Origin of the sequence: Bartonella sp. AP58NXGY (assembly GCF_042195785.1) — a bacterium.
Classification (GTDB): domain Bacteria; phylum Pseudomonadota; class Alphaproteobacteria; order Rhizobiales; family Rhizobiaceae; genus Bartonella.
The window spans coordinates 57,672-99,875 of record NZ_JBHIOY010000008.1 but is presented as its reverse complement, the minus strand read 5'-3'; the positions used below and the strand labels follow the sequence as shown (position 1 = coordinate 99,875).

Here is a 42,204-nt window from a genome sequence, read left to right as displayed (position 1 = left end):
ACGTCCAAGATATCGAATATGCGCCAACTCAACAAGAAACGGCGGTGTGAAATGGAACAAAGGACAGCAGAATGGTTCCAAGCGCGCTTGGGTAAAGTCACCGCATCAAACATTTACAACATACTCAATAAAACTACAAAAGGATTGCCTACGAGCAAATATGAAGACTACAAAATCAAACTCATAACAGAGCGCTTAACAAGAGAAACAAGCCCCTATTATGAAACTGAAGATATGAGATGGGGTATCGAACATGAAGAAGATGCCTTGAGAGAATATGGCTTCATTCATGATGCCGATATAACAAAATGCGGCTTTATCCAACACCCCACAATAGAAATGGCGGGGGCTAGCCCCGATGGTCTCATTGGAGAAGACGGTTTAATCGAAGTCAAATGCCCGAGATCAGTAACACATATGCGCTTTTGTATAGGTGACGAAATCAAACCTGAATATCACGCGCAAATGCAATTCCAAATGGCTTGTACAGGACGAAAGTGGTGTGATTTTATCAGTTATGATCCACGTTTTGCGGGTGAATCATCTCATTTGCGTATGAAAGTCAAACGCGTCTACCGTGATGATCAACAAATTGAACAGATCAATCAAGCTGTCCAAGCCTTTTTAGCAGAAATAGAACGAGAGATACAACAACTCTCTACAAAAGCTGCTTAACCTTATGGGGGTGCTTTGTTCCCCGCATATCTACGAGCACCCCCGCCCTTTCATAATTATAATAAAAAGGATCACTTTAAATGAATGAAGAAAAATTAAAAGCCTCAATAGAAAAAGTAAGTTTATTTGAACAAGCTCTACTATCAATGCGCTTGCAAAGGCTCGTCAATATACAAGACCTCTCAATTTATCTTGGAATGTCTATGACCTATATTAGAGAACTTGTAAAAGCTGGAGCTTTTCCTAAACCAATACAAGAAGGGCGATACTTAAAATGGGATCTCGTTGAAATTGACCGCTATATTGAAAGCAAAAAAGCTGAAAGAGATTCTATAGAGCTACCACCACTATCGTAAACAATCAATGCCCAGTCACAAAAGATGACCACTGTTCTAAAAGAACACGACGCTGTTCTAAAAAATCAGTCCTCATATAAGCTTTTGTGACTGAATTTCCTACTGAATGAGACAATGTAAATTCCGCAATTTCAAATGGTGTTGATGTTGTCTCTGTTATCCAATCACGAAGACTAGATCTGAATCCGTGAGGTCGATAAGCAATTCCTCTATCTTTCATAAATTTAGAAAGCGTCATATCAGATATAGGCTTTCCAGAATTTCCAACAAACAAAAATCCATTTTTTTCGATTCTTTTTGCTTTTTCAATAATAGCAATCGCTTCATTTGTAAGCGGTACACGAAAATCAAAAACCTTTCCAACTATTCCTTTCATATTTTCTTTTGGAATCGTCCATATTGATTGATTAATCTCCTCCAACCGTATATGCCTAATTGGCATTGAACGAACCCCCGTTAAAATTAAAAGCTTTAAGGCTAAATTTGATACAATATTATCATCTAAGGATTGATAAAAAGCCGAAACTTCTTTCCATGGCATAGCCGGAATATTTTGAACATTTTGAATAAATTTTCCCAATAAAGCTTTTGCTTTTGGTACCAATTGCATATCCACATCTATGCCACGTGCTGCGGCATGTTTTATAGCAATATTCAAACGCGATAAAGCCTTGCTTGCTTGTTTCGTTTTTGGTTTTCCAAATAGGGGATAAGCACTCTTTTATATCAATCTGCGTCAATTCAGTAATTGCTATATCTCCAAGCTTAGGAAAAACATGCAATGTAAGAGGTGTTAACCACCTTGCTGCTGTTCCTTCATTCTTCAGTTCACTTTTCTTGGCTTCAAAAGCGCTTAAAACAATTTCTCTTAAAGAAATACTATCAACCGCCTGCCGTAATTTTTCATTTTTCCTTTTACGAATCGGGGCAATACCTTGGTTTAAAAAATCACGGCAAGCTGTAGCCTTAAGCCTTGCTTCTTTTAAAGATACAACGCTACAAGAACCTAATCCCATTTCACGACGTTTTTTATTGAAATCGAATCGAAAAACCCAACGCCCTTGATTTTGGGCTGTTTTGATAAGCCATAGCCCAGCTCCATCAGCGTATTTTCCTTTAGATAGATTTTTTACAGATAAGACAGATAATCTATCACGTGTTCTTGTGTTCCTAACCACCTTTTAAACCACCTTTTGAATTGCGCTTTTGACAGATTCATCAGATATCAAGGTCGTACATAAAAAAATAATTAATTAAATAAAAACAACAATTTATAAAAAGATAAGATAAACAACAACACCACATGATATTGTAGAAAATCTATAAGTGGTGCGGTCGAGAAGACTCGAACTTCCACGGGTTGCCCCACAGCGACCTCAACGCTGCGCGTCTACCAATTCCGCCACGACCGCACGTGGTGAAACAAAAAACTTTGGTTTCCAGCCTTTAACAAATCATCAAGAAAGGTACAAGCCAATTTTCTGTTTCTCATAATTTATTTTATCCAGACAATTTATAACTTGATAAAGATTACGAGAAATATGGGCTTTACTATGATCTTTGAACCATCGTCATAAAATATGCTTGTGCAGCTTGATCTTTTTCATAAGAACCATGAAAGTTTTTGGTAATTGTTGTAGACCCCTGTTTTTGAATTCCTCTCATAGTCATACACATGTGCTCAGCCTCAATCAATACTGCGACACCAAGGGGTTTTAGATACGTTTTTAAAGCGTGAGCTACCTGCGCTGTTATAGCTTCTTGTGTTTGTAAACGACGAGAAAAAATATCTACAACACGTGCAATTTTTGAAAGGCCAACGACTTTTGTATTAGGAAGATACGCTATGTGCGCTTTCCCGATAATTGGGATCATATGATGCTCACAGTGTGAATAAAAAGGTATATTTTTTACGATTACCGATTCATTGTATCCTGAAACCTCTTCAAAAACCGTGCCTAAAGTTTCTTCAACTGATTGACTATAACCATTAAAAAGCTCGCGATATGCCTTAGCCATACGTCTTGGTGTATCTAAAAGCCCTTCTCTACTTGGATTTTCCCCTACCCATAAGAGTAATGTACGAATCGCTTCTTCTACCTCTTCAATATTAGGACGCTTTTCTTCAGATAAAAAAGAATCCTTTGAACCTTCTTTAACAACATTACGCATTCAAAAACTCCAAGCCTACTCTCTACAAAGCATTTGCTAAATATCTATTTCATTTTGTATAATCTCTATATAAGCGAATTAAAAGTTTAAACAATCACAGCTCTCAAAATTTCAGGCAATAGCGCATGATTGATAATATCTATAATGATAAAATAATTGAATATGCAGCACATATAAGCAAAATTGGGCGCCTTAATAATCCTGATGCAACATCAAGGAAACATACACACCTTTGCGGTTCAACAATTATCGTAGATTTAAAAGTAAAAAATGATATTATTACGGATTTTGCCCATGAAATACACGCATGCCTACTAGGGCAGGCTTCGGCTTCACTTTTAGCATCTCATATCATCGGAAAAACAACACAAGATCTTAAAATGTTGCGTGAAATTATCTATCAAATGCTAACGCAAGATGGTCCTTCTCCTCAAGCTCCCTTTGAGGATTTTTCTTGCTTACAGCCCATTAAAGACTATAAAGTGCGCCATGCAGCAACACTACTGCCCTTTGAGGCAACGATAGATTGTATTCAAAAAATTGAAGAAAAATAAATGTTCAAATCGCAATCTCGACAAAAAAAATTGACTCGAAATTACACTGGCACTTGGCAAAAAACACCCGGACGATTATTGGGCATTTGCTTAATACGTCTCTATCAAATAACACTTTCGAGTCTTATAGGCAATCAGTGTCGCCATGCCCCAACTTGTTCAGAATATACATATGAAGCGATTGCACGCCATGGGCTTTGGGCTGGTGCATGGATGGGATTTTTTCGTATCATGCGTTGTGGACCCTTTGGAACAGCTGGCTTTGATCCAGTCTCTCCATCACTTGGAAATTCTTGCTGTTTTTATAAACCTTGGCGTTACTGGAAAATTTCTGACAAACACAATAAATAATCCTTTTCTTTTTTTATATGTACTGATAGAAAAATTAGTCTATAAGCTTTTTACTTAGTTTTCACGAAAAACCATCCGCAATCGTTGGCGGAATTGGATTTAAAGGGTGTTTTTATGTCTTGCTCTATTTCTCTTTCTTTTCCTGATGGTTCAAAACGTAATTACCCCGCCGAAATGACAGGTTTGGAATTAGCAGAATCTATTTCTAAATCATTAGCAAAAAAAGCAGTTGCCTATAGTCTTAATGGCATCATGCGAGATCTATCGGATTCATTGGGACAATCTGGTCAAGTAGAGATTATTACCCGAGAAGATTCACGTGCCCTTGAGCTTATAAGACATGATTGCGCCCATGTTCTTGCTGAAGCAGTGCAAGAACTCTTTCCTGAAACGCAAGTGACAATAGGTCCTGTGATTGAGAATGGATTCTATTATGATTTTGCACGCCAACAACCTTTTACATTAGATGATCTTACCGTCATTGAAAAAAAAATGCGTGAAATTATCCAACGCAATAAATCTTTTAGGAAAGAAATTTGGTCTCGTGAAAAAGCAAGAAAAATTTTTTCTGAGAAAAAGGAATTTTATAAAGTTGAACTTATTGATAGCATTCCTGAAGATCAAGATTTAAAAATCTATTATCAAGGAGAGTGGTTTGATCTTTGCCGCGGACCGCACATGCAATCTACAGGCCAAATTGGAAATGCTTTCAAATTAATGAAAGTTGCAGGCGCTTATTGGCGTGGCGATGCCAATAATCGGATGCTTACGAGAATTTATGGAACAGCATTTGCAAATGAAAATGACTTAAAATCCTACCTACATATGCTAGAAGAAGCTGAAAAGCGTGATCATCGCCGCTTGGGACGTGAAATGGGCTTATTTCATTTTCAAGAAGAAGGACCAGGAATGATTTTTTGGCACAAAAAAGGCTGGAAAATGTTCCAAAATTTGATCAACTATATGCGTAGACGCCTTGATGATCATCAATATGCTGAAGTTAATGCGCCACAAGTTCTCGATAGGTCACTTTGGGAAATATCTGGCCATTGGGGCTGGTATAAGGAGAACATGTTCAAAGCAATTCCAGCAGCAGAAGATTCAGATCATGGGAATGTTTATGCTCTTAAACCAATGAATTGCCCTGGTCATGTGCAAATTTTTAAACATGGTTTAAAATCTTATCGTGATTTGCCTATTAGACTTGCTGAGTTTGGTCTTGTTCACCGTTATGAGCCATCAGGCTCTTTACATGGTCTTATGCGTGTGCGTGGTTTTACACAAGATGATGCACATATTTTTTGCACTGATGAACAATTAGCTGATGAATGTCTCAATATTAATGATCTTATTTTATCAACTTATGCTGATTTTGGTTTTAAAGAAATCAGTCTTAAGCTTTCAACTCGTCCAGAAAAACGAGTTGGATCTGATGCATTATGGGATCATGCGGAAAGCATTATGGAATCTGTCCTGAAAACGATTGAAACAAAATTTGCAGGACAAATCAAAACAAGCATCCTTCCAGGTGAAGGAGCATTTTATGGTCCAAAATTTGAATATACATTAAAGGATGCTATCGGTCGTGAATGGCAATGTGGAACAACACAAATAGATTTTAATCTCCCTGAACGTTTTGGTGCATTCTATATTGATAAGGATTCAGAAAAACGTCAACCTGTTATGATCCACCGTGCTATTTTTGGATCAATGGAGCGTTTTCTTGGTATATTAATCGAAAATTTTGCTGGACATATGCCACTTTGGCTTGCTCCTGAACAAGTTGTTGTTGCAACAATTACATCTGAAGCAAATGAATATGCCAAAAAAATAACAGCAAAACTTAAAGCTATTGGGCTTTCAGCAACAACAGATCTCCGCAATGAAAAAATTAACTATAAAATACGAGAACATTCTTTACAAAAAGTTCCCGTAATTTTGGTATGCGGCAAACGTGAAGCTGAAACAGACAGCGTAAATATGCGCCGCTTAGGAAGTACGAATCAAACCTTTTTATCTATAGAAGATGTGATTAAACAACTCTCAAATGAGGCAACACCTCCAGATTTGCAACGTGTAATAAATATATAAATCACAGAAGATGGTAAGATATCAATTTTTATACAAAATAAAACGATTTGATACTGTCGTGTTTTTGGGTTTTATACATAATTACCTATCATCAGAAAAGATCATGTGATCACACTCTACAAAGCGGATGAGTAAAAGTTGAATGTAAGAGTTATAAGCCGTTTAAATGCAAAAATCTTAGACAATTGAATATTAATAAATACCAATTGCTAGCATTAATCTCTTAGCTTTATAATAGAAAGATGGTGCTATTATCATAGATAAATCATTACGAATTATAGCAACATCAAGAAATAAAACTGGAAACAAGATTATATTTATTAATAAATATGTAAACTAGTTGAATGATAATGTATCTTATTCATAAAGTATAGTCTTATCAAAAAAAGACAACATATTGATTTATAATAATATATACTATTATTCATATTAAATAAGAATCTCGACTATCATAGGATACTCTCATTTCAAATCTTTTGTGTTGCATCAATCAAAATTTTTCACTTGTACGTGACAAGCGGGATGAGTGTATGGCAATTATTTAAAAAAGGACTAAAAAATACCTATAATAAACCGTCTCAAGAGCCAAGTTTTTTTTGCAAACATTGAAAGCGAGCTAAATATAATGATGATACCAGCTTGCTCTTTTTACAAGCGTAAAAATGTTGGTGCTCAATGGATTTACCGTTATACTATTCACAAGAAAGCATCGCAAAATGGGCTTAGATGCTTTCAAAAATATCTCTTTAAAACAAGTGTGTGAATTGGAAACACAATAGCGTTATGAATTTCGCGATTTCCACTGACTAAATGTTATTTTAACTTCCCTAAGAGTTATAAAGCTAAATCAAAAGAAAATTGCAAAATTCAGCGTTAATTCTTTTCCCTCTTCATATTGTACCAAATCTAAAATTCTTATAAAAAAATTCGTCAAATAGATACATATGGTACATTATGCTTGTTTAACATATAAAGCTCGAGGCACACATTATAAAATGTTTAATATCTACGATATATGACTGCGCTAGACGCTATATTGATTTATAAAGAAACTTTCAAAACGCATATTTTACTAAAAAATAAGCGAACATAAATAAAAAACATTATCGTGCTCTATCAAGAACACGCTTACATTCAATGAGTTCAAACAGTATTTCTTGCAACAATGCTTTATCGGTTTTATCTTTGTAAAGATTCACAGAACCAACAGATGCTTCTCCCTCATTCCTCATGAAACTCAAAAGCCCAAAAGAAGATTTTTTAGGCTTATTGCTAGTATTTTCGAAAGTTTGTCTTACGTGTTTTTTTTCTATGACAATATTCATGGTGTCAAGATCGCCATTCCCAAAAGCAGTTACAAAAGCAACCCCATTTTCTTTCAAAAGACGCTGCACACCTTTTATTGTATAACCTTGATCATATAATAACTGCTTAATACCATTGAGTAAATCAACATCGACCGGACGATAATAGCGTCTTCCTCCTCCACGTTTCATTGGTTTAATCTGCCTAAAACGTGTTTCCCAGAATCTCAAGACATGCTGCGGAAGCTCCAACAACTCGGCTACTTCGCTAATTGTGCGAAAAGCATCAGAGCTTTTATCCATTTTTCAACACCTTATCTAAAACACGAAAAATGATTTGATAATGATTCATTACGTTTCAATTTCTCAACAAGATTAGTCAAAAATAGGACCATAATTGACTACTTACTAAACAGTTTTTTTCTCAAAATACAGGACTTTATCTTATGTTTATAAATTTTTAAATAAACACCAAACATTATCACACGTTTATTTATGATATACTATTTTTTTGTCTTGCACGATGCGAATCTAAAACTCTCTGTTTAAGTACATTTGCAGCCTTAAATGTTACAACACGTCGTGGCGGAATAGGCGCTTCAACACCTGTTTTTGGATTGCGCCCAACACGTTCATTTTTACTGCGCACCTGAAAAGTTGCAAAAGAAGAGAGTTTAACAGCCTCACCTCTTACAAGTGAGTTGCAAATCTCATCCAAAACCAATTCGACCAAAGCTGCTGATTCAGTATGTGACAAGCCCACTCTTTTGCAAACTACGCTCGCTAAATCTGCACGCGTTACTGTCTTACTTGTCATTATAACCACCTATTTAAATATTAAAAATTACAAAATGACTTATACGTTTTATTCGAACATGGTCAAGTAACTATAATTTACCAACGAATAAGAATTGCTCCCCATGTAAATCCACCTCCCATAGCTTCTAACATAATAAGATCTCCTTTTTTTATTCTTCCGTCGCAAATAGCTGTTGTTAATGCCAAAGGAACTGATGCTGCAGATGTATTACCATGTTGATCAACGGTAATTACAACTTTATCTGGTGAAATTCCTAGTTTTTTAGCAGATGCTTCAATAATGCGCTTATTAGCTTGGTGAGGTACAAACCAATCTAGTTGTGAAGAATTCATACCTGCATCTGCAAAACAATCATCAACCACATCCGTTATCATACCAACAGCATATTTAAAGACTTCTCGTCCTTCCATACGCAAATAGCCTGTTGTTTGTGTTGTTGAAGGTCCACCATCAACATACAGCTTATCTATATAAGCACCATCAGAACGTAGTTTTGCAGATAATATACCACGCTCAAAAGCAATCCCCCCTTCAACTTCTTGTGCTTCCAAAATAGCAGCTCCCGCACCATCACCAAACAAAACGCACGTCGTACGATCTTCCCAATCTAAAATCCGAGAAAATGTATCGGATCCAATAACTAAAATTCTTTTAGCTGCTCCACACTGTATATAAGCATCTCCTGTTGTTAAAGCAAAAATAAAACCAGAGCAAACAGCTTGAATATCAAAAGCAAATCCATGACTCATTCCCAAAGCATACTGAATTTCAACAGCAGAAGCAGGAAAAGTACGATTTGGTGTTGAGGTTGCTAAAATAATACAATCAATATCCTTTATTGTAAGACCAGCATTTATAAGAGCTGCTTGCGCAGCTTCGACTCCTAAAGAAACGGTTGTTTCATTTTCATTGGCAATATAACGTTGATGTATTCCTGTACGCTGAACAATCCATGAATCTGATGTTTCAACAAACTTTGCAATCTCATCATTTGACAAACTTCTTTTCGGCAAAGCGCTTCCTACACCACGTATAATTGATCGAATCATTCAGCTCTCACCTTTTTTCAGACTTTTCATTTCTATTATAAGAGCTTATCATAAGGACTCTCCATTCATCACTGCTTCTTCTTCTTGATCAAAAAGTGTTCCTTTATTTTCATGAAATCGCCGTAAATCAGCAGTTATTTTTTTTAAAAGTCCGTTATTAACCATCTCATAACCAACTCGGATAGCAGAAGCAAAACCATTAGCATTAGCACTGCCATGACTTTTGATGACAACACCATTCAAGCCTAAAAGTACTCCTCCATTCACCCTATCGGGATCCATTTTATGTTTCAGTGTACGAAAGGCTCCCCGCGATAAAAAATAACCAAGAGATGTTAAAAAAGAACTGCGCAATGCAGAATTTAAAATCTCTCCTATCTGTCGCGCGGTTCCCTCTGCGGTTTTTAAAGCAATATTACCAGAAAACCCTTCGGTTACAACAACATCTACTGTTCCTTTCCCAATGTCATTGCCCTCAACAAATCCTTTATATTCCAATCCTTCTAATTGTACTTCACGTAATATCATTCCTGCTTTTTTTATTTCGTAAAGTCCTTTAACCTCTTCCACCCCCACATTTAAAAGCCCAACGCTTGGTTTTTCAGTGTGATACAAAGCGCGAAACATACCCGCTCCCATAACCGCCAAATCCACCAACTGACGAGCAGACGCACCAATTGTTGCCCCAATATCTAAAACGATACTCTCACTGCGAAGTGTTGGCCAGATACCCGCAATCCCAGGACGTTCAGCTTCTGCTAGCATTTTTAAACAAAAATAAGACATGGCCATCAACGCCCCCGTATTACCAGCAGAAACGCAAGCATCAGCTTCACCATTTTTTATCGCTTCAATAGCATACCACATTGATGATTTACCACGTCCATTACGAAGTGCTTGGCTTGGCTTTTCATCCATGCGTGTATAACTTTCTGTGGGATAAAAGCGCGAGACAGAATCCAAAGAGGGATATTTTTTTAAAACTGGCTTAACGACCTCTTCTATCCCATAAAACAGAAAATAAATATTTGACAAATATTTTTGTACAATTGCTGCTCCTGCAATAGCTGCTTCTGGACCGTAATCACCACCCATAACATCCACAGAAATTCTAATCACGCTTGCATATCCCACATCTTTTATTTACATTTTTAATTTTATTTACATTTTTAAACGTATATTATGATTTTTGGCTTCTGAATACTCACAAAACATATCTTGCGAAAATAGCTCCGCGGAAAATACCGTTTTTATCATAGCATACAATAGATAATTTTTTTATGTTTTTACAATTACTTCCAATTTTTCAAAACAGAAAATGGCGAGAGTTTTTGCTCTGCTTCTTCTAAATTTTCAACCACATGCATCTTTATCCCCTCTTTACGTGGATAATGATTAATAGACAACTCAAAAAACTCTTCCATGATTGCACCAATATCAATTTTATCATTATAAAATACTTCCGGAGTATCAAGCCCTTCCACATCTAAAAATAATTCTCCAGTCCCTTCTGATATTTTGGGTTTTATCAAATTTGAATCTTCAGGAACAAAAACAACGTCAATATTTTCACGGAGAATATTTTCTAAAGGTTCTAATGTAACAACACATAACTGTAGTATACGTGCTTGCAACAGACCTTTTATACGAACGCCACGTTTTTTCCACGGAAAAATATGGAATTTTCCCTCACAGAATTTCACTTCAATCAAATCATGGTTCTGAGCTAAATGTATACATTCCCTTTTGTTTGCACAAAGATGAACTCTTATACCTTTAGCAGGGAGAGAACGTACAGATATTGGATAAGCCAAAGCACATGTCATTTGAGAAACATTTTGAGCATTCATTGACAACTCCCAACCACAAAAACATACCAAGTACTGTACTTTTATTTATCTCAAGTACATTTCATTCATTTTTTTCTTTTCTAAAGAAATTCTATATGGCATAATTTGTTTTATAACAGGGAAACTCAATGTAAGCTACGGTAGATTAAGCTAAAATTAGAAAAAACTTGAGATTGCCTTCTTGTCTTAACATCTAAGTATAAAAAGGAGATGTCATTGTTTCAAATGCCTCACTTCATGGTCTTAATCAAACGTCAGTTATTGGTTGGTCTCTCAATAATAAATATAATAATACTTGCCGGTTGTAGTCTTCTTGATTCTTCAGGTTCAAGTCAAATTTATAGAGAAGGCTATATTCTGGATAAAGATGCTCTGAGTTCTATTTCTATTGGCTCAAGTCAAGAGCAAGTTCTTTTAACTTTAGGAACTCCTTCATTAAAAACAAAATATGATAATGAAGTTTTTTATTATATCTCACAGACACGATACCGTGGGATGCAGTTTATGAAAACAAAGATCATTGATCGCAAAGTTTTAGCCATTTACTTCAATACAAATAATCAAGTTGTAAAAGTTTCTAACTACGGTCTAAAAGACGGTCAAGTTTTTGATTTCATTACGAAAACAACACCAACCGTAACAAAAGAACACCCTTTCTTAATTCAAATTATAAAAGGTCCTGCGAATCTACCAACCAATAACTAAAATATAGTTTACATATCGTTTTAATATTATGAGATTTGATTATTGTCAGGTCTCATAATATAAAAGATTGTAACTCTTAGAGTCGGATTTTTTTTGCCATACTATCGAGAACTGCGTTAACAAGTTTGGGCTCTTCACCCTCAAAAAACGCCTTTGCTATATCAACATATTCATTCATAACAACTGCAATAGGGACATCTTTACGGTTGATCAACTCCCATAAACCTGCTCGTAAAATTGCGCGTAAGATAGAATCAAGACGTGAAAGAGACCACTCTGCGGAAAGCTGTTGATGAAGTAGAGGATCAAGCTGCTTTTGATCTTTTACAACACCCGTTATAATCGCCAAAAACCATTGAAAATCAGCTTCAAGATACTGGTCTCCATCAATATCTTTTCCCAGACGATAAGCCTCATACTCAGCTGCCGTTTCCATCACCCCCGAACCCACGATATCCATTTGATAGAGTGCTTGAACTGCAGCAAGTCTTGCTGCTCCACGTTTATTGGCTGAACGCGGAAAATGTCTGCTTTTTATATCAGCCATATTTAACGATTATCTCCAAATCTCTTTTTTAGAGCGATCATACATAAAGCAGCTTCAGCTGCAAAACCACCTTTATTTTTGTTATCTTGTTTTGCGCGCACCCATGCTTGCTCTTCATTTTCAACAGTCAAAATACCATTTCCAATAGCCAAGTGCTTATGAACAGTTAAATCCATTAATGCACGACAAGAATCATTGGCAACAATTTCAAAGTGATATGTTTCCCCCCGAATAACACAACCAAGTGCAACATAACCATCATAAGATGTCTCATTGTGTTCAGCAAAAGCTATAGCACCTGGTATTTCTAATGCCCCAGGAACCGTTACAATATCATAACTTGCTTCAGCTTTTTGCAAAGCAGTCACAGCACCTTTCAAAAGCGCATCAGAAATTTTCTCATAAAAACGTGCTTCAACAATCAATACGTGAGGCTTTTGACGTATCTCTTTCATCATAATGGGATTCCACAAAAAACGAATCAAAAATTTAAGGTTATTAAAGTTATAAGGTATAAAATTCTGAAAATGATCAATAGAGTTTTGGCTTATTCATCTTTCATTTTTAAAGTAAGAAGCTTAGCAGCATAACGAGCAAGTTGATCAATTTCCAAATTGACCCAATTTCCAATTTTAGCTTGTCCCCACGTTGTCATTTCAAGTGTATGACGAATAATAAGAACATCAAAAATACAATCCTCAACACCATTAACAGTCAAAGATGTCCCATTCAATGCAAGAGATCCCTTATTGACAATGAAAGGTATAAATTGTCTTGAAACTCTTAGATAAAAACGAATTGCATCTCCTTCATTTTTTTGATCAATGATTTCAGCCAAACCATCAATATGACCAGAAACCAAATGCCCCCCCATTTCGTCACCCAATCGAAGGGAACGTTCTAAATTAACAAGAGTTCCTTTTTTCCATTGGGCAAGATTTGTTAAACGTAATGCTTCTTCCCACGCCTCAACAACAAACCAATTACAATCTTGTTGCTTTAATCCTCTCTCTACAATTGTCAGGCAAATTCCTGAACACGCAATTGATGCGCCAATTGCTAAACTTTCTATAGTATAGCGTGTAGAAATCTTTAAACGCACCCCCTGCTTTAAAGATTGAACATCTTCAACACAACCGATATCTGTTATAATTCCTGTGAACATAATGTTTTACGTCTCCATTTATAAAAACGGTCATTTCCAAACATTCTTGTCTCAACCTCATGAAACTTCGAGAGATAACTTCCAAAACGAGGGGCTTCAATACGATTATTTCCTAAAACAACGGGTGTATAAAAACATATCAAGTGATCAACACAATCAGCATCCAAAAACTTTTCCCCTGTCTTTACACCACCTTCAAGTAAAACACTATTAATCCCATGTTTATAAAGCATATGTAAAAGAGCAAAGGGTTCTATATCCCCATTGTTCATCTCTATCGAATACACAGACACACCATATTGCTCCAATGCATTTTTTTTGCTTTTTTTTGAAAGATCTACATCACAAATAACCCATGTAGGAATTTTTATTGCTGTTTGAACAACTTTCGCATCGAGTGGGATAGATAAATCTGCATCCAAAATAATACGAATTGGTGAACGCACCTCCATCCCTGGTAAGCGGCAATTGAGTTGTGGATCATCAGCAAGTATAGTCCCAATACCAACGAGGATAGCATTATTTTGAGCACGTAGAATATGCGTATAGGTATGAGAAAGCGTTCCACTAATTTTTATTCCACCCTTCTCCCTTTTTCCCACACCATTATCAGCAGAAATTGCCATTTTAAAAGTGACAGCACAGCGTCGCATTTTCCTTATACACCAGTGCGTACATAAGGATTCAAAAGCTTCTTCAGCTAAAATGCCCTCAACCACTTCAATATCAGCGGCACGCAAAAGAGCAATACCATGACCATCAACGCGCTTGTCACAATCAGTAAGAGCAACAACAACTCGGGAAATACCTGAATCAATAAGTGCATTCACACACGGAGAAGTTTTTCCATAATGCGCACAAGGCTCTAATGTAACATAGGCAGTAGCTCCTTGAGCTAAAGAACCAGCCATGCGTAATGCTTGAACTTCAGCATGAGGACTGCCATGAATAGCTGTTACGCCATAGCCAACAATAAACGTTCCAACATCCTCATCATTTCGCACAATTAACGTACCAACTGAAGGATTTTCACCTGTAAGACCAACATGACGTTCTGCTAAACGGATAGCAGCAGCCATAAACCGCTCATCTTGCACTTTTTTATTCATCAAAACGAGATTCTGTATCCGCTATACCCTTTGACAACTCATCTATAACATCGTGAAAATCGCTTGCATTACGAAAATCTCGATATACAGAAGCAAAACGGATATAAGCAATATCATCGATTTTTTTTAATGCTTCCATTACAAGATGCCCAATTTTTTCTGAAGCAATCTCTGGTTCCCCCAAACTTTCAAGCTGACGTACAATGCCAGAAATTGCTCGTTCGATATGATCAGGATCAATATTACGCTTACGCACAGCCACATCAACTGATCGCATTAATTTGTCACGATCGAATGGCTCACAGCGTCCACTTTTTTTAGCAACCAAAAGCTCACGCAACTGAACACGTTCAAAAGTTGTAAAACGACCAGCACAAACGGAACACACGCGGCGGCGGCGAATCACCGCCCCCTCTTCTGCAGGACGCGAATCTTTAACCTGTGTATCCTCATATTGACAGTAAGGACAGCGCATCTCTTTTACATCCTTAACAAGTGCTAAGATAAGAGTAAAGAGGAAATTGATTCGTTATATCTTCCACCTTTTTCTTAACAGCTATTTCAACAGCATGATTATCTTCATCACTTTTTGCGTTTCGAAGACCATCAAGAACTTCTGAAATCAAATGACCAACTTGAATAAACTCTTTTTCTGAAAAACCACGCGTTGTGGTAGCAGGTGACCCCAAACGAATTCCTGATGTTACAGATGGCGTTTCAGGATCAAAAGGAATACCATTTTTATTGCAGGTAATATGAGCGCGTCCTAAAGCCAATTCGGCACGCTTTCCTGTTAAATTTTTGGAACGTAAATCAACCAACAATAAATGATTATCTGTACCGCCAGAAACAATATTAAAACCATTACTCTGTAATGTTTTTGCTAAAACTTTTGCATGAGCAACCACCTTGGCACTGTAATCTTTGAAAGAGGGACGCAAAGCCTCCTCAAATGCAACAGCTTTTGCCGCAATCACATGCATTAAAGGCCCCCCTTGAAGACCAGGGAAAATTGCAGAATTAATTTTTCTGGATAAAGCCTCATCATTTGTCAATATCAAACCACCACGAGGACCTCGAAGCGATTTATGTGTTGTTGTCGTTACAATATGCGCATGCGGAACAGGTGAAGGATGCACGCCACCAGCAACAAGACCAGCAATATGAGACATATCAACGAGGAGATGAGCACCGATTTCATCTGCAATTTCACGGAATTTTTCCCAATTCCAGAATCGAGGATAAGATGAACCACCCGCTATAATAAGTTTTGGCTTACGTTCTTTTGCAAGTCGCTCAACTTCATCCATATCAATAATCTGATCTTCTTGACGCACACCATAAGAAACAACATCAAACCATTTTCCTGACATATTAACAGGTGAACCATGCGTAAGGTGACCACCAGCATTTAAATCCAATCCCATAAATGTGTCACCAGGCTGAAGTAAAGCTAAAAAAACAGCTTGATTCATTTGGCTACCAGAATTAGGCTGTACATTCGCAAACGCAGCACCGAAAAGCTGTTTTGCCCTTTCAATAGCTAAATCTTCAACGACATCAACAAATTGACACCCACCATAGTAGCGCTTTCTTGGATAACCTTCTGCATATTTATTGGTTAAAACAGACCCCTGTGCTTCAAGAACCGCTCTTGAAACAATATTCTCTGAAGCAATCAACTCAATTTCATGTTGTTGACGCTCAAATTCTCCCCTAATTGCATCAAAGATTGCACCATCAACAGTTTGTAAATTATCATTAAAAAAGCGCTTTTGTGCGTCATTTTCTTGCTGAGTCATAAAACACATTCCTAACATAAAAAAATAAAGTCAAGGAACGATAACACAGCAAACCATGCAAACCAAACATTTTAAACTACTTACACTCAAAAATAATGAGGCAAATATTTATCTTATTCTTTGTTATAAAAACAGCGAAAAACTTCCCTCTCGAGAACGGTGAAAAATGAGATTACATTTCTTTTTTTACACTCTTATTTGTTTACACATTTTACAAAAAATATCTATAATCTAAAGAAATTCAATAATTTAATAATTATTATTTAAGTTGGTAATGATTTAAAATAATTTATAATATGAAAAGCTGAATATAGTAGAGAAAAGAATGGCAACCAAAGTTTTTATTGATGGTGAACATGGAACAACTGGACTACAAATACAAAAACGCTTAGAAAAGCGTACAGATTTAAAATTACTCTCTCTTGCTCATAAAGATCGCCATAATGTTCATCTGCGACATGAGTATCTTAATCAAGCCGATATTGCTATTTTGTGTCTTCCAGATGATGCTGCACGCGAAACCGTTCATTGGCTTAAAAAAAATAAAAACATTAGAATTATTGATAGCTCAACAGCTCACCGTGTTGCACTAGACTGGGTTTACGGTTTTCCTGAAATGACAGCAGGCCAAAAAAAACGAATTCAAGCGGCTCATTACGTATCTAATCCTGGATGTTATCCTACCGGTGCCATTAGCTTGATTCGCCCACTTCGCGAAGCAGAATTGCTAGACGCCTATTATCCCATCTCGCTTCATGCAATCTCCGGCTATACTGGTGGTGGAAGACAATTGATTACACAAATGGAAAATCAATCTCAAGAAAATATTCAGGAAAATTATTTTATCTATGGACTCAATCTTGAACACAAACATGTGCCAGAAATTAAACTTCATGGACAAATCAACCAAACGCCACTTTTTATACCCAGTGTTGGTCGTTTTCCTCAGGGAATGATTGTGAATCTTCCACTGCACCGCCATTTATTCACAAAATCAGCAAACTGTTCTGATCTGCGCGAAATTCTTGCAAACCATTACGATGGACAAAACATCATTTCAGTTGCATCACAAGAAGAAACCGCTTCACTGCAAAGACTTAATCCAGAATGTTTAGCCAATAAAGATGGTATGAAACTGTTCGTATTTGGCAATGATCGCGAAGGCATTTTTAATTTATGTGCCCTATTCGATAATTTAGGAAAAGGTGCATCAGCCGCTGCTGTACAAAACCTCGATTTAATGCTTTCAGGCAACTAAACTTTATCTGGATACAAGCTTTTATTCAATAGCATGATATGCTCCTTTTGTAGCTCGCCAATGCGCAACTGCAAAACACAACACGACCAATGCCATACTTTGATGAATGAGCCCCAAACTTATTGGAACCTCATGTAACAGTGTCAAGATACCTAAAAGTGCTTGGATAATAATCATAACGCAGATAAGAAATGCACGACGAGAGTGAGTTGAATGGGGAACACTTTTTTGTACATAGAAAGCATGAATAGCCGCGGCAATCAATAAAAAATAAGCAAAAAACCGATGAATAAACTGAACAGTTAAAGGATTTTCGAATAAATTGAGCCAAACAGGATTATGCTGCAATAATCCATCAGGAATAATCTGACCATCCATAAGAGGCCATGTATTATAGACTTTTCCAGCATGAAGCCCTGCAACTAAAGCACCCAAATAAATTTCTATCAAGACGAGAATAACGAGCCATGCCGCAAAATATTGCACCTTTTGATTTGCTGGTTTTTCTGAATATTCTGCAAGTCCTCGAGATAAATAAGTAACAAAAATAATCACAAAACATGCTGTTATAAGATGAAATGCCAAACGATATTGGCTCACACTTGTTAAATTACTCTGCCCAATCCCTGAAGCGACCATCCACCAACCAATAAAACCTTGAAAAGCAATAAGGACTGGTACAATGATAAGCTGGAGTAAAATATTTTTTTCAATACGTTTAGTTGCCCAAAACCAAATGAGCCCTAATAAAGCAACAAGACCAACTAGACGCCCGAGAACACGATGCGCCCATTCCCACCAAAAAATGATCTTAAAAGCACTTAAGGTCATATCACGATTAAGAAGCTTATATTGTGCTATCTGTTGATATTTTAAAAATTCCTCTTGCCATTGATCAACCCCTATCGGTGGGATAATACCGTGTATTGGCTTCCATTCCGTTATCGATAATCCTGATCCTGTCAAACGAGTTGCTCCCCCCACTAAAACAATGGCCAAGCAAAGTAATAAAACAGAATAAAGCCACACCTGAATTTGCTTTCGATTTCTCTTTTGCACAGGTGTTAAAAAGTTATTGTTTAATCTCTTTACTGCCATCTCTGATTGCCCCACGCTTCTCTCCAACTACAATGATTTTAAAATTAACATTAAATCTTTATATTTTAGTATGTACTATAACTTCAGCAAAAAACAAGCGTACCACTATAGCATATGATACATATTTCTTTTCTCTTTTATGAAGTTTATGATGCAACAACACGATAAACAGTCTTTGGAAAGCTGCTTACCATCCACATCATCCAATCTTGTTCATTAAGAACAGTATTACAAATATAATAGTCTGTTAGCTCTGCAAATTGTTCAAAACCATATTTTGGTTTGCTTGCCATCTCTAAAATGATAAAATCGTACTCTTTTTTAAATTCTTGTAATATATGAGAAATATCATTTGAAAAATCTTGTGCAGAAACAGCACTTGTTAATCCCTGAGGAAGAATATCAACGCCCGTATCGTAATCACGGTAAATAACATCATGCATCTGAGCATGGCCCGTTAAAACATCACTCAGCCCACGATGTGGACCAATGACTTTCTCTATTTGTTGACCAGAGATATCGACCAACAAAATTGTTTTGTTCTCTTTTGTGAGATGAAGTGAAAGCTTTGCCGCTGTCCGTGCAGCTTCTGGTCCAATGATTGAAATAACTGTTGAAGCATGCCATTTCAAAACATCAGATAATCCCTCTATCGTAATAAAAGCTTCAAGATTTTTTATTTCTTGAGAGACTAAAAGACTCTCATTCTTCTTGAGAGTATTTTCTTTTAATCTCACATCCTCTTCTGAGAGTTGGTCTTTTTTGCTTTTAAAGAACGGATAAAATAACACTATTCCTAGCAAAAGAGTAAGGAAGCTGGCCAATGCACCCACAAGAACATTTTTTCCATAAAGAGCCATAAAAGAAATGGGTGCTAATGTTGTTGGCATAACCACGTGGATATTTGTATTTTGTAAGAGAAGAGGGTTATCACTCAATCCCCAATATGAACCAATAACTTTTTCTCTTTGAGCAGATTTGCTCATCACTTTATTTTGTGCATCGACCGCTGCTTTTATTTTATTTTCAAACTCGTTAAATATTTTATTCAAAGATTGGGATTGATCTTTTACAAAAAAACTCACCCTTTTTTGGAGCTGTTTTTCCAACTCCGTTGCAATAATTACATCTGAATGAACTTGATCAACGATCTGTAAAATTTTATTGTTTAATTGATGAGAAACCGCTTCTAACTCCGCAGTCATTGCCTTAATTTGAGGATGTGTCCACCCCAATTGCGCAGCCATATGTGCTCTTTGCGTTTCCAAGAGATCACGTTTAGATTCCAGAGAAACAATTGCTGAATTGCCTGCAATAAAAGATAAAGATAGTAAAGACTGTCCACTTTCACGCATCATGTTAATTGTTGAATTCAAACTTGTTAAATAAATACGCTTTAAAGTTGCTTCTGTTAATTGCATAGAAAGATCATGAAGCTCTGTTTGTTTGACACTATGCTGAATAAAAGAATCAACAGAGGTCCGAAATCCCTGCACGATATTAATAATCGCAGTGTTATCATATTGTTTGTCTTCAGATTTATCATTTAACAAGAATTGTTTCTGTTTTATGACTGCTTGTGAAAATGTGGAAAACCAAGTTTCCAACCCACGTTGTGCTGCTTCCTGTGTCTCGGCTTCAAAAGTAAGGTTAATAAGTTCACCATGACGCGATAAACGGATATTTTCCTGATTTTTTTTCTTATAAGAAACCCTTAAAGAAAAAGGCGAATCATTTGAAATTATAGGCTGTGAAAACAAAAAGGTGATAACATTGTCTTGCTTTTCAATTGATAATGGCTTTCCTACAGAATCAGATAATGAAAATATTAAAGTTGCTTGGTAACCACGGGGCTGAACAAAATAATACAACAAAATCAAAGACACACACAGTATTTGTAATAGCAAAACAATTAAAATGTTTCTCCATACTGTATATACAAACAGTCTTTTATTACATTTAAGACTCATCTTTATTTTAACCAGCAAAATACTTCTTCATATTGTTTTATTAAGAGAAAGTAGTAACTATCCTCTTAACTTGCTGTCATATTATTTTGAGATGAGAAAAACATAAAATTTAAGCACAAATGCTCAACAATAGCTTTAAAGGAATTAATTCAATTTTTTTTAAGATTCTCTAGTTGTTTTTTTGCTTCAGAAGTAACAACCGCTCTAATGGTAACAGACCCATCATCATGGCATTCTTGCGTGATTTCCGCAGAGTTTTCATAAAACCAATCAATAAGCGACATTTCATGAGGTTTTAGAAGATATTCAATGCTTTGCACCTCTCCAAAAATTCGCTTTTCAATGGTTCTTAATAATTGGTCTAGGCCATCCCCTTTAAGAGCTGATACCATGAGAGCGGGATCTAATCGTGTCTTGGCACTTGTTTGTAAAACATTCAATGCCTGTTCATCCAACATATCAATCTTATTCCAAACTTCTATGATATGCGCCGTGTCATCAATATCGATATCAAGGCTTGAAAGTACTTCTAAGACATCTTGGGCATGTGCTCGATGATCAAGGTCTGACATATCTCTTACATGAAGAATGAGATCCGCTTCAATCACTTCTTCAAGGGTTGCTCTAAAAGCCGCAATTAAATTCGTTGGCAAGTTAGAGATAAAACCTACAGTATCAGACAAAAGAATAGTTTTTCCATGGGGAAGAACAACTTTGCGCAAAGTCGGATCAAGCGTTGCAAATAACATATTCTTTGCTAAAACATTTGCACCGCTTAAACGGTTAAAGAGCGTTGACTTTCCTGTATTCGTATATCCTACCAATGCCACAACAGGATAAGATGTTTTTTTTCTTTTTGCTCTATGAAGTGCACGTGTTTTAATAACCGTTTCCAATTCGCGGCGAATACGAACAATTTTTTCTTGTAAAAGGCGTCTATCTGCTTCAATTTGCGTTTCACCAGGTCCCCCTAGGAAGCCACGCCCTCCCCGTTGCCTTTCCAAGTGCGTCCAACTACGTACAAGCCGCCCTTTTTGATAAGACAAATGCGCCAATTCTACTTGCAAAACTCCTTCTTTTGTTCGTGCACGATCACCAAAAATTTCAAGAATCAAAGCTGTTCTATCGATAACTTTGCAATTCCATAACTTTTCTAAATTACGCTGCTGTACAGGCGTTAAAAAATGATTTATAATCACAAGCTCAATAGAATCTTCATTTATATAATGAGCTAACGCTTCTACCTTACCTTTTCCAAAGAGAGTGGCAGGACGAATCGTTGCAATATTAATTGTTTCATAATTAACGACTTCTAACCTTATAGCACGCGCTAACCCCAATGCTTCTTGAACACAGGAAGATATAGAACACTCTCTCAAAGAGCTTTCAGTTCTATTATTCTCTTGAAAAATCGGTATCAAAACAAGTGCGCGCACCTGTTTTATAATCTGCGAAAATACGCCTCCTAATCTCTCATTTTCATTTATCATAGCAATCTAAGTACTTTTAAAATGGGATAAGAGGTCTATCTTAAAATGACGTGCTTACTCAGGACTTTCACCTTCAAACATCTGTACAGGCTGTCCAGGCATAATCGTAGAAATAGCATGCTTATAAACCAATTGCGCATGTCCATCTCGGCGCAAAAGAACACAAAAATTATCAAATGAAGTTACAATACCCGTGAGTTTAACGCCATTAACAAGAAAAATTGTAAGGGAAATTTTTTGCTTACGCACCGTATTTAAAAACACATCTTGTAGGTGTTGTGATCGCTCTGCCATTATTCTTACACCTTCATCTCGATTGCATAAAATATTTGTGCACGCATATCGACTGAAAAATATCCAATTGTCAACGTAGAAGCTTCAAAATTTAATAACAAACAACTGAAATTAGAGAAAAAACGGCTTTTTAAGGCAATAATAAAATACAGCTTATAAAAATCTATCATTAAATTCAAAAATTTTCTACGTTCATTTTTTATGAGCTTATAATTAAAAGGCAAATTTTTATACATCCTCAGCTATGACAGATTATATACGTGATGATGAAACCCCTTCGTTTAGAATCAATAAAAGTAAGCGGGGACAACAACATTGATTAACGATCATTGATATTAAAGAGAGGCATTCGCACCTCACTATTTTTTAACAATGTATATAATTGCCATTAAATTGTCCTTATCTCAAAGAGAATATGTTTATAAAGCTTTTTATAAACACAAGTTGTAAACAGTATTTTTGTTTTTATTAGAATCAAGTAATAAATTGTTTTTATTATATTTTATAAAACTTCTAATCAGGATACAAGAAACTGCGTTAACTTTATCTTGATAAGTTTTTAAAATTTTTCCTTAAGCATATTCCTTTCTAAATAATTAACAGCTAGTATGCGGAAATTATGTGGGAGAGGACGTATCCCTTTTCCGTCTGTAAGAGTACGAGGCGAGTATGGCACGCAGAACCAAATTGCAAACATTTGAAGTTGAAGTTGAAGAAGCCCTCACAAAAGCTATGAACTTTGATTTCGATAACACAGGACTTGAAACGATATCATCCAATAATTCTGAAAATGTTGTTAATGTCGATGAGTTGATTCAGAAAATTGCAATGGCAGAAGAAGAATTTTTTGCTGAAAATGGTACTTCAACTTTTGCCTCTAATATTCATGATGACGCTGTTATTGATAAATCCGTTGTTGAACAGCTTTTTGCTCCCAAACCTTCACCTGATATTTCAGGTGGAACTGTTCACAATACATTGTTGTCTACAAAACTTCTTCCTGCAAATGATGATATAACAACCCCTATAAATTTTGGGTTATTAAAGCAGCGTTCTTCCTCTCGAATCTACTGGTATACAACAGCACTTAGTGCTTTATGGACAACGGGAGGCGCTTTTATTGCGCATAAACTCGCCCCTGCCGGACTTAGCTCCTTATCCAATATCAGCACTTTTGTTACATCTCCAACAGGACTCGCTGTGGCAGCCGGAACAGCAATTCCTATCCTTATATCTTGGGGCGTTGCTCAATTAATAAAACGTTCGAATGAATTGCATAATATTGCTCTTCTTATGACAAATGCTGCACAACGCTTTAGTGAACCACAGCATCTATCTGAAAAACAAGCTATTGCTATAGGGCAAACCATTCGTGAAGAAGTAGCTGCAATGAATGAAGGTATTGAACGTACCCTCGGACGTGCTGTTGAGCTTGAGGCAATCATACAAGGTGAAGTTCATAACCTAGAACAAGCCTATGCTGAGAATGAATCACGCATTCATACATTAATCAAAGAGTTGAGTAATGAACGCATAGCCATTTTAAATCACGCAGATCGTGTACAATCAACAATTAAAGGAACTCAAGAACAACTGAGCGATGAATTTGGCTTGGTTACTTCTAAAATTGTCACAAATGTCGAAAAGCTTGCGCAAACTCTTTCTCAAACTTTACAAAAACAAGGCGAAGATCTTGTTGAAAAACTTTCCTATGCTGGTGATGGCGTAACAAATCAGCTTGTTAAAAAATTTAACGAAACAGCAACACAAATTCAGCAGAAAAACACAGATTTTTTTCATGAATTAGGAAAAAACTTCGATGGTTTTGCAGAACGATTTGATCATAATGAAAAACAAATAGAAAAAACCTTTAATGAAACAGCTGCAAAAGCGGAAGCGCATGTTACTAAAATTGCAACAGATATACAAGCAGTAACAGATCAAACTTTACACACTATCGATGAGAAATTTAAAATACTGGATAAAGCGATTATTGATCGTAATAATCAATCTCTACAGAATTTTGATGAGAAGATCTTAAAGCTCGACGACCAAGCACATAAACTCTCTTCTAAATTTGATAACGTAACCTCGCAAGCAATTGGAGCCTTTGAACAACGTTTAGCAACCGTTGATCTTTCTCTTAAAGAACACAGTGATTCCATCATTGATTCCTTTATAGAACGCAGTCAGGCTTTAGAGGATAATGCTGAAAAGCTTGGTAACTTCTTGGAAGCTCATGTCTTGAAAATAAATGAAAACCTACAAGAAAGAACAGCAGACATTACCCATGCGTTTACGAATGGACGTGAAGTTATTCTTTCTGCAATTGATAAGAGTAAAGAAAGTCTAAGAGAAGAAATTCAACATGTCGACAAGGCCATTGTTGATATCATACAAGAACGTTCACAAGATTTTAAAGTACAACTTTCTGATCAACGAGCTCTCATGGCAGACATGCTTGATAACGAGAAGAGTAAAATTGCTGATACATTAAAAAATCAGATTGATGTCTTAGCTCAAAATACTTCTCAGATTGAAAAAGTTTTGGCTGACAATGTTCAAGTCGTTGATAAGCAAGCTGAAAATCATATTACGAATATCATTCAATGCACTGAAAAACTACAAGATGTCATTGTACAAAGCTGCAATACAACTCAAGATGCTTTAGAAGCACAAGCGAGAAATATTGATATCCGTGCTGATGCTCTACGTGACTCTTTAGCGATTAATAGTTTTTCTCTCAATGAAGTTCTTGCCGATCAAGCACGCACACTCGAGCAACGCATGGAAACAATCCATAATCTCATTGCAAAAAGTGATATACGTGTTGATGTTGCATTGAAACAACAGATAGATTTAGTTGAGAGCGCAATTGTTGCCAACAATAAAAATATTACTGAAACGGTTCAAGATCATATCAAAAATCTTGAAAGTCAGGCCGAAACTTTAAAGAATACTCTCTCTCAATCGAGTGGTGTTTTCTTTGAAACTCTTGAAACACGTATGGAATCATTTGATACAAGTCTAGAAGTTCGTGCACACAAAATTTTTGAACGTACAACAACGCTAGAAGAAACATTATCTGAAAAATTTAGCCAAGTATGTGAAGCTATTGATGCACAAACATCTGTTATTGAGGAACGTTCTGATACCTTAAAAACATCTCTCATGCTTAATAATGAGCAAAGTCAGATAATTCAACAAGCGCTGGAAAGCAGTGTTGACAATATGCGTGTCACCTTAGAAGATTCTGTTAATACAGTCACAGATAACTTGCACAATCAGATTATAAAGGCCTCTGACATTCTTTCTTCTACGAGTGAACAAATTCTTTCTTCTGTTACAAATGTTACTGCACAAGCAGAAAATATTCTTTCAGAATCAGGAAATCGCATTGTATCAAATGTTAAAAAAACAGTTTATGATACCAGTGAAAAAGTTCTGTCCGTTTTGTCTGAACAAACAGCACATACTGTCGAAGCTTTCACAACAGCCAGTCATAATGCACAAGCATTATTGAATGAAACTATTCACACATCAACAACAGCAATAGAGCAAGTCCTTAATGAACGCTGTGATGTTCTTCATCACTCTATGCAAAATCTTAAAAATAATTTAGGACATCAGCTCTCTGATGTAACGAGCCGTCTGGAAGATGCAAGAAATCAAACAGCCACACAAATTTCAGAACATGTTGGAAAAATAACAGAGCTAACAAATCACTTAAATCAAGCAGCGCAAAGTACGACAGAATCGATTGATTCTTTAACACAGCACATCGGTGAACAACTCTCTCTCTCCACACAAGATGCTGAACAAAGAATTTATGCACATAATGAATCTTTAGTGAATAGCTTGAGCAAAGCTAATTCTGAAACACTTCAAACAGTAACGGCTATGAAGGAAGAGCTTATTGATAATGTTTCATCCGTCTTAAAACAGTTAAACCAATCAATTTACAACTTCCACGAAAATAGCAATGTTTTATTATCAGCAGTTCAAAATATTGATGGTCAGCTTAATGAGACGACGAATAACTTTTTCCGCAACACTAACCAAGTAGCAGAGCGTTTATCAGCCTCAAATCACGCTCTTAATAATAATGTTGAAATTCTGCAAGGACTTTCAAAGAACACCTTTGAACAAATTAATCATATAACGAGCAGTTTTGGTGAACATGCAAAGACACTTTCCCAAACTATTCATGTTCTTGAACAGTCTGAAAATTCACTTAGTGCAACACTTGAAGAAAAACATAATACGCTTTCTGTATTAAGCGATGCTCTTGTTTCAAAATCTCATGAAATTAATCAAATGATTGAGCATTATGAAAAAATCTTCAACTTAGCACTTGAACGCTCTGATAAGAATGCGCGTAACTCCACAAATTCATTCCAACAATCACTTAATAGGCTTGTTAGTGAAGCATCAACGCGTTTTTCAGAAGCAGCAGAGGATATACGTCGCTCCGCTGATGAAGTTCGTTTAGAGCTTTCAAAGATTAATAATGATATCAATGAAAATGTTAAAAAACTTCCAGAAAAGACAAAAGAAACAACGCAAACCATTCGCACTGCTTTGAATGAGCAAATTACAGCATTAAAAGATTTGGTCAGTGTTATACAAAATGATCAAAAGGGTGCAAAAGAACAGTTAATATCGGCATTACCTACATCACCAATGCTTAATAAGAGAAATGATAGTGCTCCTGAGTTCATTAAAAAGATCGTACCACCTAAACCTGTTTTGCAACAAGATCAAAGCAAAAAAAGACCAAATAAATGGGTCTCAAATCTCTTAGAAAGAGCTTCACGTGAAGAGACTTTCTATGATGAAACGCCTAGTGAGGCTGTTTTAACGTCAGTGCAAACAAAACCACGTCCTGCAAATAGCTCTCTTAACTCATTAGCATCTGGTATAGTGCAAGCGATTAATCACAATGCCATTGTTGAGCTATGGGATCATTATCAACGTGGACAAAAAAACATCGTAACTGAACGCCTTTATACCTTGAATGGGAAAACGATATTTGAAATGATTAAAAGAAAATATATGAGCGATCTTGAGTTTAAACATTCAGTGAATCAATATGTTACAGATTTTGAAAAGCTCTTACGTGATGTATCGCGCAATTCTGGTTCTTCTAACTCAGTTCGCAAATACCTGATATCAGATACCGGGAAAGTTTATACTATGCTTGCTCATGCAAGTGGCCGCATCCAATAAATAAACAAGAAAAGTGGAAAAAGGTATTTTTTCCACTTTTCTTTCCAATTGTCTTAATCGCTCATCATAGAGTACGTCGCTTTCAACAGTAGCTTTGTACTTCAAAGTCTGAGATAACGGGTATGGGATTTTCTTTGATATCCTAAGCGATAACTCTAAAAAAGCATAATGACTTATCAAATAATATATCATTATAAGAATGATAAAGCATATTTCCTACGCCCTTATCCTTCTCTTAATCCTTTTATTTTTCATAGTTTCATAAAAACACAAAGATTTAATAAAATTATTTTATTTGAGCCTTTAATATTTTTTCATGCGTTATTATTAAAATAGCTCATAAGAAAGATTTCTATTCCTTTCTTACATGTTTTTATCCACATATTAAGTGCACTTGAAATATCTAAGTAAATATTTTTATTATATTAGGTGAATTTGAAATGAATGTATCTTATTGTATTCAAATTTCCCATTCAATATACGAGATGATTCATTATAAATTATAAAGCAAAGCGTTAATGAAATGGACTTTATATGTATAGAGTACGCAATTACAGCTGTTTCAGTGACATATTCATTGCTTAAAACAACATATTTGTCATTCTCAATGTTCCAAACTCCTTTAAAATAGCTGAATAAACAATTTATAACTGTCAAATTATTGTTTATTTTTTTTCTACCTCCGTATAGAACTTTAAATAAAATATATATTTTATAAAAAACGAATGAAATGAATAAGGAAATCTCTTCTGTTCTTTCCTTATTTTCTAAGCATTGCAAAAAAAATAATGACTTGGTAATATAGCCGTTAGGAAATATTTTATTTTTTGTAAACTAATCAATTTTTACGAATTTTATTAAGGAAAGAAAAACAAACGTGCGGCTAACCATGAAATTATTCATGCGCACAAACAAAAAGAATCACCAAACTGGTTTTATGATCCAGAAGAATTTGCTCATGCTCACGCATTTTGATATTCAGAGAAATGAGGATCTATTAGTGGACAAAACCTTATCGTAGATAGAACACTCATATAAATACACACTAACTTGGATATCATAAAAATGTCTAGAGAACGAAATAGTGATTTAAGGTCACCAAAAGCTGAACTTGACAGTGCCGCGCTTTTTTATCACCAATACCCTAAACCTGGAAAATTGGAAATACAAGCAACAAAACCTCTTGATAATCAACGTGATTTAGCTCTTGCTTATTCTCCAGGTGTTGCAGCACCATGTCTTGCAATTCATGAAGATCCTAATCTTGCTGCTCTATATACCTCCCGTTCTAATTTAGTTGCCGTTATATCAAATGGAACTGCTGTTCTTGGTTTAGGAAATATTGGCCCACTTGCTTCAAAACCAGTTATGGAAGGCAAAGCTGTTTTATTCAAAAAATTTGCGAATATTGATGTTTTTGATATTGAAATTGATGCATCCAATGTAGAACAAATGGTACAAACGGTATCAACCTTAGAACCTACATTTGGTGGTATTAATCTTGAAGACATTAAGGCTCCTGAATGTTTTGAAATCGAAGAAAAGCTGCGTGCTAAGATGAATATTCCAGTTTTTCATGATGACCAACATGGAACTGCCATTATTGTTTCTGCTGCTGTATTAAATGCCTTAAATCTCTCAGAAAAAAAGATTGAAAATGCAAAAATAGTTACCTCAGGCGCCGGTGCTGCTGCCCTCGCTTGTATTAATCTTTTGGTCCGTCTTGGGGCAAAAGTTGAAAATATTTGGCTTAGTGACTTGGAAGGCGTTGTTTATGAAGGTCGCAAGACCCTTATGGATCGTTGGAAAATTAATTATGCACAAAAAACTGATGCACGAACTCTATCTGATATTATTGATAATGCAGATATTTTTTTAGGTTTATCTGCGGGTGGTGTTTTAAAGCCTGAACATCTTAAAAGAATGGCTCCAAACCCATTAATTTTAGCGCTGGCTAATCCAGTACCAGAAATTATGCCTGAAGAAGCACAGTCTATACGACCAGATGCAATGATCTGCACAGGGCGCTCTGATTACCCCAATCAAGTTAATAATGTACTTTGTTTTCCCTATATCTTCCGTGGTGCATTAGACGTAGGTGCTACGGCAATTAATGAAGAAATGAAAATGGCCGCTGTTCATGCGATTGCTGCTCTTGCACGTGAAGAAACTTCAGATGTTGTAGCACGTGCATACTCAAAAGAACCTCCCAGTTTTGGTCCAGACTATTTGATTCCCTCTCCTTTTGATCCACGTTTAATACTGCGTATTGCTCCCGCTGTTGCTAAAGCAGCAATGGCAACAGGTGTCGCTATTCGTCCCATTGAAGATATGGAAGCCTACTATGATATCCTCAATCGATTTGTCTTTCTTTCTGGTTTAACGATGAAACCTGTTTTTGCTGCTGCAAAAACAGCAAAACGTAAACGCGTTATTTATGCGAATGGTGAAGATGAACGCGTCCTTCGAGCAGCACAAGTTGTCATTGAAGAACAAACAGCAACACCGCTCCTTATCGGCCGTCCACATGTCGTAGAAGCTAGATTAAAACGCTTTGGTTTAAGAATTCGTCCTGGTATAGATTTTGAATTAACAAACCCTGAAGATGACCCACGTTTTCGTGATTATGTTAATTTATTTTTTCATTATACAGGAAGACGTGGTGTTACGCCTGAAATGGCAAAAACAATAGTAAGAACATCAACAACGGCTATTGCTGCCCTCGCCGTTATGCGAGAAGAAGCAGATGCAATGATTTGCGGCTTAGAGGGACGTTTTGAACGTCAACTTGAATTGATTGAACAAATTATCGGACTTGATCCTAATGTTCGCCGTTTTTCTGCTATGAGTTTACTTATCTCTCAACAGCGTACTCTTTTTCTCACAGATACTTACGTCAATGAAAATCCTTCTGCAGAAGAAATCGCTGAAATGACTGTATTGGCCGCTAAAGAAGTTGAAGCATTTGGAATAACACCAAAAGCAGCCTTATTATCACACTCAAACTTTGGGTCTAAAAACACAGAAAGTGCGCGTAAAATGCGACGTGCAACAGAAATTCTTGCTCAATTACACCCTGATTTAGAAGCAGATGGTGAAATGCACGGTGATGCTGCCCTTTCTAAAGTTTTTCGTGATCGTGTTTTTCCTGATTCTCGTCTTAAAAGTGAAGCCAATCTGCTTATCTTTCCAACACTTGATTCAGCCAATATCACGCTCAACACTGTTAGAAGCCTTACAAATGCACTTCATGTTGGTCCTATCTTGATCGGGGCTGCACGTCCCGCCCATATTTTAACACCTTCGGTAACTTCACGGGGAGTTGTTAATATAACAGCCCTTGCCGTCCTTGCGGCAAATAGAAAAAATAGTCTCGTAAAATAAATGTGTAATAAAATTTCAAAGTTTTTTAAATATTGAGGTATAGTATTTCATATACTGTAAACCTCTTTTCTCTATAGAAAAGACAGCTATATTCTGGATTAAGTCTTTTTTTTAAAGAGAAAAAAGGCTAGAAGAATAGTATTAAATATATTTTGAATTTACTAACTCTATAATAAGGAATCCGTACATTGCCTTCCACGTTTGATAAAGTTGCTGATATTATTGCAGAAATCAGTGAAATTGATCGCAATACAATTACGCCTGAAAGTCATACAATTGACGATTTGGGAATTGATAGTCTTGATTTTCTTGATATTGTTTTCGCTATTGATAAAGCTTTCGGAATAAAGGTTCCACTAGAACAATGGACGCAAGAAGTCAATGAAGGCACAGTTGCAACGGAAGAGTACTTTGTTCTTAAAAATCTTTGTGCAAAAATTGATGATCTTGTTGCCTTAAAACAGGCGGAGTAATTTTTTTCACTATGCATGATCAATCTGTATTCATCACTGGTATCGGCCTCATAAGCTCTCTGGGAGAAGGAACTGATCAACATTGGAATCTCTTAAATGCTCAAGCCCGTACACCAAATCTAGATTGTACAACTTTTTCGCCCTACACGGTTCATAAAGCACCCGAAATTGATTGGGGTTCACAGATTCCTAAAAAAAGCGATCAACGGCAAATGGGAACATGGCAACGTCTTGGTACTTATGCGGCTGGTCTTGCTCTTGATGATGCCGGTATGAAAAATAATGAGCAATTCACTTCGACAATGGATATGATCGTAGCAGCAAGTGGAGGAGAGCGTGATATTACTGTTGATACACAAATTCTTTCTAAAGCGCGTGCAATCACCGATCATGCCTCTATGTTAAATGTTGCTCTTTCAACCGAACTTCGTCCAACATTATTTTTGGCACAACTTTCAAACCTTCTGGCAGGAAACATTTCAATCGTTCATAAAGTCACTGGATCTTCTCGCACATTTATGGGAGAAGAAGGCAGTGGGCTTTCTGCACTTCAAATTGCTGTAGCCCGTATTAAATCAGGACAAAGCACCCATGCTCTTGTAGGAAGTTCCTATAATGCACAAAGTTATGATATGTTATTAGCGCATGAGCTTGGTGGTCTTTTAACCCATAATGGGTGGAGCCCAGTGTGGAATCGTGAAATTCACCCTGGCGGCGGTATTATAACCGGTTCTGGTGGTATCTTTCTAGTTCTTGAAAGTGGGGAACATGCAAAAAAACGTAACGCGCGTGCTTATGCTGAAATTAGTCAAATTGTTACAGACCAAACAGATAGAACCAAAACTTCACTGAGAGAGTCAATTGCAACAATGTTGAAAACTGCGGGCGCTAAATCTGCCTTAGTCATTTCAGCAGCCTCAGGTGCTCACGAAGCAACAAAAGCAGAACAATATGCTCTTGACGATGCTGATCTATCTTATCGCGGTATTACAACATTATTTGGTTATATGCGGGAAGCACAATTTCCTCTAGCGCTTGCTCTGGCAGCACTTGCAATTGAAAAAAAACACTGTTTTCCAGCGTTAAGTCCTCATGAAAAACCTTTTCCTAAAGAAGTACGTGAAATATTTGTTACAACTATTGGTATAAAAAGAGCTGAAGGTATCGTGCGTCTTACAGCTGTTTGAAGGGGAATTTCTATCGTGAAATATCATGATCATTTTGGACGTCCACTTGTAGCAATAACTGGTGTAGGCGTTGTCACATCACTAGGACGAGGAAAACATGAAAATTGGCAAAAATTAACAAACGGTGTAAGCGGAATCCACAAAATAACACGTTTTCCCATTGAGGGATTAAACACATATATTGCTGGAACGATTGATTTTCTCAAAGAAAGTACGTTTGGTGCTTCAGCTCTTTCTGAAAAACTTGCACATCTTGCTGCTGAAGAAGCGTTAGAACAAGCTGCTGTTGATAAAACAAATTTTAATGGACCACTCTTTCTAGCTGCTCCTCCTGTTGAACTTGAATGGAAAGCACGTTTTAGTCTTGATCAAGAGGAAAAATTTAATAATGAGCCTTCTTATGCAGATCTTCTTAAAGTCTGTAAACATAAACTCCATGAGGCGCTTTTTGAAACCACACAATTTGGTGCAATTGCAGAAAAACTTCAAAAAACATTTGGCACAAAAGGGCTTCCTGTTACACTTTCCACTGCTTGTGCATCTGGTGCAACAGCAATTCAATTAGGTGTTGAATCTATTCGACGGGGAGAAACAAATCGTGCTCTCACAATTGCGACAGATGGATCAGTTTCAGCAGAATCTCTTATCCGCTTTTCATTACTATCTGCTCTTTCAACTCAAAATGAGCCTCCAGAAAAAGCCGCAAAACCCTTTAGCCGTGATCGAGATGGATTTGTTATGGCAGAAGGCTCAGGCGCTCTTGTTCTTGAATCTCTTCAAAGCGCATTAAACCGTAATGCTACAGTTTTAGGAATTTTAGCTGGCTGTGGAGAAACAGCCGATGATTTTCACCGTACACGTTCAAAACCTGATGCATCACCAGCAATTGAATCCGTTCGTAAAGCCTTAGACGATGCACAAATAACCATCAATGAAATTGACTATATTAATGCACATGGAACCTCAACACCTGAAAATGAAAAAATGGAATATCTTGCATTATCAACTGTCTTTGGTGATCTGTTAGAGCATATTCCAGTCTCTTCTAATAAATCAATGATTGGGCATACATTAACTGCTGCTGGTGCAATAGAAGCCGTTTTTTCTCTTTTAACCATTCAATCAGGGGTACTTCCACCGACAATAAATTACGATAATCCTGACCCTGCCATCCCTTTAGATGTTGTTCCTCATCATAGCCGTAAAGCCTGTGTTAATGCGGTTTTGTCAAACTCTTTTGGATTTGGTGGTCAAAATACGAGTCTTGTTATCACAGCCTATAAAGGATAATCCTTTATATAATAAAAATTTTGTAACGCTAACCTAATAACGTCTTTTAAGGGGGCTGATAATGCGTGCACTGCAACTCTTTAATGAACGTCGACTTGAAATCACCAATATTCCCTCGCCATCTTCACCTAGTCTAGGTGAAGTAACTGTGCGGATAAAAGCAGTTGCCCTTAATCATATTGATGTATGGGGATGGCGTGGCATGGCCTTTGCGAAAAGAAAAATGCCCCTCATCATTGGTGCAGAAGCCTCTGGTGAGGTTGTACAAATAGGAGATGGCGTTGAACATCTCCAACTTGGACAGATAGTCTCAATTTATGGTGCACAAACCTGCGGAGTATGCCAAGCTTGTCATGAAGGACGAGATAATCTTTGCAGTCATGTAAAGGGAGTCTACGGTTTTCATCTTGATGGATTTGCTTGTGAGCTTGTTAATCTGCCAGCACGTTTATTGGTTCCAGCCCCACCCCAATGTAATGAATTGCAAGCAGCTGTTGCTCCAATTACTTTTGGTACTGTAGAACATATGCTTTTCGATAACGCAAAACTACAAGAAGGAGAAACAATCCTGATACAAGCAGGTGGTTCCGGTATTGGCTCTGCAGCTATTCAACTTGCAAAGCATAGGGGATGTACAGTTATCACCACTGTAGGTTCAGATGAAAAAATTGCAAAAGCACAAGCTCTTGGAGCAGATCATGTGATTAATTATCGTAAAGATCGTTTTGAAGGTGTAGTACGTAAATTAACTCAAAAAAAAGGTGTTGACGTTGTTTTTGAGCATGTTGGTGTCGATACATGGAATGGTTCTCTGTTGTGTATGAAAAAAGGAGCACGTTTAGTGACTTGCGGTTCTACCTCTGGTGTTTCAGCACCACTCAATCTCATGCAATTATTCCAGCAACAACTTAAGATATTTGGTTCATTTGGCTGCCGTCTGGAAAATATGAAAAATGCCATGCAAAAAATGGCACAAAAGGTCGCACATCCTGTCATTGATACAATTGTTGGGCTTGATGAAATTGATACAGCTTTAAAACGAATGGAAAGTCGTGATGTTTTTGGTAAAATTATTCTTAAAATCGATTAAATCATGATGAAAACTTTTCTTAAAAAATTCATATATCGTATTAAAATTATAGCTAAAAAAATATCCTACTTGTTATGGGCATATCTACTCTTTGGTTCTTTATTTATTCTAAAATGTTTTCCAGCCAACATGGGAATTTCTTTTTTTGCTTGGTTAGCAAAAAAAATTGGTCCCCTTATCCATCGTCATCAAATCACACTTGCAAACCTTAGGAGTGCATATCCAGAAAAAACAGAGCAAGAACTCCGTGCGATTGCAATAGAAATGTGGGAAAATATAGGACGTTTCCTCGCTGAATATATTTTTCTTGATAAAATTTTTGATTTTGATCCTCATGCGGATGAGCCAGGTTTCATTGAGGTTAAAGGAGTTGAAATCTTTGAACGATTAAAAAAGGAAAAAAAACCACATATTTTTTTCACAGCGCATACTGGAAATTTTGAACTTCTCCCTATTTGCGCACAAAGTTTTGATTTGAATATTACAGTGTTATTTAGACCACCCAACAACCCTTATATTGCCAAACGCGTTCTTAAAGCACGACAAACTTCTATGGGACATCTTGTTCCCTCTAAAGCCGGTGCAGCGTGGGCATTAGCAGCTAAATTAGCAGAAGGTAAAAATGTTGGTATGCTCGTTGATCAAAAATTTCGCCGCGGTATCGTGGGAACATTTTTTAACAGACAACTTAAAACAAATCCCTTAATTATAAAGCTTGCTCGACAATATAACTGTGATATTTATCCAGCACGTTGTATTCGTCTACCTGGAGGACGTCATCGTTTAGAATTATATGAACATGTAGAACTTCCACGTGATGAAAAAAATGATATCGATATAGCGGCTTCTACGCAAAAATTAAATGATATTGTTGAAACTTGGGTCCGTGAATATCCTGGACAATGGATGTGGTTACATAGACGTTGGGACATCTAACATAAGCTCTATTGCTTACAGAGGAAGTGCAAATGTTAGCCTCAAAAGATATCAAAGATCTCACCGCAATTATCACTGCATTACGCAATCCTGATAGTGGTTGTATATGGCATAAAAAACAAACTTTTGAATCTCTCATACCCTATATGCTCGAAGAAGTTTACGAAGTCATCAATGCCATTGAACAAAAAAACCGAAGGGATCTCTGTGAAGAACTTGGTGATCTTCTTTTACAAGTTGTCTATCATGCTACTATTGCACAGGAAGAAGGCAGTTTTACTTTTGAAGATGTTGTTTATGCAATTACGGAAAAAATGATTCGGCGCCATCCTCATGTTTTTGGAAATGCTGTGCAAAAAGAACGGGGGGTTATAAAAGAGGAGTGGGAATATATAAAAATCAAAGAACAGGCTGAACAAAAAAAATTATATAAAGAAAAAAACAACAATTCCTCCACAAGCATACTCGCAACAGTAAAACAAATCCAGCCAGCAAACCAAGAAGCACTTGCTTTACAAGAAGCAGCAGCTAAAGTAGGTTTTGATTGGCAAAAAAGTGATAAAGTTTTTGAAAAAATAGAAGAAGAACTGGAAGAGCTCAAAGAAGCCATCAAAAATAAACAAAACTCAGAGATAGAAGCAGAGTTTGGAGATCTCTACTTTATTCTTCTTAATCTTGCACGCCACTTAGCAATTGATTCACAAAAAGCATTAAAAAAAACAAATACAAAGTTCCGAAATCGTTTTGCCTATATTGAAGAAAAACTATCCACCCAATCTAAAACACTCACTGATGCATCCTTGAACGAAATGGAAGCACTTTGGAAGCAAGCTAAAAATGAACAGTCAAAATATTAAGTTTATTGTACCAAGAAAACAAGCTGCTTAGAATTACTCAATGATAATTTCTCTAAGCTTAGATAATTTCACGAGGCTCGATTCGTTTTATATTGATCTTGGGTAGCAGGACGAAGTTCTACTGACTCGCCACACCCACATGCTGAAACTTGATTAGGATTTTTAAAGACAAAACCAGAACGAAGCGTTGTTACTTCATAATCCATCTGTGTTCCTAATAAAAACAATACTGCATCGCGTGCTACAAAAACACGAGCACCATTCACTTCAACAACATCTGCATCTATTCCCTCTTCTTTAACAAGAGTAATTGTATATTCCATTCCTGCACAACCGCCTTTTTTGATAGCAACAAGAATCCCCCGTGCATCTTTTGCATCCATAATCGCTTTAACACGCTCCACGGCTTCTTGTGTTAAATTTATTACTGAAAAACGGCTCATCGTTTACTCTTTTCTTGGCTTAATAGACACTTTAAATGCTTTTACTTTACAAGATTCTCTCTGATATTTTAGAAGAAAAATTTATTGGGATAAAAATGCATCGCCATAAAATAAAATTTATGATTGCACATATCTGAAATTTATAATTTTATATCCATATAAAATGCAAAATACCTCTTCTATAAAAACTCTAAACAAAGGAAAACGTTTCACTGCCATATATTCTCCACTAACGTTTTGAAAATATATCTTCCGCGCTACTCGCTTCCCTCCTTCCCCAGTCTATAACCCTAAAATCACAAATCTTATCTTTTCACAATCTGCAAAAGGAGTTAAATGCATACATTTATTAATTATAGAGCCATAATTTTAATGATAATAAAGAATTTTATAGATTCGCTCCTTATCTTGAATGAACAACAAAATATTGATGTGCAAAATTTTTTACTTTTAAAAGTTCTGAATGTGAGAACATTTTAGATTTTATTCTGTTTATTTTTTCTCTTGCCTTTAAATAAACAGTCATTTAATCGTTTTACACGAACTCGGAGCGTAGCGCAGCTTGGTAGCGCACTTGACTGGGGGTCAAGGGGTCGTGGGTTCAAATCCCGCCGCTCCGACCATTCTTAAAATACTATAAAATGAAAAATAAGCTGACTTCATAATCGAACTACTATGCATTTCAATGGATACCTACATTTTTTTCTTCAACGTAGGATAATGTGCGATAATATTTTTATCATAAATTTTAGATGAGCTATTTTTATTAAAATAATTTTCTTTCTTACAAAAACACACACGAAACGCGAGACTTTTGCCTCGCGTTATTTTAGTCTTTAGAAAAATTTATAATTATTCGGTTCTTATATTTTCTAAAATTTTCTTTACGCAATAATGTCGCTATTATCATTTTTTGTAATGGATGGTGACGTCTGCACAGTTATCTTTTTTGGTTTTAATTCAGCTGGCATTTCCCTTTTAAGCTGAATATGAAGAAGCCCATCTCCAAGTTCTGCTCCAATAACCTTAACATGATCAGCCAAATGAAAACGCCGTTCAAAAGCACGCGAAGCAATACCTCGATAAAGAAACTCTCGTTCTTCAGCATCATTTTCAGGCTTTCTGTCTCCTTTAACGATCAGCTGGTTACAATGTGTTTCAATATCAATTTCATCTTGAGAAAAACCAGCAACAGCCATAGAAATTCTATAAGAATCTTCAGTTAAACGTTCAATATTATAAGGGGGATAAGAAGAAACTTCATCTGGTTGGGTTCTAGAATCAAACCAATTAAAAAGATGATCAAAACCTACTGTGGAACGATAAAATGGTGAAAAGTCTACTTGACGCATAATATTGCCCTCCTCTAGAGCGACTATAATTTATAATTGATTCACAAAGTTCCCAAATGGCAAACTTACTTGTGAACCCATGGCCCCATCATGGCAACCACATTATATTATTTGGTAATCATTTTTCCTTATTTCAACTTTTTTGTACGTGAATTGTTAAAAACTATCTAAAAAGCACCCTGCCCCTTTCTTAATCCGTCTTCCTTATTACATAAATACAAAGTCCTCTCATTATTTCACGTTGCACTAAATTGCAAAAATACACTGTAAAGGATGTCAATTGGAAACACCTTTTTATTGCATAGACGGGGAGTCTACACCTCCTAATATTCATTATAGTACCTTAAAAATAGCAAGAGATCGCGAAATTCGTTTTGCGATAACATATCCTGAAGTAGAAAAATCTAAGGGAACAATTGTTATTCTCGAAAGCTATGCAAATGCTTTAGAAAAATATTTTTTACCAATAAACGAAATTTCTAAACGCGGTTTTCATACGGCAATATTTGACTGGTTTAATCAAGAAAAAACATCCTTCAAGATAAGCAAACAATGCCGACATCATTACTTTGACATAAATAATGATATTAATGACTTATATAAATTTCTTAAAAATATTGTTTATCCTAATTGTCCGCCTCCTTACTCTATGCTCGCCTATGGCATAGGTGGATTGATAGCACTGAGCGGATTAGATCTCATTAATCATCAGTTTAATAAATTGCTCTGTGTTTCTCCCCTTTTTGCTCCATTCGGCAATAAAACGAATGGTTTTCAACATAAATTAACACAATTTCTTTCTGATATAGGTCTTGGCTTCATACCAGCGAAAGATGGAAAAAAATTTAAAAAAACGAAACAAAAAAATATGCCATTGAGACACACTCATAAAGTGCCGTTCTCTTCCATTAAGCCCCCAACATCCTTATGGATGGCATCAGTATTTAATACGATTAATTCTATGAAGAAAAATTTACTTCACGGGCATTTACAAATCCCAACACTCTTTATTCTCGCCAATCGAAATAATATTGCAAACAACATTGAAGTGCGGCAATTATGCCAACACACATGTCTGACAGAAAGTATTACCATTAGAGGTGCTGAATTGGATACAATTATGGTTAACGAAGATTATAAAAAACAATTTTGGGCTGCATTTGATGCATTTATCCCCGATAATGTATCTATAAAATAACATGAGACTTCCGCTTGCTCCATCCAAAATGCAGTTTTTACTAGCAACGTCAATCTATAAGTACTTCTTTGATACAGTAGATACTCTCTTCTAACCACTTATATGATTCGTTTTATAGACTCTACAGGAAAACCGTAACCTAAATATTCATTACATTTTCTAACAAAAACACCTAATGTACAAAATATAACATCATATAAACAATATTATTTTTATAATAAGTTAATTTAATAAAATAATAATTATACAATATATATTATGTAATTAGTTATTTATTTATTATTTATTATTTTTTGTTATCATAAATTTAAAAATATAAATATTTTTAATATTTATAAAAATAATATCTTTTATTAAGTAGGTAAAATACTATAAAACAACTTCTTTTATAATGTTTATTTTAAAATATTTATAAAATATAAACATCTATAAAGATCTATTTTGTAATAAAACTTTTTAAAAACAATAAATTAACATAATGTTTTTCTAACTTCCTAATATAAGGATTCTATACATTAATGATTTTCATAAGTTTTTTAATGGAGTTCTGATAAAAAAGAAATCAGATTGAATCATCTTAAAACAGCTTGATCGGTCCTCTTTTTTCAAAACCACATACATTTCGAATTTAACCAACTCACAACGAATATACTGTATTGTAAATAAGAATGTAAGAATTAACCATTTTGCCATTCATTTCAATTATGAGCATTTTAGCACCTTTTTTATAAATACTCTATATTGTATAATTGATGCGGCAAAAACTCTGACAAATGGAGCCATTGGAACATAATCATGAAACGAATCCTGCTCGCAGAAGATGATAACGATATGCGTCGCTTTCTAGTAAAAGCCTTAGAACGTGCAGGCTACGAAGTCGCCGATTTCGATAATGGTATTAGCGCATATGAACGTTTACAAGAAGAACCTTTTTCCCTTCTCCTTACTGACATTGTGATGCCAGAGATGGATGGAATCGAACTCGCACGACGCGCTACTGAAATTGACCCTGATTTACGAGTAATGTTCATTACAGGTTTTGCAGCGGTTGCACTCAATTCAAATAGCGATGCTCCTCCTGATGCAAAAGTACTCTCTAAACCATTTCACTTACGTGAACTCGTAAATGAGGTTGAAAAGATCCTTATAGCTGCTTAAAAGGATATTTTTCTAAATTATTCATATCTGGTAAAAGAGAAAATGAAATTAGGCATTGACGTTTGTCATTCTATGTGGTGTATGCAACATCAGTGAATGGGCGTGTAGCTCAGCGGGAGAGCACTACGTTGACATCGTAGGGGTCACAGGTTCAATCCCTGTCACGCCCACCATTCAACTTTATACTGCAAGTGACTTATTGATTTTATATATCCTTTTTCACTGTGAAAGGCATACAAATAAAAGTGAGAGGATATAAACTCCCAGCATTAGCTCTAAAAACGCATCCTTTGTTAATTTTTTTTATTTATTGAGTGCTTTCTGTAAAAGTGGATTCACATTTTTAACAAATCCACCTAAAGTTTCATAACTTAATGAATCTAAAAATCTTTTTATAAATAACCTTACAGCAAACATATACTTCTTTTTGAAAAAATATTGTTTATTTCCTGATCTATCCTCAATTTTTTATTTCTCTCATCTCTATTGGCGTATACTTATTGCCAAAGCCATCAGATATAACAACAGTCAATAAAACGCTTGTTTTTTAGATTCGACATTTTAAGTTTAGCAATTACAGAGTGAAACAAAGTATTAAAAGAGTAAAAAACACCAACGAATCTTTTTATCCGCACTGCATCCCTACTGAAATAAAAAACAAGCAGAGATGACCTTGAATCGTGCAAATTTAAGAATATTTAATCTTATCCCATAGCATTTTAGTGTGTAGATGATTGTTTAATACTAAAAGACCTATAGCATGTCGTACAAACTATAAAAAGATAAGATAGAACATTTTAAAATGTAAACTGGAATCGAAAAATTTAACGTTACGAGATACAATTCATCTTCATTCACAATTCAAACAGCATATGTGCAAGATAGCCTATGAAGACACAACATTATGCATTCTCAAACCTATAACTAAAAAAACATAAACATTGCTG

35 protein-coding genes, 3 tRNA genes and 1 pseudogene are annotated in these 42,204 nt (G+C 36.0%); 19 read left to right on the top strand and 20 right to left on the bottom strand.

All coding sequences use genetic code 11. The features are described 5' to 3' along the window. Positions 1-51 precede the first annotated feature (51 nt). Positions 52-675 (top strand): lambda exonuclease family protein, encoded by a 624-nt coding sequence (locus tag ACFINC_RS06680; RefSeq protein ID WP_375616655.1) that lies wholly within the window; start codon positions 52-54, stop codon positions 673-675. Between the two features lie 80 nt (positions 676-755). After that, positions 756-1,031, top strand: a complete 276-nt coding sequence (locus ACFINC_RS06675) for a helix-turn-helix transcriptional regulator (RefSeq protein WP_375616646.1) — start codon at positions 756-758, stop codon at positions 1,029-1,031. A 4-nt stretch (positions 1,032-1,035) separates the two neighbouring features. On the opposite strand, the pseudogene ACFINC_RS06670 reads toward ACFINC_RS06675, so the two are convergent. From ACFINC_RS06670 to folE, 3 genes and pseudogenes are all read right to left on the bottom strand, one after another. Further along, positions 1,036-2,209 (bottom strand): annotated as a pseudogene (locus ACFINC_RS06670) (tyrosine-type recombinase/integrase). A 149-nt stretch (positions 2,210-2,358) separates the two neighbouring features. After that, positions 2,359-2,443 (bottom strand) — tRNA-Leu (locus ACFINC_RS06665). A 139-nt stretch (positions 2,444-2,582) separates the two neighbouring features. Continuing rightward, complete coding sequence (gene folE, locus ACFINC_RS06660; RefSeq protein WP_375616644.1) at positions 2,583-3,203, bottom strand: GTP cyclohydrolase I FolE; 621 nt, start codon at positions 3,201-3,203, stop codon at positions 2,583-2,585. A gap of 125 nt (positions 3,204-3,328) precedes the next feature. On the opposite strand from folE, the gene ACFINC_RS06655 reads away from it, so the two are divergent. The 3 genes from ACFINC_RS06655 to thrS all read left to right on the top strand — a co-directional run bounded on the left by ACFINC_RS06655 (position 3,329) and on the right by thrS (position 6,199). Continuing rightward, on the top strand, positions 3,329-3,757 hold the full coding sequence (locus tag ACFINC_RS06655) for an iron-sulfur cluster assembly scaffold protein (RefSeq protein WP_375616643.1): 429 nt from the start codon (positions 3,329-3,331) through the stop codon (positions 3,755-3,757). Further along, positions 3,758-4,108: a membrane protein insertion efficiency factor YidD gene (gene yidD, locus ACFINC_RS06650; protein WP_375616642.1), complete on the top strand. Its 351-nt coding sequence runs from the start codon at positions 3,758-3,760 to the stop codon at positions 4,106-4,108. Positions 4,109-4,222: 114 nt separating this feature from the next. Then, entirely contained in the window at positions 4,223-6,199 is a 1,977-nt protein-coding gene (gene thrS, locus ACFINC_RS06645) for a threonine--tRNA ligase (protein WP_375616641.1), read from the top strand. A gap of 1,103 nt (positions 6,200-7,302) precedes the next feature. Here thrS and ACFINC_RS06640 read toward each other — a convergent pair. From ACFINC_RS06640 to ACFINC_RS06620, 5 genes are all read right to left on the bottom strand, one after another. Continuing rightward, complete coding sequence (locus tag ACFINC_RS06640; RefSeq protein ID WP_375616640.1) at positions 7,303-7,806, bottom strand: MerR family transcriptional regulator; 504 nt, start codon at positions 7,804-7,806, stop codon at positions 7,303-7,305. Positions 7,807-7,996: 190 nt separating this feature from the next. Further along, complete coding sequence (locus ACFINC_RS06635; RefSeq protein ID WP_375616639.1) at positions 7,997-8,320, bottom strand: integration host factor subunit alpha; 324 nt, start codon at positions 8,318-8,320, stop codon at positions 7,997-7,999. Positions 8,321-8,397: 77 nt separating this feature from the next. Continuing rightward, positions 8,398-9,372, bottom strand: a complete 975-nt coding sequence (locus ACFINC_RS06630) for a beta-ketoacyl-ACP synthase III (protein WP_375616638.1) — start codon at positions 9,370-9,372, stop codon at positions 8,398-8,400. Positions 9,373-9,420: 48 nt separating this feature from the next. Then, the gene (plsX, locus tag ACFINC_RS06625; RefSeq protein ID WP_375616637.1) at positions 9,421-10,491 is read right to left on the bottom strand and encodes a phosphate acyltransferase PlsX; all 1,071 of its coding nucleotides are present in this window, start codon (positions 10,489-10,491) and stop codon (positions 9,421-9,423) included. 173 nt (positions 10,492-10,664) lie between these two features. Continuing rightward, entirely contained in the window at positions 10,665-11,222 is a 558-nt protein-coding gene (locus tag ACFINC_RS06620; RefSeq protein WP_375616635.1) for a DUF177 domain-containing protein, read from the bottom strand. A gap of 225 nt (positions 11,223-11,447) precedes the next feature. Between ACFINC_RS06620 and ACFINC_RS06615 the strand changes: the two genes are divergently transcribed. After that, positions 11,448-11,927, top strand: a complete 480-nt coding sequence (locus tag ACFINC_RS06615) for an outer membrane protein assembly factor BamE (RefSeq protein WP_375616654.1) — start codon at positions 11,448-11,450, stop codon at positions 11,925-11,927. Positions 11,928-12,003: 76 nt separating this feature from the next. Here ACFINC_RS06615 and nusB read toward each other — a convergent pair whose 3' ends face one another. The 6 genes from nusB to glyA form a co-directional block, all read right to left on the bottom strand. Next, on the bottom strand, positions 12,004-12,474 hold the full coding sequence (nusB, locus tag ACFINC_RS06610) for a transcription antitermination factor NusB (protein ID WP_375616634.1): 471 nt from the start codon (positions 12,472-12,474) through the stop codon (positions 12,004-12,006). A gap of 2 nt (positions 12,475-12,476) precedes the next feature. Next, entirely contained in the window at positions 12,477-12,932 is a 456-nt protein-coding gene (locus tag ACFINC_RS06605; RefSeq protein ID WP_375616633.1) for a 6,7-dimethyl-8-ribityllumazine synthase, read from the bottom strand. Between the two features lie 89 nt (positions 12,933-13,021). Then, a complete protein-coding gene (locus ACFINC_RS06600; RefSeq protein WP_375616631.1) occupies positions 13,022-13,639 on the bottom strand; it encodes a riboflavin synthase in 618 nt (205 codons plus the stop codon). Then, positions 13,621-14,748: a bifunctional diaminohydroxyphosphoribosylaminopyrimidine deaminase/5-amino-6-(5-phosphoribosylamino)uracil reductase RibD gene (gene ribD, locus ACFINC_RS06595; RefSeq protein ID WP_375616629.1), complete on the bottom strand. Its 1,128-nt coding sequence runs from the start codon at positions 14,746-14,748 to the stop codon at positions 13,621-13,623. The genes ACFINC_RS06600 and ribD overlap by 19 nt, the downstream gene beginning before the upstream one ends. Further along, on the bottom strand, positions 14,741-15,223 hold the full coding sequence (nrdR, locus tag ACFINC_RS06590) for a transcriptional regulator NrdR (protein ID WP_375616628.1): 483 nt from the start codon (positions 15,221-15,223) through the stop codon (positions 14,741-14,743). Before nrdR ends, ribD begins: the two co-directional genes overlap by 8 nt. 13 nt (positions 15,224-15,236) lie before the next feature. Continuing rightward, a complete protein-coding gene (gene glyA, locus ACFINC_RS06585; protein ID WP_375616627.1) occupies positions 15,237-16,550 on the bottom strand; it encodes a serine hydroxymethyltransferase in 1,314 nt (437 codons plus the stop codon). 325 nt (positions 16,551-16,875) lie between these two features. On the opposite strand from glyA, the gene argC reads away from it, so the two are divergent. Next, complete coding sequence (gene argC / locus ACFINC_RS06580; RefSeq protein ID WP_375616626.1) at positions 16,876-17,808, top strand: N-acetyl-gamma-glutamyl-phosphate reductase; 933 nt, start codon at positions 16,876-16,878, stop codon at positions 17,806-17,808. A gap of 21 nt (positions 17,809-17,829) precedes the next feature. On the opposite strand, the gene ACFINC_RS06575 is transcribed toward argC, so the two are convergent. The 4 genes from ACFINC_RS06575 to hfq form a co-directional block, all read right to left on the bottom strand. Beyond that, positions 17,830-18,921, bottom strand: a complete 1,092-nt coding sequence (locus ACFINC_RS06575) for a COX15/CtaA family protein (protein ID WP_375616625.1) — start codon at positions 18,919-18,921, stop codon at positions 17,830-17,832. Between the two features lie 131 nt (positions 18,922-19,052). Then, positions 19,053-20,876 (bottom strand): hypothetical protein, encoded by a 1,824-nt coding sequence (locus ACFINC_RS06570; RefSeq protein ID WP_375616624.1) that lies wholly within the window; start codon positions 20,874-20,876, stop codon positions 19,053-19,055. A 149-nt stretch (positions 20,877-21,025) separates the two neighbouring features. Then, complete coding sequence (hflX, locus tag ACFINC_RS06565) at positions 21,026-22,366, bottom strand: GTPase HflX (protein WP_375616623.1); 1,341 nt, start codon at positions 22,364-22,366, stop codon at positions 21,026-21,028. A gap of 54 nt (positions 22,367-22,420) precedes the next feature. Further along, complete coding sequence (gene hfq / locus ACFINC_RS06560; protein ID WP_005773461.1) at positions 22,421-22,660, bottom strand: RNA chaperone Hfq; 240 nt, start codon at positions 22,658-22,660, stop codon at positions 22,421-22,423. Between the two features lie 669 nt (positions 22,661-23,329). On the opposite strand from hfq, the gene ACFINC_RS06555 reads away from it, so the two are divergent. The 8 genes from ACFINC_RS06555 (at position 23,330) to mazG (ending at position 37,106) form a co-directional block, all read left to right on the top strand. Beyond that, positions 23,330-27,889, top strand: coding sequence for a hypothetical protein (locus ACFINC_RS06555; protein ID WP_375616622.1), 4,560 nt, complete (start codon positions 23,330-23,332; stop codon positions 27,887-27,889). A 1,065-nt stretch (positions 27,890-28,954) separates the two neighbouring features. Next, positions 28,955-31,273, top strand: coding sequence for an NADP-dependent malic enzyme (locus ACFINC_RS06550; RefSeq protein ID WP_375616621.1), 2,319 nt, complete (start codon positions 28,955-28,957; stop codon positions 31,271-31,273). 188 nt (positions 31,274-31,461) lie between these two features. Next, on the top strand, positions 31,462-31,746 hold the full coding sequence (locus tag ACFINC_RS06545) for an acyl carrier protein (protein ID WP_005773457.1): 285 nt from the start codon (positions 31,462-31,464) through the stop codon (positions 31,744-31,746). An 11-nt stretch (positions 31,747-31,757) separates the two neighbouring features. Next, positions 31,758-32,933 (top strand): beta-ketoacyl-ACP synthase, encoded by a 1,176-nt coding sequence (locus ACFINC_RS06540; protein WP_375616620.1) that lies wholly within the window; start codon positions 31,758-31,760, stop codon positions 32,931-32,933. Between the two features lie 15 nt (positions 32,934-32,948). Beyond that, entirely contained in the window at positions 32,949-34,223 is a 1,275-nt protein-coding gene (locus ACFINC_RS06535) for a beta-ketoacyl-ACP synthase (protein WP_375616619.1), read from the top strand. Between the two features lie 61 nt (positions 34,224-34,284). Continuing rightward, positions 34,285-35,313 carry a zinc-binding dehydrogenase gene (locus ACFINC_RS06530; protein ID WP_375616617.1) on the top strand — a complete coding sequence of 343 codons (1,029 nt, stop codon included), beginning with the start codon at positions 34,285-34,287 and terminating at the stop codon, positions 35,311-35,313. A 6-nt stretch (positions 35,314-35,319) separates the two neighbouring features. Next, entirely contained in the window at positions 35,320-36,249 is a 930-nt protein-coding gene (locus tag ACFINC_RS06525; protein WP_375616652.1) for a lipid A biosynthesis lauroyl acyltransferase, read from the top strand. Positions 36,250-36,281: 32 nt separating this feature from the next. Next, positions 36,282-37,106: a nucleoside triphosphate pyrophosphohydrolase gene (gene mazG / locus ACFINC_RS06520; RefSeq protein ID WP_375616616.1), complete on the top strand. Its 825-nt coding sequence runs from the start codon at positions 36,282-36,284 to the stop codon at positions 37,104-37,106. 68 nt (positions 37,107-37,174) lie between these two features. On the opposite strand, the gene ACFINC_RS06515 is transcribed toward mazG, so the two are convergent. After that, complete coding sequence (locus ACFINC_RS06515; RefSeq protein WP_375616614.1) at positions 37,175-37,549, bottom strand: iron-sulfur cluster assembly accessory protein; 375 nt, start codon at positions 37,547-37,549, stop codon at positions 37,175-37,177. 546 nt (positions 37,550-38,095) lie between these two features. Here ACFINC_RS06515 and ACFINC_RS06510 point away from each other — a divergent pair. Next, positions 38,096-38,172: transfer RNA gene (locus tag ACFINC_RS06510), tRNA-Pro, on the top strand. A 261-nt stretch (positions 38,173-38,433) separates the two neighbouring features. On the opposite strand, the gene ACFINC_RS06505 is transcribed toward ACFINC_RS06510, so the two are convergent. Next, on the bottom strand, positions 38,434-38,901 hold the full coding sequence (locus tag ACFINC_RS06505) for an Hsp20 family protein (protein WP_375616612.1): 468 nt from the start codon (positions 38,899-38,901) through the stop codon (positions 38,434-38,436). Positions 38,902-39,181: 280 nt separating this feature from the next. On the opposite strand from ACFINC_RS06505, the gene ACFINC_RS06500 reads away from it, so the two are divergent. The 3 genes from ACFINC_RS06500 (at position 39,182) to ACFINC_RS06490 (ending at position 41,430) form a co-directional block, all read left to right on the top strand. Beyond that, complete coding sequence (locus ACFINC_RS06500) at positions 39,182-40,099, top strand: serine aminopeptidase domain-containing protein (RefSeq protein ID WP_375616611.1); 918 nt, start codon at positions 39,182-39,184, stop codon at positions 40,097-40,099. 795 nt (positions 40,100-40,894) lie between these two features. Then, a complete protein-coding gene (cpdR, locus tag ACFINC_RS06495) occupies positions 40,895-41,257 on the top strand; it encodes a cell cycle two-component system response regulator CpdR (protein WP_005773448.1) in 363 nt (120 codons plus the stop codon). Between the two features lie 98 nt (positions 41,258-41,355). Further along, positions 41,356-41,430 (top strand) — tRNA-Val (locus ACFINC_RS06490). The last annotated feature ends 774 nt before the right edge of the window (positions 41,431-42,204 follow it).

Excerpts from the sequence above, each read along its gene's own strand:
- ACFINC_RS06635 (WP_375616639.1), bottom strand. The coding sequence starts at position 8,320 with ATGACAAGTAAGACAGTAACGCGTGCAGATTTAGCGAGCGTAGTTTGC.
- folE (WP_375616644.1), bottom strand. The coding sequence starts at position 3,203 with ATGCGTAATGTTGTTAAAGAAGGTTCAAAGGATTCTTTTTTATCTGAA.
- ACFINC_RS06655 (WP_375616643.1), top strand. The coding sequence starts at position 3,329 with ATGATTGATAATATCTATAATGATAAAATAATTGAATATGCAGCACAT.
- nrdR (WP_375616628.1), bottom strand. The coding sequence starts at position 15,223 with ATGCGCTGTCCTTACTGTCAATATGAGGATACACAGGTTAAAGATTCG.
- yidD (WP_375616642.1), top strand. The coding sequence starts at position 3,758 with ATGTTCAAATCGCAATCTCGACAAAAAAAATTGACTCGAAATTACACT.
- ACFINC_RS06525 (WP_375616652.1), top strand. The coding sequence starts at position 35,320 with ATGAAAACTTTTCTTAAAAAATTCATATATCGTATTAAAATTATAGCT.
- ACFINC_RS06680 (WP_375616655.1), top strand. The coding sequence starts at position 52 with ATGGAACAAAGGACAGCAGAATGGTTCCAAGCGCGCTTGGGTAAAGTC.
- ACFINC_RS06605 (WP_375616633.1), bottom strand. The coding sequence starts at position 12,932 with ATGATGAAAGAGATACGTCAAAAGCCTCACGTATTGATTGTTGAAGCA.
- cpdR (WP_005773448.1), top strand. The coding sequence starts at position 40,895 with ATGAAACGAATCCTGCTCGCAGAAGATGATAACGATATGCGTCGCTTT.
- ACFINC_RS06515 (WP_375616614.1), bottom strand. The coding sequence starts at position 37,549 with ATGAGCCGTTTTTCAGTAATAAATTTAACACAAGAAGCCGTGGAGCGT.
- ACFINC_RS06620 (WP_375616635.1), bottom strand. The coding sequence starts at position 11,222 with ATGAATGCTCAAAATGTTTCTCAAATGACATGTGCTTTGGCTTATCCA.
- hflX (WP_375616623.1), bottom strand. The coding sequence starts at position 22,366 with ATGATAAATGAAAATGAGAGATTAGGAGGCGTATTTTCGCAGATTATA.
- ACFINC_RS06630 (WP_375616638.1), bottom strand. The coding sequence starts at position 9,372 with ATGATTCGATCAATTATACGTGGTGTAGGAAGCGCTTTGCCGAAAAGA.
- thrS (WP_375616641.1), top strand. The coding sequence starts at position 4,223 with ATGTCTTGCTCTATTTCTCTTTCTTTTCCTGATGGTTCAAAACGTAAT.
- ACFINC_RS06555 (WP_375616622.1), top strand. The coding sequence starts at position 23,330 with ATGGCACGCAGAACCAAATTGCAAACATTTGAAGTTGAAGTTGAAGAA.
- ACFINC_RS06640 (WP_375616640.1), bottom strand. The coding sequence starts at position 7,806 with ATGGATAAAAGCTCTGATGCTTTTCGCACAATTAGCGAAGTAGCCGAG.
- nusB (WP_375616634.1), bottom strand. The coding sequence starts at position 12,474 with ATGGCTGATATAAAAAGCAGACATTTTCCGCGTTCAGCCAATAAACGT.
- ACFINC_RS06600 (WP_375616631.1), bottom strand. The coding sequence starts at position 13,639 with ATGTTCACAGGAATTATAACAGATATCGGTTGTGTTGAAGATGTTCAA.
- glyA (WP_375616627.1), bottom strand. The coding sequence starts at position 16,550 with ATGACTCAGCAAGAAAATGACGCACAAAAGCGCTTTTTTAATGATAAT.
- ACFINC_RS06505 (WP_375616612.1), bottom strand. The coding sequence starts at position 38,901 with ATGCGTCAAGTAGACTTTTCACCATTTTATCGTTCCACAGTAGGTTTT.
- ACFINC_RS06615 (WP_375616654.1), top strand. The coding sequence starts at position 11,448 with ATGCCTCACTTCATGGTCTTAATCAAACGTCAGTTATTGGTTGGTCTC.
- ribD (WP_375616629.1), bottom strand. The coding sequence starts at position 14,748 with ATGAATAAAAAAGTGCAAGATGAGCGGTTTATGGCTGCTGCTATCCGT.
- ACFINC_RS06675 (WP_375616646.1), top strand. The coding sequence starts at position 756 with ATGAATGAAGAAAAATTAAAAGCCTCAATAGAAAAAGTAAGTTTATTT.
- argC (WP_375616626.1), top strand. The coding sequence starts at position 16,876 with ATGGCAACCAAAGTTTTTATTGATGGTGAACATGGAACAACTGGACTA.
- ACFINC_RS06530 (WP_375616617.1), top strand. The coding sequence starts at position 34,285 with ATGCGTGCACTGCAACTCTTTAATGAACGTCGACTTGAAATCACCAAT.
- ACFINC_RS06550 (WP_375616621.1), top strand. The coding sequence starts at position 28,955 with ATGTCTAGAGAACGAAATAGTGATTTAAGGTCACCAAAAGCTGAACTT.
- mazG (WP_375616616.1), top strand. The coding sequence starts at position 36,282 with ATGTTAGCCTCAAAAGATATCAAAGATCTCACCGCAATTATCACTGCA.
- ACFINC_RS06570 (WP_375616624.1), bottom strand. The coding sequence starts at position 20,876 with ATGAGTCTTAAATGTAATAAAAGACTGTTTGTATATACAGTATGGAGA.
- hfq (WP_005773461.1), bottom strand. The coding sequence starts at position 22,660 with ATGGCAGAGCGATCACAACACCTACAAGATGTGTTTTTAAATACGGTG.
- ACFINC_RS06540 (WP_375616620.1), top strand. The coding sequence starts at position 31,758 with ATGCATGATCAATCTGTATTCATCACTGGTATCGGCCTCATAAGCTCT.